Genomic DNA, 55,358 nt, shown 5'->3' with positions numbered 1-55,358 from the left:
TCACGGTAGGTGCTGTCCGGTTGTCGGGTGGCCGTCCCTCCGTCCACGGTGCCCAGCAATTGGCGGACATCGGCGTAGGTGAAGTCCGTGCCCCAAAGGCTTTGGCTGGATGCATTCCCGCTCACGCGCCGCGACCGTTGCAGTGCCGGGACGTAGGTGAACATCGCGTCGCCGTCCTCCGCGTCGGCCAGTACGAGAAATGACATGCCCGACAGGTCCGGCGGATTGAGGACGCGCAGATTGGCATCGACGCCGTCCCGGCTCTTGCGCGCCAGCAGACGGATATAAAGCGTGCGCGCGTCTCCGTCGGCCCGCACGGTCTCTAACTCTGCGTGCTGCTTGAAGGTCTCGCTGGGGGCGTTGGCGCGCGCACAGCGCGCCAGCTCCTCGGCGGTGGGTGTTGCGGTCTGCGCCGCTGCAGGCAGGCAGACCGCGAACAAGAGGGTGGCAGCCAACCGGCCACGCGCGGTGATGAAGTTCGACATATCGCCGACGGTAGCGCGCGGGGCCAGCGTGTCAAGCAGGCGGCTGCCCGGTCCCTTGACCGGCCGACCGGGGGTGCTTAGCGCGACGGTTTTTTCGAAACGTACATGCGGATGCGCGCGCGGAAGACGACGTTGCCCTCCGCATCACGGACGTCCACCGGGGTGAGCAGTGTCTGCCGGTCCTCCCATTGGCTGGGTGGGTCGATGACACAGGTCGTCGTCAGGTCGGTTTCTGCTTTTGCCAGATAGTCGACCTCCATGCCCTGCGGTATCCAGCGGTGGCTGACGGGGACCGTAGCTTCTGCAGCCAGTCCGCCCGCCAGTTCGGCCATGTTGCACATGGCGATGGCGTGAAAGGTGCCGATGTGATTCTCCACGCTGCGACGCTTGCGGCTGCTAACCACACAGCGTCCGGTGTCCAGCGCCTGCACCCGTGGACGAATCGTCGAAAAATAGGGTGCGCGGCGGCAGACGCCCTGGGTGAACAGCCATCGGCCGCCGGGCTTGCTGCTGAGCCGCTGCCAAAGTGCAAGTGTTGCGGGTGTTTTGGTCATGATCAGGTGCTCGAACTAAGAAGGAATGGGTGCGTCGGTTTCGGCAAGCGCTGCGTCTAGCTGGGGTGTCAGCCAGTCGGCGACTTCATCCCAACCCGCCCGGGCCGCCGGGCGAAAGAAATCGAAGTGGCCCAATCTATCGACGCCCCAGTCTTGGGGCTGTCGGCGCAGAATTTCGACCTCGGCCCGGGCATAGAAAGACGCCAGTTCAGCGACGGCGCGCGGCGGCGCATAGCGCGCGTCATCGGTGATCTCATAGAACCGAGCGCTGCCCGTCCAGCCGGCGAATCCGGCGCGCAGGGGCTGGCCTTGTTCGTCGGTGATGTAGTGCGGGCCCCGGCACCAGCGTGTCCATTCTCGAACCACCGGGCCGGGCAGCGGGTCGGGGCCCAGCAGGCCGCCCGGTATATCGGTGCGGACCGCGAGAACGCCTGGAAGAACAAGGTGCATCATGGCCCACATCCAGAGCCGGTGACGGCCGTCCCACAGCCGCCAATGACCGGATTGCGCCGAGATGCCCACCAGCGCGCAGACCGCTGCATTCGACGGGCACAAGCCCAAGGCCTGACCGCCAAAGGAATGCCCGATGACCGCGATGGCTGGTGTGGCGCCTCGCAGATGGCAAATGCCGGCGTCCAGGTCTTCCTCGGCCCAGCTGCGCATGCCGCGGGGTGATGCGTTGGTGGCGCGCGACTGGCCGATGCCGTTGTAGTCCAGCGTCAACACCCGGAGTCCGCGCGTGGCGAGGTGCTGCGCGAAGCGAGCGTAGAAGCGTTGCGGGACGCCCGTCGCGCCCGCAATGAGTACCGCACGGGAACCGTGTCCGTACTCGCAGGCCGCCAAGGCCCGGCCATCACGTGTTGTCAGCTGAAGACTGTTCATGCGTTGAGAGCCTAGGGCCCGCTGTGACGAGGCACAAACGAATCATGCTCGTCTGTCACATGAGCAGATTTCATCTAAAGGCGGGTAGGGCCCGCAACCACTCCCGAAAAGCCTGCAAGGCGGGCCAGTTGGCGTCCTGCCGACGGTAAAGCATGTTGTAGCGGGGCTGAATCGGCAGCGAAGTGTCAGCCGCCAGACAGAGACGGCCGCTGAGCAGCCATCCCTCCACCGCGGGGAACAGGCCCAGCGCCACCCCGAGTCCCTGCTCTGCAGCGCGCAGTAGCGACAGATAACTGTCGAACCAGATCCCGCTGCCCAGCGCGTCGGTGTCGATGCCGGCCTGGGTTGCCCAGGCGGACCAGGCGTCTGGTACGGCTGTGGAGTGCAGCAGCGTGGTCCGACCCAAGGGCAGTTCGCCACCGGGTGGCAGGCCCTGTCGCAGGCTCGGCGCGCACACCGGCTGCGCCGACATGGACAGCAGCGGCTCCAATGCCAGGGCCGCGGTCTCCGCACCTCCAAAACGCAATGCGATATCCGCTTCGTCGGCTTCCAGATCAGCGAGGCGCATGGAGGTCTCCACGCGGATGTCGAGGTCCGGGTGATGTCGATGGAAATCGGGCAGGGCCGGGATGACCACCTCGCTGGCGATAAAGGGGCCCAGCGTGATCCGGAGCAGTTTGCGATGGGCTTGCGACTGGGTCTGCGCCGTTGCTTCGTCCAGCGCCGTCAGGGCCGTCTCACAGGCCTGTCGATAGTGTTCGCCCATCGGGGTCAGTCGGGTACCGCCCGGGCTGCGCTCCACCAGGGTGACGCCCAGCCGCTGCTGCAGGTCCCGCATCTGGTGGCTGACGGCCGAGGGCGTGATGTGTAGGGACCGGGCGGCCTCACGGTATGAGCCGCGCCTGCCCACTTCGCACAGGGTGCGTAGCAGGTGCAGCGGTGGTGTCCGGGTTAGGGGCATGGCTGACAGGCAAAAAAAACGCCCGGTTGCACGAGACAACCGGGCGTTTTGTCCTCTATGAGCGCTTAGCGCAGGACGCGGATCTCAACGCGTCGGTTCAGCGCACGTCCTTCCTTCGTGTCATTCGACGCGATGGGGTTGGACTCGCCCAGGCCGGTGGCCTTCAGGCGGCTCGCCTCGATGCCGGTCGCAATCAGGTAGTTGCGGACGGCTTCCGCGCGCTTCTGGGACAGTGCACGGTTGTATGAGGCGGCGCCGACGCTGTCGGTGTGGCCGTTGATCTGGATCGAGAAGTTCGGCGACTGGCGCATGGTTTCGGCAATCGCATCCAGAATGCGCGTGGCATTGGGTGCCAGCTTCGAGGAGTTGGTCTCGAAGTTCACGCCCTTGAGCACCAGGCTCTGGTCGGCCGCACAGCCGTTGGTCATGACCTCAGCACCGGCCGGCGTGTTGTCGCACTGGTCCATCTTGTCGCTCACGCCATCGGCGTCAGCGTCAGCGGAACAACCATTGGCGTCAACGGCGATATTGCTCGGCGTGGCAGCACAACGGTCACGGGCATCGGGGACGCCGTCGCCGTCGGAATCCAGTTCACAACCCGACTCGTCAACCGGCATGCCGGCAGCGGTTTCGGGGCAGCGGTCCAGGGCATCGCCTACACCGTCACCGTCGCTGTCAAACACGCAGCCACGCTCGTCGACCGAACTGTTCGGCAAGGTGCCGGGGCAGGCGTCGACATAGTCGGCTACGCCGTCAGCATCGGTGTCGTAGGGGCAGCCGCTGGCGCCAACCGGGATGTTGGCCGGCGTGGTCGGGCAAGCGTCATTGGCATCGGGGACGCCGTCATTGTCGCTGTCGGGGTTGCCGAATCGCAGCGGCGAACGAATGCCGAGATACACCTTGTGAGCGCTGTACTCGGTGTCGACATTGCCGACTTCAGGGTCGCCACCCATGACGAAGCGATAGTCCAGGGACAGCGAAAGCAGATTCTTCAGCGGCAGCAGAATGCCGCTACCGATCTGCAGCGCGGTCACCATGTCGTCGTCAGAGAACGCGGTGACGCCACTGCCGGCGACCTGATAGTCCTCCAGCGTGTACTGGACCAGGCCCAGGCCGCCGCCGAAGTACGGATAAAGCGTGCCGACGCGGCCGAAGCGCGACGTGGGCACCAAGTCGTACCAGAGGTTCGCGAACAGCGAGGCGGTTGTCAGCTCACCGGAGGTGCTGTCCGTGCTGACATCGGCGTTGCCGAGGCTCAGGGACGCTTCGGGGCGCAGCGCGCCAACGAGGTCGTAGCCGATGCGGCTTTCCAGACCGAAGCCGGCGTCGAATGAATTGGTGCCCCGGTATGTGCTGGCACTGACATCGGCGTCTGTCGGCACATCCAGACCGATACCGACGCTGGTATACCAGTCACCCGAGGTGCCGGCGACAGCGGTTGCAGATGTCGTGGCGCAAATGGCCGCAAGGCCAATACGGCACAAGAATCCCTTTTTCATAAAACGGTGTCCCCAAGCTTTGAGTCGGAAGTGGCTCGCATACATTAGCCAATCTTTTGCAATGCGTCATTCGTGCCAGTCGTCCATTCTGCCGATTCCAGCACATCGCTGCTCAGTTTGACGTGGTCGCCGGGCGCCAGTGGCCCGACGCCGGCTGGCGTTCCGGTGTATATCAGGTCGCCCGGCCGCAGCATCCAGGTCTGCGAAAGAATGCTGATAATGCGTTCTATGCTGAACAACATATGGGCGGTATGACCCCGCTGGCGCAACTCGCCGTTAACGTGACACTCGAATGCGATGTCATCCAGCGCCGGGGCGCCGTCCCAGGGGGTGAGCGGTCCGAGCGGGGCGGCATGGTCGAAGGCCTTGGCCAGTTCCCAGGGCTTGCCGGCTTGCCGCAACCGGTTCTGCTCGTCGCGCAGGGTGAGGTCGAGGCCCAGTCCCATGGCGTCGATGAAGGTGGCTGCAGAGTCGCTCGAAATCCGCTGACCCGTCTGACCAATGCGGATCACCAGTTCCGCTTCGTGATGTACGGCTCCCCGGCCCACGGGCAGCGCGATGGCTTGCCCGACTGTGACCAGGCAGCTGGCCGGTTTCATGAACACGACGCAATCACCGTCTTCCGGGTGGCCGAGCTCGCGAATGTGCTCAACGTAATTGCGGCCGATGCAGAAAATACGGGCGGACATGCAGAACTCCTTGGAATGGGCACAAAAAAGCCGGCGCACCTACGAAGGGTACGCCGGCTTGGGTCGTCTCGCCGCTGGCACGAGACGCCGCGGGTTTACATGACGGCCGGAATACCCAGCTCGCCAAGACCCTTGGCTTCGTAGTTGTCGCGGAACATCTGGCGCAGCTTTTCCGCCTGCGCATCGTAGGCCGCCTTGTCTTCCCAGGTGTCGCGCGGGTTCAGAATCTCCGCCGGGACATCCGGGCAGCTCGTCGGTACGCGCAGATTGAAGATCGGGTGCGTCTGATAGTCCACCTTGTCTTCATCCAGCTGACCCTCGAGCGCGGCGTTGAGCAACGCGCGGGTGTGCTTAATCGAAATGCGCTTGCCAACACCGTAAACACCGCCTGACCAGCCGGTGTTCAGCAGAATGCAGCGCGCATTGTGCTGCTTCATCTTCTTGGCAAGAAGCTCGGCGTAGACGCTGGGCGGACGCGACATGAACGGTGCGCCGAAGCAGGCCGAGAACGCGGCCTGCGGCTCGGTGACACCGACCTCGGTGCCGGCCAGCTTGGCGGTGAAGCCCGACACGAAGTGGTACATCGCCTGTTCGGAATCCAGGACCGAGACCGGCGGCAGGACACCAAAGGCATCAGCCGTCAGGAAGATGATGGTTTCGGGATGCGGGCCACGGGCGCCGTCGGCCACGTTGGGGTTGCACTCCAATGGATAGGAGAAGCGGGTGTTCTCGGTGATGGATCCGTCGGTCAGGTCCAGTTCCTGCGGGTCGGTTTCTTCGAGTGGCTTGCCGGGCAGTGGCGGGACGTTCTCGATGATCGTTCCCGGCATCGACAGAGCGGCGGCAATAATCGGCTCGGCTTCCTTGTCCAGGTCGATGAGCTTGGCGTAACAGCCGCCCTCGAAGTTGGACACGCCGTCCTTGGTCCAGGCGTGCTCGTCATCGCCGATGAGTTCACGATCCGGATCGGCTGACAGGGTGGTCTTGCCGGTCCCTGACAGGCCGAACAGCACCGCGCCATCACCGCGCTTGCCGACGTTGGCGGAACTGTGCATCGACAGCTCGCCCATGCCCGGCAGCACGTAGTTCATCACCGTGAACATGGTCTTCTTGTTGACGCCGCAGTAGTCGGCGCGGCCCAGAACCAGACCGATCTTGTTCTTCACATCCATGATGACCGCGCGCTTGGACAGGGTGCCGTCACGCTCGGGGTCGCAATGGAATGAAGGGACGTTGATCAACGTCCAGCGCTTGTCTTCTTCGTTGTCCACGCCCTCAACGCCATGGGCGAACATGTTCTTTGCAAACATGGCATGCGTGGCGTACTCGCCGACGAAGCGGTACGGCATGGCATAGGCGGGATCCCAGCCGCAGTACACGTCTTCGACGTACAGGCGAGCCTTCTTTTCGTTCAGATGCGCGACGACGCGCTCGAGCAGCGGGCCGAAATGCTTGGGATCAAATTTCTTGAAGTCCTTCTTCCACCAGATATCGCCTTCGATCTCCGGCCAGGCAACCGCGAAGGTGTCCTGGACGGGGCGGCCGGTGCAGCTGGGGTCGGTGTAGTAGACCAGCGGTCCGTTGACGCCCAGCTTGGTGGCATAGGCCTTGGGCTCGTCATCCGGCCCGTCGGCGCGAATGCGGCCGCGATCATTTGCGATCGCCTCGGAAAAAAGCTCTTCCTTCGACAGGTTGTAGTGATAGTCGACGGTATCGAGCCCGAATTTTTCTTTCAGCGTCGTCCGAAAATCCATGTGCTGTGTGTCCGTAAGATAAGCCAACAAAAAGACCCGCCAGCGGCGGGTTGAGTTCGGTGGGGCGCCGGATGATGGCATCGGCAGCCAGCCTTGCGCGCGGACCCCGATCAGCGCATGCGCGATGGGTCCGCCCGGTGAAACTGAGAGCCTGAAACAGCCGTCAGGTGGTTGTTTCAGCCCGAAAAACGGGGCACAGAGAGTACCTTCGGAGGCCGCTTACCGCAACCGCTGGCGCGCTGCAAGCCCGGCAACCGTGCACTGGCGCACGGTGCCGGACGGCCCCGGGCTAGGCCGGGGTATAACGGGACTTGTCCGAGGTCGCCACGGCATGTGCGGCGTAGACCCGAGCCATCTTGGTGCTGGGGTCGTTGATAATGCGCTGGCGACGCTTGGCGGCGGTCTTCACCGCCTGGATAAAGTCCTGGCCCCAGGTCTCCAGGTCGTGATGCATGACCACGTCAGCCATTTGCGCGATGCGGTCGCGACGCTCGGCATCGCCCAGCGTCAATGCGCGGTAGAGCTGATGCATCATGTCGACTTCGTCGTAGGGGTTGGTGCGGATGGCGCCTTCCAGTTCCACGGCGGCACCAGCAAACTCCGACAGCACCAGCACGCCCTTGCCGTGGGTGAGCCCCTGCACGGCGGCGTACTCCTTGGCCACCAGGTTCAGGCCATCGCGCAGCGGCGTGATCCAGCCGACATCGGCCACGGCGTAGTAGGCGAGCACGTCCTCAAAGGGCATGGAGCGGAAGAAGAACCGGACCGGGGTCCAGTCCAACTTGGCGAAACGGCCGTTGATGCGTCCCACGGCGTATTCGACCTGCTGTTGGATCTCCTCGTAGATTTTCATGCCCCGGGCGGCGGGCGTGACGATATCGACAAAGGTCACCTTGCCGTGCAGTTCCGGGTTCTCTTCCAGCAGGCGCTCGAACGCTTCGAGCTTGGCCAGCGGACCCTTGGTGTAGTCCAGGCGCTCGACCGACAGCACGACCCGTTTGCCTTGCAACTCCTCGCGCAGGCCGGCCATGCGTTGCTGGACCTGCTCGCTCTCGACCAGCTTGCGGATGCGATTGGCACTCACGCCGATGGGGTGGGCGCCCATGTGGACGACGTGGTCCTCCGACACCTTGATCCCGGTAGTCATTTCATCCAGCCCCAAGGCGCAGTCGTAGGTCAGAAAGCGCGGGGCACAGTTTTGCCGTTCGAGAACCTCGACGGGGAAGTTCGAGCGCACGACATCCACGAAGTTTTCCAGATGCCGCGGGATGTGGAAGCCGACGTAGTCGCATTGCAGCAGGCTGCCGACGATCTGGCGGCGCCATGGGATGACATTGAAGATTTCCGAGGACGGAAAATAGGTGTGGTGGAAGAAGGCGATGCGCAGGTCTGGTCGTAGCTTGCGCAGGTGAGCGGGCACCATCCACAGATTGTAGTCGTGGATCCAGATGACCGCGCCTTCGTCGGCTTCGGCCGCCGTGCGCTCGGCGAAGATCCGATTGATCTCCACATAGTGCTGCCAGTCATCGTGGTTGAAGTGGGTGCGCTCGATGAAGGTGTGGATGGTCGGCCACAACGCTTCCTTGGAGAAGGTCTTGTAGAAGCGCTGGACATCCTGGCTGGTCAGGGGCACCCGCGACACCAGCAATTCCGGGTAGGCCTCCTCGTCGACCATGGTGTGGTCCTGGAATTCCTCCGGGTTGCGCGTGTCCTGTTGCGACCAGGCGATCCACATGCCGGTGCGGCCGCCCTCGAACAGGGATAGCAGGCTGGGCATGATGCCGTTCGGGCTCTTCGGGCGCCGGTGGACCAGCTTGCCATCCACCATGTGCTCCTCGTAGGGCAGGCGGTGGTAGACCATGATGAGCTGCGAGGATCCGCGCTCCTGTTGGGCGCGCGTCAGGTCTTCGATGGCCTTGGGGCCTAGAAACTGAAAATAGCTAAACGCGTCCAAGATGGCGCCGGCACCCGACGCCTCTGAGTGATAGACCTGGGACATGCGCTGGGTGGCGTCCACCAGCCGCTGTTCGGCAGCGCCGACGACGACACCCTTGTAGCCGGTCTCGAACATCGGCAAATCGTTGAGCGTGTCGCCCGCCACCAGGACTCGGGCGGGGTCCATTTCCAACAACTCCACCAGCTTCATCAGCGTCGTGCCCTTGTTCACGCCGGCGGGCAGGATGTCGAGGTACTTGTCAGCTGAATGCAGCACCTCGCAGCCCAGCGGCTCCACCGCCTCGCGTACGGGCTGCGGGTCGTAGCCTGGCGGCACGAAGAATGAGCAGCGGCGCTGCTGGGGCACTTCCTGGCGCTCCAAGCCATCGATGCCCTCGATAGCCTCCAGCACCGCCGGTTCACCGGGCCAAGCCTGGTTGATATCGGACTGGATGGGCTGAACAGGCTCTAGCGTGTCGCCGTGGACGATGGTCGTGCCGACATCACAAATGACGTACTTGGGTGTCGGAATTGTCGGATCGTAGATCAGCGGAACCACGTGTTCGAAGCCGCGGCCCGTGACAAACACGAGTGTGACCTCGGGTTGGCGTGGCAGGAATCGGTAGAGGCGCATGCGGTCGGACTGGCGTCCGCCCAGAAACGTGCCGTCGAGATCAGTCGCTAGAAGCATTCAGTCGTTCGGGGGGTGCGAATGGGTGCGTCGCTACACGCCGGATCGGGCTCCGAGCGCGGCGGCAACCCATCCGCCGGGTCGGTGGACAGCCGCGTCCTGCATGCCGTCAACGCGTTTATTAGCATGCCTGCTGCGGTGCCGCATCTCAAACCGGCCTGTCCACCCTCAGGCAGGGCGCTCCATGTATTGGTGGTCGCCAATACCTTCAATTTCGAAGATTGGACCCAGGCCGATGAAGCCGTAGCGGGCATAGAACCCGATTGCAGGTTGGCGCGCATTGCACCAGATCGCTCGGGCCCCTGCATGCATTGCATGGTCCACGGCAGCCTGGAGCAGCGCGGCGCCCAAGCCTTGGCCCTGGACCTCCGGCGAGGTCGCCATGCCGCGGATGCGCCACTGCTGGTCTGCCGGCGCTCGTGTGCAGCGCGTGTCGGATTCCTGAAAAATGGAGACGACGCCGACGATGCGCCCCTCCCGCATGGCCGCGAAATGACCGACCTCGGGGCTCTCATCGCCGGGAAACTGGGCCTTGCTCAGTGGCTGGTGCGCGCGAAGCAGCTGATGCCGAACCGGTAACACCTGGGCGATGCTCACCCGGACCACAGGTTGCGGACTCATGTCACGGCCTCCTTGGCGCGGTACTCACAGAGGTCGTGGATGATGCAGTCGTGGCATAGCGGCTTGCGTGCTTTGCAGGTGTAACGGCCATGCAGAATCAGCCAGTGATGGGCGTCTTGCCGATAGGCGGACGGGATTAAACGAACGAGGCGATCTTCAACTTCGCGCACCGTCTTGCCGGTTGCGATCCGTGTGCGATTGGCCACGCGGAAAATATGGGTGTCGACGGCGATGGTGGGCTGGCCAAAGGCCGTGTTGAGCACCACATTGGCCGTCTTGCGACCCACACCCGGCAAGGCTTCCAGCGCCGCACGGTCATCGGGGACCTCGCCGTCATGCCGGTCCAGTAACTGGTGGCACAGGGCAATGACGTTTCTGGCCTTGGAGTTGAACAGGCCGATGGTCTTGATGTACTCGCTGAGACCCTCGACACCCAGGGCGGCGATGGCCTCCGGCGTGTTGGCCACGGGGAACAGCTTGGCCGTGGCCTTGTTAACGCCCACATCCGTGGCCTGTGCCGAGAGCACGACAGCCACCAGCAGTTCGAAGGGGGAGCTGTAGTTCAGCTCGGTTTCCGGCTTCGGCCGTTGCGCTTTCAGGCGCTCGAAGATTTCGGTCCGCTTGGCGGCGTTCACTGGCGTGTCAGTTGGTGGTCGGGAATCAGGCCGGGTCGGCCAGGCTGGCCGATGCGGCTGGGGCCGGGCGTTGCTGCCGTCGCTCGAACGCATTTTTTGCGGCAATGAGCAGGGCGAGGCCGATAAAGGCGCCCGGAGGCAGTACGGCCAGCAGAAAGCCGCGGAAGTCCGGGATGATGGTCAATGTCCAGCCGGCGGCAATGGGGCCAAACAACAGGTCGGCATCGGCCAGCAGCGTTCCCCGGCCAAGCAACTCGCGCAGGGCGCCCAGGGCGACCAGGGCCAGCGCGAAGCCCAGCCCCATCATGAACCCGTCCAACGCCGCATGACCCACCGGGTTGCGCGAGGCAAAGGCCTCGGCGCGCCCGATGATGGCGCAGTTGGTCACGATGAGCGGGATGAAGATCCCCAGCACGGTGTACAGCTCGTGTAGCCATGCGTTCATGGCCAGTTCCACCGTGGTCACGAAGGCGGCGATGACCAGAACAAAGACCGGGATCCGGATTTCGTCGCGAACGACGTTACGAATGGCCGACACCGCCACATTCGACGCGGTTAGCACCAGCAGCGTTGCCAGGCCAAGCCCGAGCGCGTTGATCACCGAATTGCTCACGGCTAGTAGCGGGCAAAGGCCCAGCAGCTGAACCAGGCCTGGATTATTGCTCCACAACCCGTTGCGGACGATATCGCTGTGCGTGCTCATGGTGTCTCGGCTGGCGGCGCCAGCAGTGTTTCTCGATGCGTGTCGAAGAATACCAGCGCCCGTCTGACCGCCTTGACCACCGCGCGCGGGGTGATCGTGGCCCCGGCAAACTGGTCGAACTGGCCACCGTCCTTGCGCACGGCCCACCGGCTCGGGGCTGGGTTTTCAAGCGACAGTCCGCCGAACTGCAGGATCCAGTCGCTGCGACGGGTTTCGATGGCATCGCCGAGTCCTGGTGTCTCGCGGTGATTGAGTACCCGCACTCCGGTGAGCGTGCCCTCGGCACTAATGCCGACCAACAGGCGGATGTCGCCGCTGTATCCATCCGGTGCGACGACCGGGAATAGCACCGCCACCGGTTCGAGCCCGCGTCGTGCCCGGTAGGCGGTGAGAACTTCGTCGGTGCCCAGGAGCTCGGGGTCATGGATGGTCATGACATCGTCCAGCAGCGCGTTGGTGTAGCGGTCTGCCGGGACGACTTCGTTCAGTGTGCTGCGCAGTGAGGCCCGTTGCTGTTCAACAATGCGCTCACGGGTCAGGGCTTCGGTGCCGGCCACGAGCACGCCTCCGATCACGGCGAACAGTGCCAGCAGGCCGGCACTGCCCAACATCTGGCGTCGCAGGTTGTTGCTGGCTTCACTCATGGTCGGCCGTAGACCCTGGGCTGGGTATGGGCATCCAGTAGCGGTACGGTCAGATTCATCAGCAATACGGCGAAGGCCATGCCATCGGGATAGCCGCCCCAGGTCCGGATGACATAGACCAGCAGGCCGATGCCGACGCCGAAGATCAGCTTGCCGCGCGGAGTCGTGGCGCCGGAGACCGGGTCGGTGGCGATGAAGAATGCCCCCAGCATGGCCGCGCCACTGGTCCAGTGGAACAGCGGGGACGCGAAGCGGTCGGCATCCAGCAACCAGGGCAGCAAAGCCATCAGGCCGAGTCCTGCGAGGACCGCGGCTGGAATGCGCCAGCTGATGTCCCGGCGCCAGCAAAGCCACAACCCGCCCGCGAGAAACGCGAGATTAATCCAGAGCCAGCCCGTGCGGCCCGGCAGTCCGGCCAGTGCCTCATCGACCAGCAGGTCCTGGGAGAGCCCGCTGCGCAGCGCATCCAGTGGCGTGGCGCCGGTTAGCCCGTCCAGCTGCTCGGCGCCCAGGCCCAGCCACTGGGCCTGCAAGGTGGTCCCGGCGGCCACGGCCTGCTGGCTCCAGTAGGTTAGCTCGGTCGGGAAGGAGATCAGCACCACCACGTAGCCAACCATGGCCGGGTTGAACGGGTTCTGCCCCAGCCCGCCGTATAGCTGCTTGCCCAGTACGATGGCCAGGGCGCTGCCTGTCGCGGTCAGCCACCAGGGGGCCAGGGGGGGGAGAGCCAGGGCGAAGAGCACGGCGGTGAGCACGGCTGTCCAGTCGAGCAGGAAGCGCTGGACCGGACGTCGGCGCAGACGCAGCATGGCGGCTTCGGTCGCCAATGCCGCTGCCACTGCGATCAGCAGGTTACTGATCACGCCGATACCAAAGCAGATCACCATGGCAGCGATGCCGGGTAATAACGCCATCAGGACCCGGCGCATCAGCCCCCCGACCGTGGGGCGCACCGGCAGGTGCGGCGAGCTCAGCGTGGTGTTCACGTCGCGTCTCCGGAAGGCGATTCACGCCGGTCGGTCCCTGGCCCGTTGTCCGACGGGCCAGGCGAGTCTGGCTGGCTGGTCTTCGGGCCAGCTTCAGGTGGCAGGTCCGGCTTGGTTGCGGCCGGCTTGGCCGCCGCAGCCGGAGCGCCTCCCGTCTTGTCACGCGACTTGGCCTTTGCCCGCGCGATCGCAGCGGCGACCGGATCGTCCGTTGCTGCTGTCTCACCGCCTGCGGCTTGCGCGGCTGCGGCCTTCTTTTCGGCTTTGGCGCGCAGCGCGGCCTTCTTGGCCTCGCGGGCGGCTTTTTTCTCGGCTTCTTCTCGCTCGAGTCGTGCCTGGCGGGCCTCGTGGCGCTGACGTGCGACATCCGCCTTACGCTGGGCGCGTTCTTCTGCCCAGATCTCGGTCTTGGCGTGGCGGTAGTACTGCACCAGCGGGATCTGGCTGGGGCAGACCTGGGCGCAGCAGCCACACTCGATACAGTCGAACAGCTTGTAGTCCTGCGTTTTGTCGAATTCCTGCGCCCGGGCATGCCAATACAGCTGCTGTGGCAGCAGGCCGGCGGGGCAGGCGTCAGCACAGGCGCCGCAGCGTATGCAGGGCATGGCGGGCGTGTCGGGGCGCAGGTCCTGCGGGCGCAGGGCCAGGATGCAGTTCGTGGCCTTGACCACCGGCACGTCCGCTCCGGAGAGCGCAAATCCCATCATCGGTCCGCCCATGATGAGACGCACATCGGGATCAACCAGTCCACCGGCCTGGGCGAGCAGTTCACGGACCGGGGTGCCGATACGTACCCGCAAATTGCAGGGATTGGCGATGCCGGGCCCGGTCACCGTGACCACGCGGTGGGTTAATGCACGTCCCAGCGTCACCGCCTCCCAGACCGCGACGGCCGTGCCGGGGTTGTGGCAGACGATTCCGATATCCAGCGGTAACCCGTGACTGGGAATCTCGCGGCCGGTGAGGGTCTGGATGAGCTGCTTTTCGCCGCCTTGCGGGTAGCGAGTGGGCACGGTGACCACGGTGACTCGCTCGTCGCCTCGTCGGCTGACGGCATCGATCAGTGCATCGATGGCGTCGGGCTTGTTGTCTTCAACGCCGATTAGGCAACGCTGGGCATCCAGCGCATGCAGCATGATTTGCACGCCATTGAGGATGTCGTCCGCGCGTTCGCGCATCAGGGCCTGATCGCAGGAAATGTAAGGCTCGCACTCGGCGCCATTGATGACCAGCGTGTCGACGACACTCGACCCGGGGTTGAGCTTGATAAAGCTGGGGAATGCCGCGCCACCCAAGCCCACCACGCCCGCCTGACGAATACGATTGCGCAGTGCGGTGGCATCCATCGCCAACCCGTCGGCGGGTGTGTCGGGTTGCTGCGTGTCCTGCCCGTCTGGCTCGATCACGACGCAGGGCGCAGACAGCCCAGACGGATGGGGGACCGGGCGGGGCTCAATAGCCACGACCGTGCCGGAGGTCGCCGCATGAACCGGGGTGGACACATAGCCCTCGGCAGCGGCCAGCGGCTGGCCACCCAGGACGTGCTCTCCGATGCTCACCAGACATTTGGCCGGCTGGCCGATGTGCTGGGATAGGGGCACCACGAGCTGCTGCGGCAGCGCCGCGTCCTGAATGGGGGCGGACAGCTTGTGGTAGTCCAGCGCCAGTCCGCCGGGAAACCGGAACTGGGCCTGCGCGTGCACGCTCATGCTGCCGTGTCCTGTTGCGGCGTCGGCCAGCGCCAGGTCGTGATGTCATCGCGTACCGGCAGCATGTCGATGCAGTCGACCGGGCAGGGCGGGACACAAAGATCGCAGCCGGTGCATTCCTCGGCAATCACCGTATGCATTTGCTGGCGGGCTCCGACGATGGCGTCGACCGGACAGGCCTGGATACAAAGCGTGCAGCCGATGCATTCGTCCTCGCGGATGAATGCCACGGTGGGCAGCGCCTTCGCTTCGCCGTTGTCCGGATTCAGGGGCTTGGGTTCGCGGCCCAACAGCTCCGCGAGCTTGATGACGCCATCCTCGCCGCCAGGGGGGCACTGGTTGATGTCGGCCTCGCCATCAGCGATCGCCTGCGCATAGGGGCGGCAGCCCGGGTAGTTGCATTGCCCACACTGGGTTTGCGGCAGGATGCGGTCGATCTGGTCGACCAGCGGATCGCCTTCGACCTTAAAGCGCACCGCCGCGAAGCCCAGCACCAGCCCGAAGGCTGCCGCCAGCGCCGTCAGCGCGAGAATGGCGCCCAGCATCGCCTACACCAGCCCCGTGAAACCCATGAACGCCAGCGACATGATGCCGGCGGTGACCAGGCCAATGGGGGCGCCCTTGAAGGCCTCGGGGACATCTGCCACGGCCAGTCGTTCGCGGATTGAGGAGAACAGAATCATGACCACGGAGAATCCGGCCGCTGCGCCAAATCCATACAGTGCCGATTCGATGAACCCGTTGGCTTGCCGAACATTCAGCAGTGCCACGCCGAGCACCGCACAGTTGGTGGTGATGAGCGGCAGGTAAATGCCCAGGACTTCGTACAGCAGGGGGCTGGACTTGCGCACGACCATCTCGGTGAACTGCACGACCGCCGCGATGACCAGAATGAAACTAATGGTGCGCAGATAGCCCAGTCCCAGCGGATCGAGCAGGTAGGTTTCGACCAGGTACGCGCTAATGGCCGAGAGCGTCAGCACAAACGTGGTGGCGCCGGCCATGCCGATCGAGGCCGACAACTTGTTGGACACGCCCATGAACGGGCACAGGCCAAGGAACTGGACCAACACGAAGTTGTTGACCAATACGGTGCCAACCAGGATGAGCAGATAGTCATGCATGGGGCGCTGGACTCTTAATGCGGTACGCGGCCTGGAGTGCCGGCCCTTCGGGCCAGCCTTCCACGAGGCTACTTCACCCGGGAGCCGGGTGTCGCACCTGAATCAGGGCTGATCACGTAAATGCCCTGATCATTGCCCGCTGCGATGACCATGCCTTCGGACACGCCGAAACGCATCTTGCGTGGTGCCAGGTTGGCGACCACCACGACCAGCTTGTCCTTGAGCTGCTCTGGCTCGTAGGCCGACTTGATACCGGCAAAGACATTGCGGGTGCCCAGTTCCCCGACATCCAGCGTCAATTGCAGCAGCTTGTCGGCGCCCTCGACCGGTTGCACGTCGGCCACGCGTGCCACGCGCAGATCCACCTTCATGAAGTCGTCGATGCCGATCACGTCGTCCTGCGTCGGGGCGGCTTTGGCGGGTGTTTTCGCGGCGGCTGCCATCTCCTTGGCGGCGTCTTGCATGGCGGTGACCTGTTTTTCCTCGATGCGTGTCATCAGGGGCTTGAACTTATTGATGGACTGGCCGTGCAGCGGCTGACCCAAGGCCGACCACTGCAGGGGCGATAGATTAAGAAAAGCCTCGACCTTGGCTGCCATTGTCGGCAGTACGGGCTTGAGGTAAACCGTGAGATCACGGAATGCCGTCAATGCCGTGGTGCACACCCGCTGCAGATCGGCGCCGCGTTCTGGGTCTTTGGCGATGACCCAGGGCTGCTGCTCGGCGATATAGGCGTTGACCGCATCGGCCGCCGCCATGGCCAACCGCGTGGCCTTGGCGAAATTGCGTGCGTCGTAGGCCGCTGCAATGTCGTCTGCGACGGCCGTTACCCGCTCCAGCACGGCCTGGTCGACCGCATCGCCCAGCACCCCGCCGAAACGCTTGGTGATGAAATTCGCCGTCCGGCTCGCAATGTTGACGTACTTGCCCACCAGGTCGGCATTGACGATCTGCATGAAGTCCTGCAGGCCCAGGTCCATGTCTTCAATGGAGCCGGTAATCCGCGAGGCGTAGAAATAGCGCAACGGTTCGGCGGGCAGGTGGTCCAGCCAGGTGCGGGCCGTGATGAACGTGCCGCGCGACTTGGACATCTTCTCCCCGTTCAGGGTGATCATGCCGTGCGCGAACACGCCGGTTGGCGAGCGAAAGCCGGCGGCCTCCAGCATGGCCGGCCAGAACAGGGCATGAAAGTAGATAATGTCCTTGCCGATGAAATGATAGACCTCGGCCTCTGAGTCCTTGGACCAGATGGCGTCAAAGTCAATCTCCGGATCGCGCGCGGCCAGGTGCTTCAGACTGGCCATATACCCCACCGGGGCGTCCACCCAGACATAGAAATACTTGCCTGGCGCGCCTGGAATCTCGAAGCCGAAGTAGGGTGCGTCTCGGGAGATATCCCAGTCTTTCAGCCCGGCCTTGAACCACTCAGCCAGTTTGGGTGCCACGGAATCCTGCACCACGCCGGAGTCCAGGAACTCGCGCAGATAGGTCTCCATGGTCGGCAGCCGGAAAAAGAAGTGCTCCGAGGATTTCTGTACTGGGGTCTCGCCGGAGACCACCGACACCGGGTCAATCAGATCCGTCGGCCGGTAGGTTGCACCACAGGCCTCGCAGTTGTCCCCGTACTGATCTGGCGTCTTGCAGCTGGGGCAGGTTCCCTTGATGAAGCGATCGGGCAGGAACATGCCGCGCTTGGCGTCATAGGCCTGCTCCACGTCACGTGCATCAATAAGCCCGGCGTCCTGAAGCCGGTTGAAGATCAGCGCCGCCAGTTCCGCATTCTCGTCGGAATGGGTGGAGTGGTAGTTGTCGTACTCCACGCCGAAGTCGACGAAATCACGCAGGTGTTCGTTCTTGAATCGACCGATCAGCTCTTCCGGTGTGATGCCCTCGGCCTCTGCCTTAAGCATGATCCCCGAGCCATGGGCGTCGTCCGCGCAGCAATAAATGACGCGGTGCCCCGCCATTCGCTGATAGCGCACCCAGGTATCACTTTGGACGTGTTCCACCATGTGGCCGAGATGAATCGGTCCATTGGCGTAGGGCAGTGCGCTGGTGACGAACAGAGTGCGGGACATGGCCCAGAAATCTCCGGATCAAAGGGCGGCGGATTATGCCACAGCCCCTCTGCGCCTCTGCGGGGGAAGCGCGGAGCGTGCATGCCTGAGTTGAACCCCGGCCGCTGCATGTCGATGCTGACGTCAGTCTGATGTTGTCGCTGATCCGATACATCGTAAGCTTTTGTTTTATATGTAAAAAATAGGCAAGGAAAATCCGTTTGTCGTCAGCGAGCGACGGAATATGGGTCTTGGCGAGGCTTCTTTGGCGGGCGTGCTGGCTTAGTGCAGCGCAAGTTGCTGTTTATTAAGAACAAAAATCAGATGGCATGACCCTGGCAAAAGAACTGGCATGCGGCGCGATTGCACCTGCCTGACGCGGGTTCCGCGACGCACTCAGTTCATCGAAAGCAAGGGAAAACCATGAATCAGTCAAAGAACGGGACAGCTTTGAATCGTTGGATTGCAGCAGGGGCCGTTGCCGCCTGCGCGGCCAGCCTCCAGGCCTGTGGCGATGTGGTGGGAACCGATTCAGCCGAGGCAGACGATGCGACGACCCAGGTGGCCGCGGCGCAAGCCTGTGAACGCTGCGGGACGATCACCGCCATCACGCCCGTCGAGGTCGAAGGCGAAGCCTCCGGCGCTGGAGCGGTGGCCGGCGCCATCATCGGTGGCGTGGTTGGTCATCAGTTCGGTAGCGGTTCAGGTAACGACGCCGCAACGGCTGCCGGTGCCGTCGGCGGGGCTGTAGCCGGCAACGAAGTCGAGAAAAACCGCAACGGCAGCACGATCTACAAAGTGACCATCGACATGGAAAGCGGTGGAACACAGACCGTGAATCTCGCATCTGCGACCGGCTTCAGCGTGGGCGACGACGTTCGCGTGTCCGGCGATCAACTGGTCCACATCTAACAACCGTCGCCATGCGCGTCGGTGTGGACCGGCGACGTATCGCGGCCAAGCATTTCAATCAGGAGTAAGACAGTGAAGGGAACAACGATGAAAAAGTTCGCCATGTTCGGGGCGGCCTGCCTGCTGGCCATTGGTGCCTCGGGGTGCGTGACGACGGGTGATTTGGAAGAGGTGCGTGCCATGGCTGAGCAAGCGGCGCAGGACGCGGCCGCGGCACAGCAATCGGCCAATGCCGCTGAGCGCAAGGCCACGGCCGCGCAATCGACGGCATCTGAAGCCAACGCTCGGGCCACACGTGCAGAAGAGGCGGCCAACGCAGCCGAACAGTGCTGTAAGGCCAACACCGAGCGCATGAACCGCATGTTCGAAAAGTCCATGCAGAAATAAGACCGATGGTTGCCCCGGCCGGCACGGCTCGGCCGGGGGTTTTCGGCACAAAGCTCACGAGACAAGGAAGCGACGAATGACAACTAAGGGATTCGCCAAACTGGCCGGTATCGCGGCACTCGGCTGCTCGGCCACCGCAATGGCACATAACTACACGTATATCGATGCGCTGTATCTGAACACCGACCCCGATTTCGGTGAGGACTATGACGGTTTCGGTATTGGCGGGGCCGCCGCAGTGAGTCCGGATTTGCACCTGTTCGGTCAGATTTCGGATCAGGACGAGTTGGAACGGCTCACCGCTGGGCTTGCGTTGAATCACAATCTGCAACCGGGACTGGATCTGGTCGCAGGTGCTTCGTTCGAATCGGTGGAAATCGGCAACAGCGATGACACCGGGATTGGGCTGCGTGCAGATCTGCGCTGGCTGGTCCCCGACACTCGCCTGGAACTCTCGCCAGGGCTGCGCTATGTCGATCTCTACGATGACGGCGATACGGCACTACGTGTGGCCGGACGATACGGCCTGACACCCGCCGTAAAACTACAGGCAGCCATGGAATTTGCCGACGATGCGGACACCGTGTCGGCCGGGGCTCGCTTCGAGTTCTGATTGATGGCTGTTCGCAAGCAATCCATGGCCCAGGCAGCAGACGCCGAGTTGCGCGAGGGCGCAGGCCGAGCGGCTGAGCACGCATGGCGCCGCGGTGCGACGCGGCACTCGCCAGCGCAGCGCCAGCAGCTCCGTGCGGCGATTCGTGCAGCGCGCCGGGAGCATCTTCGGCGTTCGCTAGAGGCCTTGGTTCAGGTGTTCGTCTGGGTGAGTTGCGCGCTGTTGCTCACATCCGTGGTCATCCACGCGCTGCATCCGGATGAGGTCGGCGGCCTGTTGGAATGGGTGACGCTGGCCGCAGAGCCGCTGGCTCGCCCCTTCGATGGCCTACTGCCTCGTGTCGAGGTGTTGGGTGCCCGCATCTGGACCGACTTATTGCTTGCGGCGCTCGTCATCTGGCTGGTTGGGCGTGGCGCCATTAGCGCGCTTCGCCTGCTGCTAGGTGAACAATCATCCGACCCTTGGTCGGCCAGCCGTCCTTTCGACGGGTCTCGGTCCTGAAGGGTCTAACCGTGTTTCGTCCTCGTGTCCATATGCCACTCCCCCCCTCCCCGCAAGCCGGCGAGTTTTAGCACTCGCAGGTTTTGGATGCCTGGACGAATCAAGGCGGCCTTCGGGCCGCCTTTCTTATGCGGGGTCGTCCGCTGACTCTGTGTGAGTGGTGGGTGCGTGCGGCGCGGGTGCCAGCTGTTCAGGGTGGGCCAGCAGCGGAACGATTTCCGGCATGCCCACGGCCGAGGCGGCGATCTCGCGAACCCGGTCCAGGTCGACCACGGCGCCCGGCCGCTCCTCCAGCGCCACCGCCAGTGCGGCGTCCAGTGGTTCCAGCGACTGCTGGTCCGGTGCGCCGGGCACCCAGGCTGCGTGCGCTTCCAGCCATAAGGTCTCGCCGATCCAGCGGAACTTGAATGGCTGATTGACCAGGTCCACGCGGGTGTCGACGGTGACGTTGTCGTACAACCAGGCAATGTCGGCCGGGTACATGCGGATACAACCATGTGTGACCTGCATGCCGATGCCGGCGGGTCGGTTGGTGCCGTGGATGAGATAACCCGGCAATGCCAGTCGCAGGGCATGCTGGCCCAGCGGGTTATCCGGTCCCGCCGGTACGACATCGGGCAGGGTTTCTCCGCGCGCCTGCGCCTCTTCGCGGATGGACTGCGGCGGGGTCCAGGTCGGATCCTTGATGCGCTGGGTGATCTGTGTCGTTCCCAGCGGGGTGCGCCAGTCCTGTCGGCCGACGCTAATCGGGAAGCTGACGACCCGGCCACGCTCCGGGGTTGCCGGGTCCGCGAACAGGACATACAGGCGCATCTCGGCGACGTTGATCAGAATCCGGGTCTCGCCCGCGTCCGGGTCGGGCTCCAGCCAACGGGGGAGCAGATGCTGGGCCGGCAGGATAACGGTCCGACCTTCGCCGGGCAGCCAGGGGTCGATGCCCGGATTGGCCTGGCGGATCTCGGTAAACCCGACGCGGTACCGCCGAGCCATGTCGATAATGGTGTCCTCGGCGGTGACGATGCGCTCCACTGGCTGCCCGATGCTGGGCGGAAACCCCACGGCCGCTGCGCCGAGCAGCCACGCCGCAGCGATCATTCCTTGAAGTCGCCCGGATCGACGTCGTGTCGGGCCAGCAATTTGTAGAACTCGGTGCGATTACGCTCAGCCATGCGTGCAGCCTGGGAGACGTTGCCACCGGCGATCTTGAGCAACTTGACCAGATAGTCACGCACGAATTCGTCCCGGGCTTCGGCCAGCGGTGTGATGCGATGGGCTGCCTGCCCCAGCGCCCGGCGAACGAGCTCGGCATCGATGACACGCCCGGGCGCCAGCGCAACGCAACGCTCCAGCACGTTGGAGAGCTGGCGGATGTTGCCGGGCCAGTCGGCCCCGACCAGCCACTCCAGTGCCTCCGGTGCAAGCACCTTGCGGCGGGTATTGCGTGTCAGTTTGACCAGCAGGTGGTCCGCCAGTAGAGGAATGTCTTCGCGCCGCTCGTCCAGTGGTGGCAGGTGCAGCGTGACGACATTGAGTCTGTACAGCAGGTCCTCCCTGAACCGGCCATCGGCGATCGCCTGGTTGAGGTCCTGATGTGTGGCCGACAGTACGCGGACATCCACATCGATGGATCGCGCGCTGCCGACCGGGCGAATCTGCCGTTCCTGGAGCACGCGCAGCAGCTTGACCTGCAGCTCCATGGGCATGTCGCCGATTTCGTCCAGAAACACGGTGCCGCCCTCAGCGGACTGGAACAGCCCGGTGTGATCACGGGTGGCGCCGGTGAACGACCCCTTGGTGTGACCGAACAACTCGGATTCCAGCAGGTCGGCCGGAATCGCGCCGCAGTTGATGGCGATAAAGGGCTTCTTGCAACGCGAGCTGGCGTTGTGGATGGCTTGGGCCAGGACTTCTTTCCCGGTCCCGCTGGCGCCTTGGATGAGCACGCTGGAATCGGTGGCGGCGACACGCCGGGCATCATCCAGCACCTGGGTCATGACCGGGCTGGCGGTGATGATGTCTTCGGCCCAGTCCTGGTCTCCATCCCCTGTGGATTGGGCCACGGCACTGCGGACCCGATCGATTAGCTCGGCGTGGTCCACGGGCTTGGTCAGAAAGTCGTAGGCGCCGGATTGTGTGGCCTCGACCGCGTCGGGGATGGTGCCGTGCGCCGTGAGCAAAATGACCGGTAGCCCCGGGTAGTGCTCGCGCAGATTCTCCAGCAAACCCATGCCGTCCATCCCGTCCATCTTGAGGTCGGTGACCACGATGGCCGGGCGTTCGCGGCGTACGCTGGCCAGCGCGGCCTCGGCACTTTCGGCCTCTTGAACATCGAAGCCCGCCGCGCCCAGGCGCATGGACAACAGGCGACGCAGGCCGTCGTCGTCATCGACGAGCAGAATGGATGCGTCAGTCATCTAGTCGAATCCTCGGTCGGTTGAGCGCTCGATGGATGTGAGCGCGTCGATTTGATCCTGCATTTCGCGGATGGTTCGTTCACGGGTGTCGACGGTTTGCTCCAGCACCAGCAGACGCTCTTTCAGCGCGCGGTGTTGTTCCATCCAGGCGGCGAGTGTGTCGCGGCTGGAAATCAGGAAACGGCGCGTCCAGCGATCCAGTTCGGTCGGGCCATCCAACAGCTGTGCAAACTGCTGCTCAGCTGCTTCAGGGGCAAAGCCGCCATGGCCGGGGCGTGCCTGTAGCAAGGCGAGCCGAGCCTGGTCGCAGGCCCCCGCGGCGCCCATGTCGGATTGGCTCAGGCCTTCGGTGGCTGTCTGCAACTCCAGCGCTGTGTAGTCAGCGACCGTGGCCGCGAAGGCCGGGAGGCCAGGGCAGACCGTGGGCGCCGGATCCGCGGCTGCCGTTTCCGGTGTTACACCTGCGGGTCCCGCGGGCAGCAACTGGCACCCGGCCAGGACCAGGCCCATCAAGGGCATGACGAGAGTACGTGCGGCGTTCATAGTGTTTTTGGTGCCTGCAGGGTGAACAAGGCCCCGCCATTGGGGCTGGAGTCTACGTGGACAATTCCCCCATGCCTACGCATGCAGGTTGCGACCACCGCCAGCCCGATGCCACTGCCAGCCAAGGGACCATGGCCACTGCCGGAGCCCTGGACAAAGGGCTCGAAAATCGAGTCGCGCTCGGCCACGGCGACCCCAGGCCCCGCGTCTTCGACCGACAGCCACCAGGCGTCTTCGCTGTCGTCTCCACGGACGATGATCTCGCCGGCCTCTGGCGAATACTTGATGGCGTTGGAGACCAGATTGCTGATCGCGAGTTGAAGGCTGTCCACATGCCCGATAATTGTGATGTCGCGGGTTTCGTTCAGCACCTTGAGCTGGCTGGCACGTGCGGACAGGCGGTGCCCCATCAACACCTTGTCGACCAGGCCGCGTAGCCGGATGGGCTCCATCTCGGGTGTTTGGGTCGCGTCCGCCCAGGCATGGAATTTGAGCAGGTTTTCGATCAGGCGTTTGAGCTGGTCTGCGCTGACCGAGAGAATGTCCAGCACTTCGCGCTGCTGGGGCGTCGGCTCACCCGTGACCCCCTCTCGCAACAGCGCCAATCCCTCGACAAAGCTGGCCAGCGGCGTCTTCAGTTCGTGGGACATATGCTGGAGAAAGCGGTCTTTCTCCTGCTCCATCGCCAGCAGTTGCTGACGCATCCAGTCGAGCTGATGGCCGAGTTCCACCAGTTCTGCCGGGCCTTCGACTTCGACCGGCTGATCCAGGCGCCCCCGGCCCATGCGGCGGATGGCCAGCGAAAACTGGCGGATCGGCCGAACCGTTAAGTACGTGAAAATGATGGCCAGCGCGATGGACGCAGGGATGAGTGCCACCGTCGGCAACGCCAGCTGCCGGCGCGCCCGGTCTGCCTGCTGGTTGACCGCCCGGACCTCCTGGTCGACGTAGGTGTTGATCTCCTGAATCACTTCGCGACGGTGCAGGTCCAGGTTGCCGATGTCGGCCAGCGCCGGTTTGGCGTCCGGCAAGCCGCCTTCCAGGCGCTGGGGCAACGACAACACGGTCTGGCGGATGGCCAGCAAGGGCGTCATCGGAACCGCATCCGGGAACAGGCCTAGCGCATCCAGGGTGGTTTCGACCGTGTCGACCCGATTCTCCACCACGGTCAAGCCCTCGGGATCTTGCAGGATGGCGTACTGGCGTGCCGCTCGATCCAATGAACTGATCTGGTCCCCCAGGGCCGCGCCCAGGTCGACCAGCGAGGCCGTGTCGGCGACCAGGCGTTGGGATTGCCGGGTGAGTTCGCCCACCGATCGATAGGCGACGGGAATGGAGATCATCAGTGGCATCGCCACCAGCAGGTAACCGGTGGCGACCAGCGTCAGCATCGATCGCGGGCGAAAGCGAATCATGTCCGGTGATGGCTCGGATCAGGTGGGGTGATGCGCTGATTGTTTGTTCGGGTGACCATCCTTGGCATGCGCAGGAGTCTACCTGACCGTGTGCGGGAATCATCGCGATGCGGGCCAGCATCGGCGGTCGCGGTGATACACTCGCGCGCCCCTGTCCCCACCTCGGGGCGCTGGCTGGAGCACGCACGATTTCCACTTCGACTGATGCATTGCGCGCCGCACTTGCGGATGAACTGATTCCCTATCTGGACACCGACTGGGTCTCCGCCGGTGCCATCCGTAAGCTCGAGGACCGACGCGTCGAACTGGTCCTGGGCTTTTATCTGGGCGACGAGCAGGCTGGCCTGCTCGAGCGATTACGAGCCCGTTGCGCCCAGGCCACCGGGCATCCGGTCGCGGTGTCGCTGGACATCGAAATCGGCGTGCACGCCGTTCAGCAGAATCTGCGTCCTCTACCGAATATCCGGAATATTCTGGCCGTGGCCTCCGGCAAAGGCGGCGTGGGCAAGTCCACGGTGTCGGCCAATCTGGCGCTGGCCTTGCAGCAGGACGGAGCCCGCGTCGGTTTGCTGGATGCGGATATCTACGGGCCCAGCCAGCCACGGATGATGGGCACGAGTGCCCGGCCGCAGTCACCTGACGGCAAATCGATGCTGCCGGTGCCGGCGCATGGTCTGGCGACCATGTCCATCGGTTATCTCATCGATGCCACGGAGCCGACGATTTGGCGCGGACCGATGGTGACGCAGGCGCTACAGCAACTGCTCACGGAGACGCGCTGGCCCGAGCTGGACTACCTGGTGATCGACTTGCCGCCCGGCACGGGCGATACCCAGCTATCGCTGGTCCAGCGCATCCCGGTGAGCGGTGCGGTCATCGTCACCACACCACAGGATATTGCGCTGCTCGATGCGCGGAAGGGCCTGGAGATGTTCCGCAAGGTGCATGTGCCGGTATTGGGCGTGGTGGAGAACATGGCCTACCACCGCTGCAACAACTGCGGTGAGGTCAGTCATATCTTCGGTCAGGGCGGCGGACGGCGCCTGGCTGAGGCCACCGGCGTGCCCGAACTGGGCCAGCTGCCATTGGATGCGGCGATTCAGTTAGCGGCGGACGGCGGCACACCGACCGTCGCGGCCGACCCGGCGTCCGAGAATGCCCAGGCGTATCATGCGATGGCCCGCCGCGCCGCTGCGGCCCTGGCCGGCCGCGTGCAGGGGCAGGGCAGCCGGTTTCCCGAAATCGAGATTGTTGACGACTAGGCCGCCCCGTGCAGGCCTTGGTTGCACCCAACGCACGTAACAACGCATTAGCAGGCACAAGCAGATGAGTATCAAGTCTGATCGCTGGATTCGACGGATGGCCGCCGAGCAGGGAATGATCGAACCGTTCGCCGACGCCCAGGTTCGGGCGGTCGACGGTCAGCGCATCGTGTCCTATGGCGTGTCCAGTTATGGCTACGACGTGCGCTGTGCCGACGAGTTCAAAATCTTCACCAATATCAACACCGCCATCGTCGATCCCAAAGCCTTCGACGAAAAAAGCTTTGTCGACTTCAAGGGCGACTGCTGCATTATTCCGCCGAATTCGTTTGCCCTGGCTCGGACCATCGAGTATTTCCGCATTCCGCGCAGTACCCTGACCATGTGTCTGGGCAAGAGCACCTATGCGCGCTGCGGGATCATCGTCAACGTGACGCCGCTAGAACCCGAGTGGGAAGGTCACGTGACGCTGGAATTCTCGAATACCACGCCGTTGCCAGCGAAGATCTACGCCAACGAGGGCGTGGCGCAGATGCTGTTCTTCGAGTCCGACGAGATCTGCGACGTCTCCTACATGGATCGCGGCGGCAAGTACCAGGGTCAGCGCGGCGTTACGCTGCCGAAGACCTGATCGCAGCGCTGGCCTCACGCCGCGGGAAGCGCGGGGCGCCGCACTAAGGATCTGGTGGCGACCGGACTGGTGGAGCGACAGCCCGCTGGTTACGCGCTGACTGATCTGGGGCGCGAGCTGCTGCAGATCTATCAGCCCTTGTCGGAGTGGGCACAGCGTTGGGTGGCCACCACCGGTGGCTATCCGCCCCCGGCCTGAATCCTCGAACCTGATCGATACCGGCCGGTGCTGTCTTCCAAGGCGCGTGGAACGGGAATTCGATAGGTGACGAAGTGGCTGCCCATGTGGTCATGCGATTCGACGGACAAGGCCAACTGCAACAGCCACGTCGAGGGCCTGCGGCTTTGATGCAGGCGGACAAGCACCGTGGCATGCCCGAACGTCATGGCCCAGGTCAGCAGCGCCTGGTAAACACGGCGGCCAACGCCCCACCAAGCGGCATCCAGCACCAGGGCCAGTTCGTAGTCGGCGCCATCCGGCTGGATGCCGCACCAGCCGGCCAGATGACCATCGACCCGCACGGCGCGAACTCGGCAGCCAGGCAACGCGTCGATGCCTTGCTTGTGACGTAGCCACCGGCGAACGGCGCTGCGGTCGAACCGGGGGTGCTCGATGAGGTGCCGGCGAACGGCCGGGCTGTTGAGGATGGGTAGCCAGGAACCCGGCGACTGACTGGTCAGGTCCGGATAGTCGATGTGCCGGTCGCATGACCGTCGGGTCATGGCAGGCGGAGCAAGTCGTGGGCACCGCGCGCCACCGGAAGCCGGTAGCCGCTGCGTTGCAATCGGTCATCGGTTACGGTCCAGAATTCGACCAAGCCTTGGTCACCGCCTCGCAAGTGGAAGATCGCCACGGCGATGGCGTCGCCGTCCGCATCGAAGACGGCATCCTCGGGCAGCAGGCCCTCGAAATGTGCCTCGTCGAGCACCTGACCCTGGCCGCGCTCGGCATCGAAGCCGATCAGCGAGAGCGAGGCGGTGTCACGCCCGGGAAACCACCGTGCCGGGATGCTGTCGGGAAGATAGGTCCGGTTCATGTTGACCGCGACCAGACGCGACCCATCCGGACTCATTGCCCAGCCCTCGGGGCTACGGCCGACCTGAATACGGTCGCTGATGCGGTGATGCCCCTGCGCGTCGAAGGCGATCGCCACGATCTGGCCTGCGTCGTTGAACAGGAAGTCTTTCGCTGACGCATTGTCCCCCCAGCCGACGTCCGCGATGACAAAGTACTGTCCTGCGGGGTGAAAGGCGCCCACGGTCAGCGTTTCGCCCACACGCACCGGTGTGCCCAATGGGCGAATCCCGGTCGGTCGACCCTGTTGGTCGTAGTCCACGGCCCAGAACTGGACCTGTCGGTCCGACACACTCGCCGCCAGGACATGGCCGTCGGGGTGCCATGCCAGCGACCGAATGCCCGGACGGGCGACATCGCCGAAGTCCACAGCGGCGGCAAAGGGATACCGCGCATCTGGTACGCCGTTGTGCACGGCCACCAGCACGATTTCTGCACCGGGCTCCTCGGAGGCGATGGCGAGATAGTGGCCATCCCGGCGAACGGCAACAGAACCCAGGTTGCGGCCCACCTTGCGGACATCCACGACGCGCGGTTGCGGGGTCAGGCTCACGGTCGTCAAGGTGCCGCCCTGGGGGAGGTCTTCGTAGACGCTGTTGGGGACGGCGGTCCAGTGCTTGGGTGGTGCGCCCCGGGTGTCGGCGACATAGGCGTAGCGGCCATCGGGTGACACGTCGACCGTTTGCGGCCATCCGACGACCGAATTGGAGGCCGGCACCGCCGCCACACGCGGGTTTTCGACCGGGGATGGGAGAGACAGCACGCTGAGCGTGTCGGTCGCTCCGGGCAGCGGGCGAAGCTGGCGGTCTCCGTAGGCCGTGGCCCACTGGTCGACATCTGAGGCCGCGATCAGGCCGCCGGCCGTAAACGGAATCTGGTCCGGCAGTGGCTGCGTCGCTGAGGCAGTGCGCGGGCGCTCTCCCGGCCAGCAACCGGTCGCGGCGAGCAGCACGGCGATGCCCGTCAGGGCGAGGAGCAGGATGAGGGATCGCGGCATGACAAGACACTCGTGCAAATGGGGTCTGATACGACGCGGTCGGCATGCCCGCATCGCTAAAAGCTTTCGAAATGAAAGGTATATCCGCAGAATTTTGCTTGTCAAGTGAAAGTTAGTTGATGCATGCTTGGTCCATGCGATTTTGTTCTCGTGATCACCGCAAGGATTCCGTGGCTCGCACGCTGGACCTGGTCGGCGACGGTTGGACCTTTCTTGTCTTGCGCGAGGCCTTTTTCGGAGTTCGTCGCTTTGATGCGTTTCAGAACACGTTGGGCATTGCGACCAACATCCTGGCGGACAGGCTGCGACGGCTGACGCGCGACGGCATCTTTGAACGCCAGCGTGACCCCGAAGATGGTCGCCGCTTCGAATACCGGCTTACGGAGCGCGGGCGCGACCTGTACTGGGTAACGCTGGCACTGATGCGCTGGGGGGATAAGTGGCTGGCCGATGAACAGGGGCCGCCACTGCAGCTGACGCATGACCGCTGCGGCAAGGATTTCACCCCGCAGACGGTGTGTTCGGCCTGCGGAGAAGAGATTGATCCGCGTGAGGTCAGCTACCGCAGTCGCCGCTAGCGCGACGCTGCGATCAGGTCATTGGGGGGAATGCGCCGCGCAGTGACCGAAGTCATCGTTCATCCGCGCAGTCGGTTCAGTCCGGCCGGGGTGTTCCCCCTGTCGGGCTAGGCGCGGGTCGCGTACGCAGCGCGATGGACAAGACCTCCGAATCATTCTTTCGCTGTTCAACGCGGACGGGGATGTAACCCAGTTCCGGCGCCACCCAGAAGATCGTGGTCTTGTTGGCATCCTTCACCCGCTCGACACGGATCGCGTCGAGTGTCCCGGCTGGGGTGTCGACGGACTCCCGGCCTTTGACCTGCAGGGTGTAGGTCTTGATGCGGTCGTCCTCGATCATCGTGAAATTGCGCGGTTCCGTGGGCAGGGCATCCGGATGACTGACCAGCATGTCGCGCACGGCCAGCTGGATCGCCAGGCGGTCCATCGCGTCTTCAGGGATTTGTCGCTGCTTGTCGCCGGGGCCGCGCACGGTGAGCGACTCCCAGTCGAAATGCAGGACAAAACTGTCCTCCGGCTCATCATCGCGTCGAAACTCGAAGCGCTGGGTGCGGATCTGGCCGTCGCGAACACAGAATTCGCTGATTTCGTGCAACTGGCCGATGAAGAGTCGCGCCAGTCCCACCGGCTTGGCGTCGTACCGGTAGACGTGGCAACCCGCCTCGGCGGCAGGCGCCAGCTCGAACTCGGCATAGCCCAGCGTTAACGGGCCCCGCGTCAGGCTGTAGGCCGCTTGCCAGGGCGCGAAGGGCGACAATGTCACGGCTTCTTGCGGGGCTGGCTGGGGCTCCTGAGCATTCAGTGGCGTGGCCACCAAGGCCGCAGCGATGAACAATCCTCGAATCATGGCGCAAGTCCTTCCTGTCATGCGTCTTGTGGCCAGCTTAGCGGCTGGTCGAGCGGATCCCCATCCATCCAGGCCTGGCCGTCGCGCCACTGTAGGCGCCGATCGGCCATCCAGCGTACCGCCAAGGGGTAGATGTTCAGTTCGATCTCTTCCATGACACGGCGAGCCAGGGTCTCGGGCGTGTCGGTTGAGCCGACGTTGATCCGGCCCTGTAGGACCACCGGGCCGCCGTCCAGTTCCTCGGTGACGAAATGGATACTGGCGCCATGCCACGGGTCGCCCGCTTCCAGCGCCCTGCGGTGGGTGTGCAGGCCGCGATACTTCGGCAGCAGTGAGGGATGGATATTCAGCAGGCGTCCCTCGAATCGACGAATGAAGGCGGGCGTCAGAATGCGCATGAAGCCGGCGAGGACCACGATATCGGGCCGACTGGCCTCGATGACTTCGGCCAACGCGGCGTCAAAGTCATCCCGGGAGGCAAAGTGCTTGTGATCGACCACCGTGGTTGCAATGCCAGCGGCCGCTGCACGATCCAGACCCTGGACGCCCGGTCGGTTGGAGACGACATGGACGATTTCGGCCCCGAGCTGACCCAGCGCCTGGGCGTCGATGAGTGCCTGCAGATTACGTCCGGTGCCCGAGATCAATACGACCAGTCGTGCCGGATTGGGTCCCGTCATCCTGTGATCAGCACCTGGCGTTCGCCTGCGGTGATCTCGCCAATGGTCCAGGCCTCGATGGCCTGTTCCTGAGCCACGGCCAGAACGGTGGTTTCGGCGTCCGCCGGCACGATGAGCGCCATGCCAATCCCGCAGTTGAACGTGCGCAGCATCTCTTCGTCGGCAATGTCGCCGGCTTGCTGCAGCCACTGAAACAGCGGCGTTTGAGGCCAGCGGCTGGTGTCGATGCGGGCCTGACACCCTTTCGGCAGCGAGCGGGGGATGTTCTCGAGCAGGCCACCGCCGGTGATATGCGCCATGCCGTGAATCTGCGCCCGCTTGAGCATGTCGTGCACGCAGCGGACATAGATCTGGGTCGGGGCCAGCAGTCGCTCGCCCAGGCTGCGGTCGTCACCCGGTAGCGGCGCGGATAGGTCCACCGCACTGACTTCGATCAGTTTGCGGACCAGCGAGAACCCGTTCGAGTGCACACCGGATGAGGCCAGGCCGATGATCCTGTCGCCTGGGCGGACCTGGCTGCCGTCGAGAATCGCGTCGCGCTCGACCACGCCGACGCAAAACCCGGCCAGATCAAAGTCGCCTGCGGCGTACATGCCGGGCATTTCCGCCGTTTCACCACCCACCAGCGCACAGCCGGCCTGTTCGCAGCCTTTTGCGATGCCGCGAATGACCGTGGCGGCCTGTTCCGTATCCAGCTTGCCGGTGGCGTAGTAGTCGAGGAAAAACAGCGGTTCGGCCCCGCCGACAAGAATGTCGTTCACACACATGGCGACCAGATCGATGCCCACACCCGAGACATCGCCCAACTCGATGGCCAGGCGTAGCTTGGTGCCGACACCATCGGTGCCCGACACCAGCACGGGCTGCCGGTAGCGGTCGACGGGCAGTTCGAACAAGGCGCCAAATCCGCCCAGCCCGCCGAGCACGCCGGGTCGCTGGGTGGCGGCAACCGCCGGCTTGATTGCATCCACCAGCGCGTTGCCCGCATCGATATCGACACCGGCGTCGCGATAAGTCAGTCCTGCCATGGAAGAGGCCTCGCAGAGAATGGGTCCGTGTCCGGGGGCGCGACAAGGCCCCGCGGCGGTGGCCGTCGGGTGCTGCCAACGACCGGCCAACACAATCGAGCCGTTTTCCGGCTCGGGGAGTGGGTACAATTGTAAACCATGCGTCTTATCTATCTGTCCGTGCTGGCCGCCGCGCTGGCATTTGCAAGCACCGTTCAGGCGGCTTCGGTTGTCGTACCCGACCTGTACACGGCGTCGACCTACACCGAGGGGCGGGGCGATAGCGCCCGGGCCGCCGGGCTGCGACAAACCTTTGCCAAGGTCTTGGTCAAGGCGACCGGCTCCGACGCGGTGCTAACCGCGCCGCAGACCGAGCTGCTGCTGGAGCGCGCCCCGGACCTGGTGACGATCTACCGGTTCGACCCCTTGCCGGCCCCCCAGACGAGCGAGCCGGACGCAGAGGGTTCAACGTCGCAGGCGCCGCCCAGCGAGGTGTACCGATTCACCGCGGAGTTCGAGCCACGGACGGTGCAGTTGTTGTTGCGCGATGCGGGGCTGTCTCCCTGGCCGGCGCGCCGACCGCTCACTCTCCTGTGGCTGACATTGGATCGCGGGGACATCATCAGCGGCGAGCAGCGCGATGAAGTGCAGGCCTTTGTGGACGAGGCAGAGCGCCTGGGGCTGCCGCTCGTGTTTCCGAGCATGGATTTGACCGACCAGCAGGCCATTCAACCGGCAGACATCCAGGGGTTCTTCCCGGAGCAGATTCTGCAGGCCTCGCGTCGATACGATCCGGCCACGGTGCTCGTCGGACGGCTGGAGCGCGACGGCAGCCTGTGGACCGCACGCTGGGCCATGTTGGAGCGCGATGCCAGCGCGGTGCGTTGGCAGAACAGCGACCCGGCGCTGGCCGTGCTGTTGACGCAGGGCGCGCAGGCGCTGGGCAGCCAGTTGCTGGCACGGTACGGGATCGGCACCGATCAGGCGGGGGCAAGCCAGGCGATTGAACTGGCGGTGTCGGGGCTGCGCACCCTGAGCGACTATGGTCGGGTGCTGAATTTCCTCAATGACCTGCCGCCGGTCAGCACCGTGACCTTGCGCCGCGCGCGGGCAGATGCAGTGGTCTACCAGTTGCATACCACCGCCAGTCGCGAGCAGCTGCGTCAGTCGATTGCACTCGGCCGCGTGCTAATGCCTGCAGATGAACCGGCTGCGGAGAATCTGCTGGGACCCGTGGCGCCCATGGCGTACCGACTGAACCGATGATGAGTCCGCGCGCCCGCATGTTGGTCGCCGTGGCCGCCCTAGCCGCGCTGCTGGTCGGCGTCTGGTTGCTCAGCCCGATTCTGACGCCCTTCGTGTTCGGTGCCGGATTGGCCTACTTGGGTGATCCGCTGGTGGATCGACTTGAGGCCTGGCGGGTGCCGCGTACCGCAGGCGTGGCGATCGTATTTGCCAGCCTGACGCTGGCCGCAATCATTCTGGGGCTGCTGTTGGTGCCGATGCTGCAGGAGCAGATCGTCACGCTGGCCAAACGCATCCCCGAGTTTCTCGATGCTCTGCAGAATCGCTGGCTGCCGGCAATCGGTATTGACCTGCCGGCTGATTTCCGATTCGACGTGGCGAGCCTGCGTGAGCTGGTAGCCCAGCATTGGGGGGAGGCCGGCGGGCTGGCTGCCGGGCTCTGGGCGTCGTTGTCCAAGTCGGGCGTGGCGGCCATGACGCTGGTCGGTAATCTGGCATTGATCCCGGTGGTGACGTTCTACCTGTTGCGTGACTGGGACTTGCTGGTCGCGCGCATCGCCGAGCTGATTCCCCGGCAGTGGCTGCCCACAGCGACCGCACTGGCCAACGAAACCGACGAGGTGCTGTCGGCGTTTATCCGAGGTCAGCTGCTGGTCATGCTGGCGCTGGCCGTCGTGTACACCGTGGGACTTTGGATTGTCGGCCTGGATCTGGCGCTGCTGATCGGTTTGATCGCGGGCATGGTGAGTTTCGTGCCCTATCTGGGATTCATCATCGGCATCTTGTTGGCCGTGATTGCCTCGCTGATTCAGAACGCCGAGTTATTGCCTTTGCTGGGCGTGGCCCTCGTCTTCGGAGTGGGGCAGTTGCTGGAGTCGACCGTGCTAACCCCCTGGCTGGTGGGCGATCGCATTGGCTTGCATCCGGTTGCGGTTATTTTTGCCGTGCTGGCAGGCGGGCAGTTGTTCGGGTTTGTCGGTGTGCTGCTGGCGTTGCCGGTAGCCGCGGCGATGGCCGTGTTCGTCCGCTTCGGCACGCGGCTGTGGCTGCGTAGCGCGCTTTATCGCGGCCAGTCATGAATACACCCCAGCTGCCGCTGGAGATTCGGCTGGCCGAGGCCACCGAGTTCACCAGTTTTGTTCCAGGGAGCAATGGGGCTGCCGTGTCTGCAGTGCGGGACGCGTCGGCGCCGCTGGTGCTCATCGGACCCGCCGGGGTGGGCAAGACGCACCTGTTGCAGGCGGCCAGCCGGCAGGCGGGGCGTTCGGCCTGGTTGCCGCTCAGGCAGCTTCTGGACCACGGGCCGGCTGTGCTGGAGTCCTTCGGTGGACTGGACCTGGTCTGCCTGGATGACGTGGATGCCATTGCCGGTGACCGGGCCTGGGAACTGGCTGTCACCCGCCTCATTGACAGCGCCCGCGTTGAAGGTGGGCGTTGGCTGGCCAGCTTGTCGCACCACCCGGATCAGGCGGGGTTCCAGGCGCCGGATCTGCGCTCGCGCCTGACCTGGGTGGCGATTCACCGGCTGGATGGCCTGGATGAGGCGGCCTTAAGTCAACTGCTGGCCCAGCGTCTGGCGGCTCGCGGACTGCGCTGCCCGGATGCGGTGTCGCGCTATGTCTTGCGCCGGATCTCGCGCTCGGCAGCGGCCGTTGTTGCGCTGGTCGACGCCATCGATACGGCCAGTCTGGCCGCGCAGCGCGAAGTCACGATTCCGCTGGTTCGCGAGCTGCTGGCCTAGTCTGGTCCCGGTGGATCGCATGGGCGGCCTGCTCGCGATTGTGCAGTCGAGGGTAGAGCACACAGCCCATGAAGAGCGCCACGGCGGCCAGCAGGTGAACCATGGCCGGGGTGCGCCCCACCGACGTCGCAAAAACTTCCATCAACCCCAGCGCCATGTAGGCCAGCGACAACAGGCTGCACCAGCCATGCGTGTAGAGTTTGGCGCGCCACAGACCCGGGCCTGCAGCCAGCAGCGGCAGGCTCAGCACGCCGGCGATCCACCAGCCATGCGGCATACTCGACTGCCAGCCCAGCCAGAGCGGCAACGACACCAGCGTGGTCAGCCAGCCCGTCAGGGTGAGTGCCCGGGCCGCAGGACTCCAGCGCCTCATGCCGACAGCCTCTGCGCCAGCCGGGCAATGCGCTGTCCCTGCGCCCGGCATAAATTGCGTTCAACCTCGTCGAGTTCACGTTGGCTGTCTGCACCGGCCAGATGTGAGGCGCCGTAGGGTGTGCCCCCGGTTTGCGTTCGGACCAGGTCGCCTTCGGTGTAGGGAATGCCGCTGATCAGCATGCCGTGATGCAGCAGTGGCAACATCATCGACAGCAGGGTGGTTTCCTGCCCGCCGTGCAGTGAACTGGTTGACGTAAACACGCCGGCCGGCTTGCCGGACAGCGCGCCGGATAGCCACTGACTGGATGTGCTGTCGAGCAGATGCTTGAGGGGCGCCGCCATATTGCCAAAGCGGGTCGGCGAACCCAGTAGCAAGCCATCACAGTCCGTTAGCTCGTCCAGCTCGACATACGGTGCCCCGGCGCTGGGCACATCATCCGCGAGCGCGGCGTGGTCGGCAGAGACTTCGGGCACGGTGCGCAGCCAGGCTTCGCAGCCATCGACCGACTCCACGCCGCGGGCGATCTGCCGGGCCATGCCGGCGGTGGCGCCGTGGCGCGAGTAATACAGGACAAGAACGGAAGTGGGCATGAGCGGCGATGCGGTCGGTGCAGTGGGTGCGGCAGAATACCCGCCCATGCACGCAACTCAAGTCACGTTCCGGTCGGCCTCGCGGGCTTTGGTGGTTTGCAGCAGTCTGCTGTGGGCCGGCTGCGTGTCCACGCCTCCGGCCGGGCCTGGTCTTGCGGTGGCGCCGACTCAACCGGCCACGGTGCCGGTCCAGGCCATCGATCCCACGCCGGCACTGGATCAGGCACGGCGGCGCCTTCGCGAAGCACGACATCGCGGCGCGCAGGTGGCGTCAGCCGCCCGCATGCTGGACCGGGCCGAGTCTGCAGCCGCGGGTGGTCAGACACTGCGCGCCCTGCGGCTGGCACGCCGCGCGGATGTGCTGGCCGAAGTGGCCATGAATGATCACTTTGCCGTGCTCGCGCGAGCCGAGTACGCCGAACTGCGTCAGCGCACGCGACTGAGCGAGCGGCAGGCTGCCGATATGCGGGCAGCGGAGCAGGCCATGGCCGCGCGTGAGTATCGCCAGGCATATGACGTGCTGGCGCGCATCAACCAGACCACACGATTGGCCGAGCTGGCGTATCGCGTGGCACGCGGTGACAGCCTGTGGCGCATTGCTGCCCGGCCGGATGTTTATGACAACGGATTTCTGTGGCCGCTGATCTTTCAGGCCAACCGCCATCAACTATCTAGCCCTTCTGACCTGGCGGTGGGGGTCGAACTGTCGATCCCGCGGCATCCCACGGTCGAGGCCATCTATGAGGCCTTGGTGACCTCGGGCGGCCTGGGCAAGGGGCAGGTCAGCATCGGGTTGCCCCGTGTGGCGGAGTCGGGTCCGGACTAGCTAGGGAAACACTGACCTATTCGCACCGCTAAGTTGCTGCCTGCAAACAGGCCAGGCAAGGCGCGAGGAGCGAAGTTTGGTCATTCCAAATAAACGACGAGCACCGATTCGCCGGGAGCGAATTGAAACCGCCGAAGGCGGGCCCACCGGGGGAGGCGCATGGATGCGCCGACTAACGCTGTCTGGCCTGTTTGCAGGCGCAATCCAGACGGAACGGGCCGGTTTTCCCGCGATCCTGCGTTGCGAAGCGCGTCCATGCGCTTCGCCCTTCGGGCCGGCCTGCGGCCGTCCGAATGCATTCCGTACGCATTCGTGTCGTTCGCTGACTTGGAATGACCAAGCGGCACTCACTCCGCCTGGGCTCGCGGGAAAACCGGCTCCGTCTTGGTGGTACGAATAGATCAGTGTTTCCCTACCGCTCGTACCAGCGCTGAGACAGCGCCTTAAGCACCCGCTCCGGATACCAGGTCTTGCCCACGCTGCCGTTGTAGCGGGCCAGGGCCTTACCGAGATCGCCGTTTTCGCGTTCCAGGTAATGCTTGAGAATGGCGCAGCCGTAGCGCAGGTTGGTCTCGATCCGGAACAGGTTGTCGTCGGGGCGGCCGATTTCATCCAGCCAGAACGGCATGATCTGCATCAGTCCCAGCGCACCGGCATGTGAGATTGCAAACTTGTCGAAGCGGCTCTCCACATCGATGACCGCTAACACCAGTTCGGGGGGGAGTTCAGCGCGGCTGGCCTCCTGATGGGCCATGCGGAGAATCTCCAGGCCGTCCCCCTGGCCAGCGCCATAGGCGTCCAGCCGCGTGGCCATGTCCAGCAGCCAGACCTCAGCGTCGAAACGGTGTTCGAAGCTGTCAGCCTCGGCCACGGCCTGCATCAGCGCGGCGCGGACGCCTGGGTCCGGTTCCAGCGGCTGGGCCAGCCCGGGGCTCGCTGCCCAGCTGATTGCCAAGGCGAGCAGCCAGCGGACCGTCCGCGAGCACCTAGGCGGGATCGGGGAGGTCTCCACGGAGCGCCGCCAGCACCGCGTCCAGCGTGTTGGGAATGTCGATGGCTGCGTCGGCATCACGGGCCTTGTACTCCAGTGCGCCACGATCCAGGGTGCGGTCACCGACGACGATGCGATGCGGAATGCCGATGAGCTCCAGGTCGGCAAACATCACGCCGGGGCGCAGGTTGCGATCATCCAGTGCGGCATTGATGCCTTGATCGAGCAGGGCGTCGTAGAGCTCGCGGGCCGCCTGGGCGGCGCGCTCGCTTTTCTTGGCGTTAATCGGCGCGACCACAACCGAGAACGGTGCGATGGACTCGGGCCAGACGATGCCTTTGTCATCGGCGCATTGTTCGATGCAGGCGGCCACGACGCGGGTGACGCCAATGCCGTAGCAGCCCATTTCGGGATGCACTTCGCGGCCATCGGCATCCAGCACCGTCACGTTCATGGATTCGGTGTACTTGCGGCCAAGCTGGAAGATGTGGCCGACCTCGATCCCGCGCACGATTTGCACCGGGCCCTCGCCCGTGGGGCTGGGGTCGCCATCGCGGATGGTGCGCAAATCGGCGACCTGGGGTTCCGGTAGATCCCGGCCCCAATTCACGTTGATCAGGTGCATGCCGTCGGCGTTGGCGCCGCAGGCAAAGTCGCTCAGCGCGGCCGCGGCATGGTCGACAATGACGGGCATGTCCAGGCCCACCGGGCCCAGCGAACCGAAGCCGGCACCTGCACAGGCGCGTGCCGCGGCTTCGTCGACCAGCGTAAACGGATCGCGAACCAGCGGGTGGTTGGCCGCCTTGACGTCGTTGATTTCGTGATCGCCACGCACGACGAGGGCCAGTGGTTTGTCGTTGCACCCCATGACCAGCAGTGTCTTGAGGCATTGCTGTGGCGCGATGTCCAGATGACTCGAGACCTGATCGATGGTCTTGCAATGAGGCGTTTCGACCTGCTGCATCTCGGCAGAGGGCGCCGGGCGCGGACCCGGGGCTGGCAGCGTGGCTGCCGCCTCGACATTGGCCGCGAACTGGCCATCACGGGCAACGGCCAGCGCATCTTCGCCGGAGGCGGCCAGTACATGGAACTCCTCGCTGCGCGAGCCGCCAATGTCGCCGGAATCGGCCTGGACAATGCGGAAATCCACCCCGATGCGTTCGAAGATGCGCGTGTAAGCGGCGCGCATGGCTTGGTAGGTGTCTTCGAGTGAAGGCGCGTCGATGTGGAAGGAGTAGGCATCCTTCATCAGGAATTCCCGCGAACGCATCACGCCAAAGCGCGGCCGGATCTCGTCGCGGAACTTGGTCTGAATCTGGAAATAATTGACGGGCAATTGCTTGTAGGACTTCACGTCCTGGCGCACGTGGTGGCAGATCACCTCTTCATGCGTCGGGCCGTAGCAGAAGTCGCGATCGTGGCGGTCGCGCATCTTGAGCATTTGCGGGCCCATCTTGGTCCAGCGACCGGACTCCTCCCACAGCTCGGCCGGCTGGATGCTGGGCATCAGCAGCTCGACGGCACCTGCACGCGTCATTTCCTCGCGCACGATGGCCTCGACACGTTGCAGCACCCGCAGGCCCAGCGGCATCCAGGAGAACAGGCCCGAGGACAGGCGGCGGATCAGGCCGGCGCGCAGCATGAGCTGATGGCTGACGATTTCAGCGTCAGCCGGGGTTTCTTTGGTCGTGGTGATCGGAAACTGGGACAGTCGCATGGGCTTAGGCTGCAGTCGGGGGCTCGATGGCCGTCAGGGTTTGTTCGATGTACTGGCCCTCACACCAGCGCCAGGCGCGGGTTTCCAGCACACCCTTGGTATTCAGCGAAACGATGAGCAGTGGCCGGTTGGTGGCGGCCTCGCGCAGCGCCTGGGGCAGGTCATGGGGCTCGGCGGCAGCCGCAGGCTGCGAGTAGTAAAGCGCGAACACGCCACCGGCCTGTTCGGCTTGATCGCAGGCATGGGCCAGCGACTCGGCGCTGTCAGCCTGCCCCGGGGTCAGACCCTCGGCGAGACCATCGCGCAGACCCAGGACGCCGGCAATGGAGCGGTCGGGCGAAAGTTGGGCGGCGTGCATGAGCTCGATTGCGGTTGTTCGCGGCAGCACGAGCACGTCGTGCGCTGAAGTTGGTTCAGACATGGCAGGGGCAGGCGGGGTCTTGCGGAATCTGGTGTCCGCGGATTGTCCGGGTTTCCGGTGAAAAATGCAGCCAGTGGCTTTCGGTCGGCGCGTCCCCAATGAGAAGTCGCAGGGCTTCGAAGGCCTGCCAGGCACCGATCATCCCGACCAGCGGGCCAAACACTCCTGCGTCTTCGCAGGCTTCGGCCGCATCGCCAGACGTATCGAACAGGCATCGGTAACAACCCGCAGATGGGCGATCATGGCGAAACACGCCTAGCTGACCCGTCGCGCCGATGCCGGCACCCATGACCAACGGTTTGCGGTACTGCGCACAGGCTGCATTGATGGCGAACCGCGTGGGGAAGTTGTCGGTGCAGTCCAGGACGACCTGGGCGTCCGGAACGAGTTCGGCGAACAGGGCATCGGTCAGACGCCGCGTCTGGGTGGTGATGAGAATGTCGGGGTTATAGGCGCGAAGCTGTTGCGCGGCGACCTCGACCTTGGGCTGGCCCAGGTCGGATTCCCGATAGAGATACTGGCGATGCAGGTTGCTCAGACTGACCCGATCATGGTCGACCAGACGCAACTCACCGACGCCCGCCCCGGCGAGATAGGTGGCGGCGGGGGTTCCGAGTCCGCCCAGTCCGATCACGACCACGCGGCTGTCGGCGATCAGGGCCTGCCCCGCTTCGCCAATGGCGGGCATGACTACCTGCCGCGCATAGCGCGCGTCGGCGCTCACCGCAGTCGGCCGCAGGTGACGCGTGGATGACCTGCCAGGTCCTTGCGGCACTGGATGTCGGTAAAGCCGGCCCGGGCAAACAGGGCGGCGACGGCCTCGGCCTGGGCATAACCATGCTCGACAGCAAGCCAGCCCCGGGGATGCAGGTGATCCGGCGCCTGACCGATCAAGACGGACAGATCCGCCAGGCCGTTGTCGTCGGCAATGACCGCCGAGGCGGGTTCGTACTGGCGAACGGCGGGTGCCAGCGCGGGATCGTCGCTGGCGACGTATGGCGGGTTGCTCACTAGGCCGTCGAAACGCTCATCGGTGGCAAAGGCGTCGTACCAGTTGCCCTGACGCCAGCGTACGCCGCTGAAGGCGCAGTCCAACGCATTCCGGCGCGCAACATCCAATGCGGCCGCGGACCGGTCGGTGCCAATGATTTGCCAGGTGGGTCGCTCCAAGGCCAGCGACAGGGCCACGGCGCCGCTACCCGTGCCCAGGTCAGCCACGCGCTGTGGGCGCTCGCCGCCCATCTCCAAGGCAGATTCGACCAGGGTTTCGGTATCGGGTCGCGGGATGAGCACGTCTGGCGTCACGCGCAGGCGTAGCTTCCAGAAGTGGGTGACGCCACTGACATAGGCATCGGGCTCGCCGCCGGCCACGCGCTCAACCCAGTCGCGATAGCGCTGTTCGATATCGGCTGGCGCCGCATCCTTGGCGTGGGCGCGCAGCCAGACCAGCGAGCGGGCCGCGGCATCTTCCAGGAGGAAACCGGCGCGCTGGCTGTGATCCAGTCGCTGCTCGCCCCAGCGCAGCAAATCGCCGTAGCTGCTCATGCGTCGTCGCTAATCGCCGCGAGTTGCTCGGCCTGGTACTCGGCCAACAGCGGGTCGATGACCTGGTCAATCGCGCCTTCCATGATCTCCGCGAGCTTGTAGAGCGTGAGGTTGATGCGATGGTCGGTGACGCGGCCCTGGGGAAAATTATAGGTGCGGATGCGCTCGGAGCGGTCCCCGCTGCCCACCTGCGATTTGCGCGAGGCGGCCTGCTCCGAGGCCTGACGGGTCTGCTCGATTTCCAATAGGCGGGATTGCAACAGCGCCATCGCCTTGGCGCGGTTCTTGTGCTGCGAGCGCTCGTCTTGGCACTCGACCACGATGCCGCTAGGCAAATGGGTGATGCGAATGGCCGAGTCGGTCTTATTAACGTGCTGACCGCCTGCACCGCTGGCGCGGAAGGTGTCGATGCGCAGCTCCGCGGGGTTGATGTCCGCTGCCTCGACGGCATCTAGCTCCGGCAGCACCGCGACCGTGCAGGCCGAGGTGTGAATGCGTCCCTGGGATTCGGTTTCCGGCACGCGCTGGACGCGATGGGCCCCCGACTCGAACTTCAGTCGTGAATAGGCGCCGGTGCCGACTACGCGACTGATCACTTCCTTGTAGCCCCCGTGCTCGCCCGGGCTTTCGGATAGCGGCTCAACGCGCCAGCCGCGGGTTTCTGCATATTTCTGGTACATGCGCAGCAGATCGCCCGCAAAAATCGCTGCCTCGTCGCCCCCGGTGCCGGCACGGATTTCAAGGAACAGATTGGCCTCGTCATGGGGATCGCGCGGTACCAGAAAGCCATACAAGACGCGCTCGAGTTCCGCGCGGCGCGTGGTGACCGCCTCCAGTTCATCCTCGGCCATGGCGCGGACTTCGGGGTCGTCGTCGCCTTGCATGGCCCGGACTTCATCCAGTTCCTCGGCCGTGGCACGCCAACCCGCGAAGGCTTCGGTCAGCGGCCCCAGGTGCGAGTACTCCTGGGAGAGCCGGCGGAACTTGTCCTGATCGCCGATAACGTCCGGGTCGCTTAGCTCGTGGCTCAGGTCCTCATGACGCTCGACGAGCTGTTCCAGTCTCCGTTCTAGCTTCGGGTTCATGCGTTGTCGTCCAGATCGAACAGGCGTTTGACCGCAGCCTGCAGGGCGGGTTGATCCTCGGGCGGCGCCTGGCGAATGGCCGTGCTGGGTGCGTGCAACCAGCGCTGGCCAAGGCTGCGCACCAGACGCGGGAGGACCACCGCAGGGTCGTCGCCGCGCTGGAGTTGTGCGATTGCGCTGGCCGCGACTTCATCACCGACCTGCGTCATCTGTTGCCGCAATTGTCCCACGACTGCGCCGGCCTCGCGGGTTTGCAACCAGTGCATGAATTGATCGACATGCCGCTGCACCAGATCTTCGGCCTGCGCCGCAGCATCCCGCCGCGCCTGCTGGTTGCGGTCGATGATGGCTTGTAAATCGTCTACCGCGTAGAGGTAGACATCGTCCAATGTGCCCGCTGCGGGGTCGATATCTCGCGGCACCGCGATATCTAGCGCGCAGACCGGTCGCCGTCGCCGTCGCTTGACGGCCTGTTTCATGGCCTCGCGGCTGACGATCGGCGTCGGCGAGCCGGTGCAGCTGATCAGCAGATCGGCATCGGGCAGGTAGGCATCGAGTTCTGAAAAGGGCAGCGAAGCGCCGGCATGGCGATGCGCGAGAGCCTCGGCGCGGGCAGCCGTGCGGTTGCAGAACAGCAGCCGCCGCAGGCCGCGAGCCTTTAGATGGGCCGCGAACAATTCGATCATTTCGCCCGCACCGATGAGCAGGGCGGTCTGTTCGGTGACATCCTCGAAAATCTGCTCGGCCAGCCGGACACCTGCAAAGGCGAACGACACAGGATTGCGGCCAATGTCTGTTTCCGAGCGGGCGCGCTTGGCGGCTTCATTGGCCTTTTGGAACAACCGGCGCAGCGTGGGGCCGACCGTGCCCGCGCCGTCGGCATCCGCGAATGCCTGTTTCACCTGGCCAAGAATCTGGGGCTCGCCCAGCACCATGGAATCCAGTCCGGCCGCCACCCGGAACACGTGACGGACTGCGGCCTCGTCCTCGAGCAGATAGCCGTGTGCCTGCAATGTGTCGGCATCCAGCGCAGTGCGTCCCGCCAGCCATCGCGTGAGGGCGTCAGCGGTATGCGCGCCGCTGGTGATGATCTCCGTGCGGTTGCAGGTCGACAACACCACCACCTCGGCCAGCCCGCCGACCCGTCTGGCGTCGGCAAGCGCCTCGGATAGCTCGGTGGGCGCGAACGCCGCACGCTCACGCAACGCCAGCGGAGCGGAGTCGTGATTCAGGCCGAGGACGAGAAGGGGCATTCGCAGGTGGGTTGGGGGAAGCCCGGAATTGTCCGCGATGCCCTGTGGTCAGTACAAGCGAGGGTTGGCTGCAACGGGCTTTGTCATCCCCGCCTCAGGGGGCGGGTTCGGAGCAGCCTTGGGGTATGATCCCAAGGCTTGATGCCATTCTCCAGGGCGACGACTCGAGCGGCTCTGCGCGGCAGGTCGCGCAGCCTGGTGGTCGTTGGTGACCCGTCCAAGCGCGCAAAGGAGCAAGACTTGATCCAGCGAATGCTCGCCACTTTCATCCCCGCGGTCCTGGTGGCCGGTTGTGCCACGGCGCCGGAGCCGGGCGAACGCCTGGACGCGCTGTTTCAGGCGGCCGGCGGGACCGGCGTTCAGGCCAGTGAGCCGCTGCCGGATCGAGCGCAGGCGATGTACCACGTGTTGGTCGGACAGATCGCCGCTGAACGCGGTGATGTGGCGCAGGCCGCAACGGAGTATCTGGCTGCGGCCAAGCTGGCCCAACAGCCGAGCATTGCGCGCGAGGCGACACGCTACGCGCTTGCCAGTAATGACAAGACGCTCTCGGTCACGGCCTCGCAGCTTTGGCGGGAGTCCGATCCGGACAACGTGCAGGCCCAGGAAGCGGCGTTTCGTGTGGCGGTTCGGGCACGGGCCTATACGACGGCTCTGGAGATGGCCCGCAGTTTCGTGGCCGCGCAGCCCGAATCGGATGTTGGCGAGGCCTTGCGGGTCGTCGCGGGCACGCTGGTGCGCGACAACGTGGCCGCTGAACCCGCCATGGCCATCATGCAGCCTTTGGTCGAGGCGCATGCCGACTCGGCCGAAGCGCATTACGCGCTGGGACTGGTCGCCATGAATGTCGAACGCTGGAGCCTGGCCAGGGCATCCGCGCAGCAGGCCAGCGCACTGCGCCCCGGCTGGTCGGAGGCTGTCCTGCTGGAGGCGGGTGTCCTGATCAAGCAGCAGCGTGTGCTCGAGGGCATTGCCGTTGTCGAACCGCTGGTTCGCGACGGGCAAGCGCCGGACACGCGGTTTGCGCTTGCGCGGTTATTGCTCGAGGCCAATGCGTTGGACCTGGCAGAAATCCAGCTCGACCAGGTGTTGGCGGAACAGGCGGATCACCCCGAAGCGCGATATGCGCGTGGCCTGTTGGCACTGGATCGGGGCAACGTCGACCTGGCCGAGCAGCACTTCCTGGCGCTCATCGAGCAGCCGGCGCAGCGATTCGACGCCGCCTATTACCTGGGGCGGATCTCCGAAGCCCGGGGCGATCTGGATGCAGCGCGTGGTTGGTACCGCCGGGTGGCCGGTGGGCGGCATCAAAGCGACGCGTTGACGCGTCGCGCCTATCTCATGGCGGAGGGCGGGCATGTTGATGAAGCCCGTGCGTACCTTCAGGGGCTGTCCCGGATGAACCCGGGTATGCAGCTGCAGCTGCTGCTGGTCGAGGCCGATATTCTGCTGCAGTCCGACCAGCCGGAAGCCGCGCTGGCCTTGTATGAGCAGGGGCTGGCGGAGTTTCCTGAAGAACCTGACCTGCTCTATGGCCGGTCACTGGCGTATGAGCAACTGGGGCAGGTGGATGCCGCGATTGCCGATCTTCGGGCCATGGTGGAGCAGGACGCCGACGATGCCCGGGCGCTCAACGCGCTGGGCTACATCCTGACCAATCATTCGCAGCGTTACGAAGAAGCACGCGGCTATATCGCGCGGGCCCTGGCACTGCGGCCGAACGACCCGGCCGTGATCGACAGCATGGGCTGGGTGGAATTTCGACTCGGCAACCTGGACGCGGCTGCCGAGCTGCTGCGGCGGGCCTACGCCCGACTCAAGGACCCCGAGATCGCGGCGCATCTGGGCGAGGTGCTCTGGCAGATGGGCGAGCGTGAAGAGGCGCGACAGGTTTGGGGCACCGCTTTGTCTCAGCATCCGGAACACGGCACCCTGCAGGAAACCATGACCCGACTCGTTCCCTGAACGGTTTGTTGATGACAGCTCGGCGCAGACTGCAGGGACTCGTGGCGTTCGCGCTGGTCAGCCTGGTCGGCTGTGCCACCTGGACCGGCCCTCGACCGGCGCAGACGGGGGATGAGGCGGCCTGGCAGGCGCGCCGTGCCGCGTTGCAGACGGTCACGCACTGGAGCTTGAACGGTCGCATTGCGGCCACCGGTTTGTTCGGTTTTTCCGGGCGCGTGCGCTGGCAGCAGCGGGGTGAGCAGTTTGTGATCGATGTGGCTGGGCCATTCGGGGCCGGGGCGACGCGTTTGAGTGGCAGTGCGGACCAGGTGGAGATTCGCAATGCGGAAGGCGCGTGGGTCACCACCGATGCGCAGGGCGACCTGCAGCGTGCCTACGGCTGGACACTGCCGCTTGCGGGACTGGAGCGTTGGGCGCTCGGCTTGCCGATTCCCGGTCAGCCGGCCCGATGGGTGCTCGATGGCAACGGCCGTCTGCTGACGCTGGACCAGGCAGGCTGGACGGTGACCTACGAGCGGTACACGCAACCGGTCAGCGGCCCGGCATTGCCTCAGAAGCTGCTGATCGACAACGGTGAAACACGCTGGCGTCTGCTTGTCGATCGCTGGCAGTTAGATCAGGCCGCGCCCGCATGACTGAGCAGCGGTGGGTCTCGCCGGCCAAGCTGAATCTTTGCCTGCACATCAACGGTCGCTACGACAACGGCTATCACGCGCTGCAAAGCGTGTTCGTGCCCATCACCCTGTGCGACACCATCGACATTCGCCCGCGGGACGACCAACGCATCGAGCGCCTGGGTGGCCTGCCGGAACTGCCTGCTGAGGATGATCTCGCCTTGAAAGCGGCACGTAGCCTGTCGCATCACATGGGCGGGCACCCCTTCGGAGTGGACCTACGTATCGACAAGGTCATTCCAGCCGGCGCCGGCCTGGGCGGCGGCTCCAGCAACGCAGCGACCGTGTTGGTCGCCCTCAATGCGCTGTGGGAGGCGGGTTGTGACCACCCAACCCTGATGCAGTTGGCGACGTCGCTTGGTGCCGACGTGCCATTCTTTCTGGATGCGAGCCCGGCCTGGGTTGAAGGCATCGGCGAACAGATGACCCCGGTGACCGTGGATGACGCGGTATTTCTAGTGGTTGTGCCGGCCGTGCATATCAGCACTGCTACCGTGTTTACGCATCCCAAATTGACAAGGAATCAGCCGCTTACCAAAATGTCGGCCCTTTCGCGGTCCGGGCATGTGTCCGAGATTGTCGAAAACGGCGTCAATAACTGCGAGCCTGTGGTTCGTGAGTTGGCGCCGGAGGTTGTTCAGGTCTTTGAATGGCTTGAAGAATTTGGAGCGCCGCGGATGTCGGGTACCGGCAGTGCGGTGTTTGTCGTCCTCGACGATGTCGCGGCTGCAGGCGCGGCGTTGGACAGGCTGCCTGCGCGCTGGCGCGGCTGGGTGAGTCAGATTTGGTCGGGGTCGCGCTGTATGGCGGCCGACTCGGGCTGAGTCTTTAAGCCACGACAGGATGCGGACCGGTGGGTTCGCGACAACGAGTTTTTTGGGGCGTAGCCAAGCGGTAAGGCATCGGGTTTTGATCCCGTGATTCGCAGGTTCGACAAGATCGCCGGGAGCGATCTTGAACGCCGGCGCGACAGCGCAGGCGGCCCGTAGGGTGGCGAACAGGACGTTCGCCATTATCCTGGCGCATAGCGGCAGGATGCGGACCGGTGGGTTCGCGACAATGAGTTTTTGGGGCGTAGCCAAGCGGTAAGGCATCGGGTTTTGATCCCGTGATTCGCAGGTTCGAATCCTGCCGCCCCAGCCAATCCCGCCCGTGCGCCAAGCTGGCGCGCGGGCAGCACGACACGCTACACGGGTCAGTCGGACGCCGTGGTTGAAAAGCACATCCGTCCACAGGCGAAGTGATGACAGACTCTTCCTTGATGCTCTTTACCGGCAACGCCAACCCCGTGCTGGGGCAAGAGGTTGCCGATAACTTCAAGCTGCCTCTCGGCAAATGCGTTGTGGGTCGCTTCTCTGACGGAGAAGTCATGGTCGAGCTGATGGAGAACGTCCGTGGCAAGGATGTCTTCGTGATTCAGCCGACGTGCTGGCCGACCAATGACAACGTCATGGAACTGCTGATGATGATCGATGCGCTGCATCGTGCGTCAGCCGGTCGCATCACCGCCGTGATGCCTTACTTTGGCTACGCCCGCCAGGATCGCCGTCCGCGCTCGGCCCGTGTGCCGATTTCGGCCAAGGTGGTTGCCAGCATGATCGGGACGGTGGGTGCCGACCGCGTACTGACGGTCGACCTGCATGCCGACCAGATCCAAGGCTTCTTCGACGTTCCTGTGGATAACGTGTACGCCTCGCCGTTGCTGCTGGGCGACATCTGGCGCCAGAAGTACGAAGACCTGATCGTCGTGTCCCCCGATGTGGGCGGTGTGGTCCGTGCTCGGGCGGTTGCCAAGCGACTGGACGACGCCGACCTTGCCATCATCGATAAGCGTCGTCCGCGCGCCAACGTGGCCGAGGTGATGAACATCATCGGTGATGTGCGCGGTAAGACCTGTGTCATCGTTGATGACTTGGTGGATACCGCCGGCACGCTGGCCCAGGCGGCCCAGGCATTGAAGAACAACGGAGCGGCGCGCGTCGTCGCCTATGTGACGCATCCGGTGCTATCCGGCCCGGCCGTCCAGAACATCGACAACTCGGTGCTGGATGAGCTGGTGGTCACCGACACGATTCCGCTGTCGCCAGAGGCCGCTGCTTCACCGCGGATTCGTCAGCTCCACATCGCCACCATGTTGGCGGAAACCATCCGCCGCGTGTCCAACGAGGAAAGCGTGAGTTCGCTCTACGTCGACTAGCGCTGATCCCATCGAATCTAACCCTGCTTTCGGCAGCCTGGTCGCGGGAACCGGAAGCGCATTGCAAACCACTGGAGAAACACCATGAGTGAGGACTTTATCGTCCATGCAGAAACCCGCTCGGTGCAGGGAACGGGTGCGAGCCGCCGTCTGCGTCGTACGGGCAAGGTTCCGGCCATTCTTTACGGCGGTGACGCCGAGCCGGTTCAGTTGAGCGTCGATCACAACGAGATGGTTCGTCATCTCGAACACGAGGCGTTCTATTCGCACATCCTGAGCATCGAAGTCGACGGCAAGACCGAAAACGCCGTGCTCAAGGACTTGCAGCGTCATCCGTCCAAAGCGCAGATCCTGCACGCCGACTTCATGCGTGTTGTGGCTGGCCAGTCCATGCGCATGACCGTGCCGCTGCACTTCGTTGGTGAAGACAAGTCGCCCGGTATCAAGAACAACGGCGGTGTGCTGGATCGTCTGCGCAACGAGCTGGAAATCGAATGTCTGCCGCGTAACCTGCCGGAGTACATCGAAGTCGACGTGTCCGGACTGGACGTCAACGAATCCATCCACCTGGAGGAACTGACGCTGCCGGAAGGTGTGACATCGGTTGCCCAGGCGCATGGTGAGAACTGGACGGTTGTTGCCGTACACGTGCCGCGTGCCGCTGTTGAAACCGACGAAGAGGCCGGTGACGCCGACGACGCTGCGGACGGTGATGCTGCGGACGGCGAGGGCGAGTCGGAAGACTAAGCCACGTCTATGTCAGCGAACATCGCTGCCATTATCGGACTGGGGAATCCCGGTTCCGAATATCACCGCACGCGGCACAACGCGGGCTGGTGGATGATCGACTGGCTGGCGTCCCACGCGGGCGCCAGTCTGTCGATGAACAAGAAAATGAATGCTGAGCTGGCCCAGGCCAATCTGGGCGGCCAGTCGGTCTGGCTGGTCAAGCCGCAGACTTTCATGAATCGCAGTGGCCAGTCCATGCAGGCGCTTGCGCAGTTCTACAAGCTGCCGACCGAATCCCTGCTGGTCATCCACGACGAGCTGGATTTGCCCTGTGGTACGGCCCGTCTCAAACGGGGCGGGGGCCATGGCGGCCACAACGGCCTGCGCAGTGCCATTGCTCACTGCGGCGCGGATTTCGCACGTTTGCGACTGGGGATCGGCCATCCCGGGCACCGCGATCAGGTGCTGAATTACGTGCTCAAACCGCCGACGGCGAATGAGCAGATTGAGCTGGATCGCTGCATTGATCGTGCGGGCGACGCTCTACTCCTGATGCTGCAACGTGGCTGGGACCGCGCAACGCAGCAATTGCACACCAAGTCCGACCACTAGAGACCGGAAATCCATGGGCATTCAATGCGGAATCGTCGGCTTGCCAAATGTGGGCAAGTCCACGTTGTTCAACGCGCTGACACGCGCCGAAATCGCAGCTGAGAACTACCCGTTCTGCACCATCGATCCCAACGTTGGTGTGGTGCCGGTGCCCGATCCCCGGCTCGATCAACTGGCCGCCATCGCCAAACCGCAGAAACTGATTCCGACAACCGTCGAGTTCGTGGACATTGCCGGGCTGGTGGCGGGGGCCTCCAAGGGCGAGGGGCTGGGCAACCAGTTTCTGGGTCATATCCGCGAAACCGATGCCATCGCGCATGTGGTGCGCTGTTTCGAAGATGGGGATGTGGTGCATGTCTCCGGGTCTGTCGATCCCGTGCGCGATATCGAAACCATCGAAACGGAATTGGTGCTGGCTGACATGGAAACCGTCAGCAAGGCCATCGAGCGGGCGCAGAAAACGGCCCGAAGCGGCAACAAGGACGCCAAGGCGCGTGTTGCTCTGCTAGAGCGTTTGCAAGCCCATATGGATGACGGTTCGCCCGCACGCTCGGCCGAGCTTAGCGAAGACGATCGTCTGGCATTGCGGGACCTGCACCTGATCACCGCCAAGCCCATGCTCTACATTGCCAACGTCGACGAGGACGGGCTGGAAGGCAACGAGTACACGGCCAAGGTGCAGGCCTACGCCGAGTCGGTTGGTGCGCAGGTGGTCATCGTTTGCGCCGCTATCGAGTCCGAGATCGCATTGCTGGACGCCGATGATCGCGCCGAGTTTCTCGGCGATCTGGGCTTGGAAGAGCCCGGTCTGGACCGCGTGATCCGCGCGGCCTACCGGCTGCTGGGTTTGATGACCTATTTCACGGCAGGCGAGAAGGAAGTCCGGGCCTGGACCGTGCGTGAGCAGGCCACCGCCCCGCAGGCTGCCGGCGTGATTCATACCGATTTCGAGAAAGGTTTTATCCGCGCCGAGGTGGTGGGCTACGACGACTATGTCCAATACCAAGGTGAAACGGGTGCCAAGGATGCCGGCCGCTGGCGCCTGGAGGGTAAGGATTACATCGTCAAGGAAGGCGATGTGATGCACTTCCGCTTCAACGTCTGATCGACGGCGAACGAAGCGCTCGACGCGGGCGCTTAAAGTGACTAAAATCTCGCGCCTCGCAACGCAGCGAATCGCGCGTTTCGAATCGGTGGCTAGGTAGCTCAGCTGGTTAGAGCACAGCACTCATAATGCTGGGGTCGGCGGTTCAAGTCCGCCCCTAGCTACCACTTACAATCAAATCGCTTGAGACATGCTGTTGATCTCCCAGCAGCATTGTCGGATGCGTGTCGGGCCAACGCAGCTTGGCTCGATCTCCTTGAGGGCTTGAAAGAGCAGCCCGCGACCTTTTTTCTTGGTGATGTTGCGGCGCGCAGTCTGCGCCGTGAGTCGTCCGGCGCGGGGCTGTTTTCTGTCTCCGTTGCCCCTCGAAGTCCCGAGCAGTCGCATCTGGCTGCGACGCGATGCCTTCTTAGGCGTCGTCGCCCTCTTGCGAGGCGCAGTTTTCGCAGGTGCCTTCCAGTTCGACCACTTGCCGATTTGACGTGAAATGGCGGCTGTTGGCTGCTTTGTCCAGGAGTTTGGACAGCGATGCGGACTCCAGCTCGTCTGCATGACCGCAGGTGGAGCAGACGAGGTAGAGCGCGTCGTGCGGGTGATCGGGGTGGTCGATGGAGATGGGTGCCTTATTTGTGACGCCGAGGACATCGCCGGCTAGTCAACTCGCGGAATCGCTGGGGTGCGTCCTGGAGGTGGGACCCACCGGACCGTACGTGCAGACGGACGATGTACAGCAAACTTCAGTGCCGGGCGTGTTTGCAGCGGGTGATCTGGCCCTGCCCATTGCCAACGCCAGTTTAGCCTCGTCGTCCGGTGTGGTCGCAGGCGTCAGCGCGCATCGGTCGTTGGTCTTTAGCTGATGGCTGGGGTCGCAGGGCCGAGCTAGTGACAGAAGAGCTCGCCATTCTCTAGTTCGTGGCAATGACCGAACCCGAAGCGGGCCATGGGGTTACCGGTCATCTCGCCAAAATCACCTCTGAGCACCGGCGACTGAAAGCGGGGCGGTGGGCGCGGCTTCGAATCGCAGGGGCGTTCGGAGTCATCGTTGCAGTCGGTGTCGGTGTCGGTGTCGGTGTCGGTGTCGGTGTCGGTGTCGGTGTCGGTGTCGGTGTCGGTGTCGGTGTCGGTGTCGGTGTCGGTGTCGGTGTCGGTGTCGGTGTCGGTGTCGGTGTCGGTGTCGGCTTCGGCTTCGGCTTCGGCTTCGGCTGGAGGACGCTCGACCGACGAATCGGCAACACTCTCAGCGAACAAGAGGCAAGGCGTGCACGCGATGCAAGCGGCCAGCAGCAGCGACGACGTGTGGCCGAAGGGTGATGCAGTCCAGTGTCGAAACAATCGCGGCATGCGATTCGCGGGGGCACGCCCGTCTTGTCGAGCTGCCGTACGACCTAATTGCCGCTGCGTTCCCATGGGCCGGCTACACAATCTGATAGCGCCCAGGCTTGTGATTGACTGCGATGATCGTATTCATGGCAATGGCGCCTGCGATCGAGAGTGCCAGCAGCCAGATCGAAACCAGGAAGAAGCCAATCAGCACAATGCCGCAGTCCACGGCCATCTGCACGTTGCCAGCGCGAACGCCAAAGCGTTTCTGCAAGTAGATCGCGAGGATGCCCACACCCCCCAAACTCGCGTTGTGGCGGAATGTAATCAGCATACCAATCCCCACCAGCACACCACCGCCGATGGCCGCGAATGCGGGTTGCAGGGTCTCGAAGACAATGAGGTGATCCAGCTGGTCGGCAAACAGTGACACGCTGGTGACCGCCACCAGCGTGTTCGTGGCAAACCGCCACCCGAGTGCGCGAATGGCCAGCAGATAGAACGGCAGGTTCATGACAAAAAACACTTGCCCGAAGCTGACCGGCGCAACCGTACTGACGCTGAGCGCCAGCCCTGCTGTCCCCCCTGTCAGCAAGCCGGCCAGTTTCATCATGTAAATGCCCATTCCGACCAGCACGGCGGCACAAACCAGGGCGAATAGGTCTTCGAACAGCGAATGCTGGGGAGGGCGGGCTTTATTGGCCATGCTGACAGCGTTACTCTCGTTAACTTGATGATCACAGCGGCACTGGCAAGATCGGTGCCGTGACTCGGGCTGATGTCACCCTGATCGCCGGAATGGCCTGATCGCAATGATTGACCAGTAGGCCGACCCGTTGTCGGCGTGGTGACGCGGCGCTTGCTCGGAAGGCCGGCGCCAAAGAGCCCAGTACAGGAGATGGCAGATGTTGAAGGCGATTGATCGACGGACAGCGGTACGGCCCGAGGTCGTCACTCGGCGCCCGCCTGTCACTCAACAACTGCACACGCAGAGCGCATTATATTGGAAGTGGATGAGCTGCCTGTCCGACGCCTGCGGCTTTTCCACCCAGCAGATGCACGAATTTGTTGCCCGTGCGTTTCTTGGTCAGACCATGGCGAAGGTGGGGCAATTCCAGACGCCCCGGGCCCTTCCGTTGTCTGGATTGGATCCGATTGAGTTCGCAGACTTGCTGCAGAACATCTACGACTGGGCTGACAGCGTCTTCGGCGTCACGCTGTATTGGCCAGATTACGTGAAGATTCGCGCGATCTGGGACAGTCTGTCGGAACACGAGCAGCGGCGTCTGTCCAAAAAACATGGCCTGGCACCGAATTGGGCGCGTGGATAACACGCCCTGCGCGCACCGTCGAAATAAATTCTCAAGCAATGGCCGCCGCTGCCGATAGGTAGCGTGATGCGCGACCCAACTTGGTTATTCCCCTCCAAGTGCGCATCGTCATTGTCCCTGAGTGAGATTGCGCCGCGACGGTCAACAGACTGCCGCGGCGCTGTTGTATCTGGCACACGCTGGAACGCCTGCGGGTCATCACAGGTGACATCAGGTGTGGATTGAGTCGTAACTCTTCCAAATACCGCGGCAATTAATTGCGCATTTTGGAGCGAAAATCGGTGTCCCGCAACCTGAATCGCGGTGCTAGGTGAAGCAGCCAGGGCCATAACTTTGCGCAGCTTCATTTTGTGGCACCAAAAAATTGCGCAGATGCACGTAAAAAGCCGAATTTTGTGGTCGGCAGCAATTGCCGAACGGTCATATCTGAACATGGCTATTGACCACACCCCGTTTCAACGCCCACTCGACCTGCGAGCTTGTGCCAATTGCCGTCACTCACAATTATGCGCACAACGGGTGGATGATGCCCCGCAATTCTCAAGTGATGAGCAACAGCACATCGCAACGATGGGAGCCTACGTTAGCCAACTTGCCCCAGAATCAGATGGGGTGTCGCAAAGCGGGGCCAATCGGCATTTATATTGAGCGCTAGTCTATGACTTCGTGGGGGTGTTCCGGCCCAAGCCACTCGCCCGTCTCACGCCAGAATTCTTCCCGGAACAGGTGCGCTTGCGTCATCACCAGCAAGTGAAGCAGCCCATCTTCGAAAGTCCAACGTTCAGAGCGGGCCGCGTATGGGTACCACATGCAAAGACTCCCATCCTTGTAGCGGTGCTTGGATGATTCGGGTCCATCAGCCGTGACTGCAGGCGCGACATGTCTGCGTGACGGACCCAGTTTGATCTCGACAGATCGTTTGACATCGTAATTTGGCACCTCCATTCGCAGGTTGTAGATCCGCCGCGGCCGATTCTTCAACCTGGTATTTCGCACGCGCAACGTTGGAAACTGGACCTTCGCACCTCGTTCAAAGCGCCAGACGGTTTTGTAGTCGTCGTACCACGGGCCGCCGCTTGGCTTACCGCGTCTCACCTACTCCACCGTAGGCGTGAGTCGTTTTCATTGGAGCACCGTGGCACGTACCGGCCGCGACTAGCCCCGCGACCGGCGCAATCCCGCGATTCCCTCCGCGCAGCAGTGCCGCTCGTGCTAGCTTGGAAGCCTCTTTCTCTTCAGCTTCTGCCTCCTTTGCGCGTTCCTCCCAGAACTGATGATTGAAGACCTTGCCCCATGCGCGCAACGCTTGGGAACGTTTGCAATCAGGATCATCAAGCACTTCAAGCGTATCCAGTGCGCCGGCTAGCTTGTCCCGCAGGAAGACCATCTCTGCATCCTCTTGGCCGTCCTTGATCCACTCCGGTCGAACGGGGTGTTTAACGGCGAGGTTCCAGCACAGTCGGTTGTAGATCGCCTGCAGCGTATCCCGGAACGTTTCATCAGGCCGAGCCCTCGCGCAGAACAGCTCGACGACGAGCACAGACAAAACGAGACCACTGGGCATTTTGGGCTTCCAGCTTTGCCAACTTCTCGCAAATGCTTTCGTCTCTCGCGTTGTTCGGCGAAGCTGGTCACCACACCCGTGTACGGTGTCAGCAGCCTTCACGGAGTCGTTGAACCACGTTGTGACCTCAGAAGGACTGAACCGCCCCGGGTTTCTCGGAGGCTCCAAAGCTTGAGAGGATGGAGCGATGGGAAGACAGCAAGTGCGGTACTCGCCGGAGGTACGGGAACGGGGTGTTCGGCTGGTGCTGGAGCACCAGCACGAGCACGGGTCTCAATGGG

General features: G+C 63.9%; 59 protein-coding genes and 2 tRNA genes (1 of these 61 running past the window's edge). 22 read left to right on the top strand and 39 right to left on the bottom strand.

Annotated elements, in window-relative coordinates; all coding sequences use genetic code 11:
• From DEH80_RS00295 to metG, 17 genes are all read right to left on the bottom strand, one after another.
• Positions 1-485, bottom strand: partial view of an outer membrane lipoprotein-sorting protein gene (locus DEH80_RS00295; RefSeq protein ID WP_109718473.1) — the 5' portion only. It extends 319 nt beyond the left edge of the window; 485 of the gene's 804 nt are visible here — the first part of the coding sequence; its start codon is at positions 483-485; its stop codon lies beyond the left edge, outside the window.
• Between the two features lie 77 nt (positions 486-562).
• Positions 563-1,039 carry a hotdog fold domain-containing protein gene (locus tag DEH80_RS00290; RefSeq protein WP_109718472.1) on the bottom strand — a complete coding sequence of 159 codons (477 nt, stop codon included), beginning with the start codon at positions 1,037-1,039 and terminating at the stop codon, positions 563-565.
• Between the two features lie 15 nt (positions 1,040-1,054).
• Positions 1,055-1,921: an alpha/beta hydrolase family protein gene (locus DEH80_RS00285; RefSeq protein WP_109718471.1), complete on the bottom strand. Its 867-nt coding sequence runs from the start codon at positions 1,919-1,921 to the stop codon at positions 1,055-1,057.
• A gap of 70 nt (positions 1,922-1,991) precedes the next feature.
• Positions 1,992-2,882, bottom strand: a complete 891-nt coding sequence (locus tag DEH80_RS00280; protein WP_109718470.1) for a LysR substrate-binding domain-containing protein — start codon at positions 2,880-2,882, stop codon at positions 1,992-1,994.
• Between the two features lie 65 nt (positions 2,883-2,947).
• Positions 2,948-4,381 carry an OmpA family protein gene (locus tag DEH80_RS17660; RefSeq protein WP_165831191.1) on the bottom strand — a complete coding sequence of 478 codons (1,434 nt, stop codon included), beginning with the start codon at positions 4,379-4,381 and terminating at the stop codon, positions 2,948-2,950.
• A 44-nt stretch (positions 4,382-4,425) separates the two neighbouring features.
• Positions 4,426-5,070: a fumarylacetoacetate hydrolase family protein gene (locus DEH80_RS00270; protein WP_109718468.1), complete on the bottom strand. Its 645-nt coding sequence runs from the start codon at positions 5,068-5,070 to the stop codon at positions 4,426-4,428.
• A gap of 95 nt (positions 5,071-5,165) precedes the next feature.
• On the bottom strand, positions 5,166-6,824 hold the full coding sequence (locus DEH80_RS00265; RefSeq protein ID WP_109718467.1) for a phosphoenolpyruvate carboxykinase (ATP): 1,659 nt from the start codon (positions 6,822-6,824) through the stop codon (positions 5,166-5,168).
• A 289-nt stretch (positions 6,825-7,113) separates the two neighbouring features.
• Positions 7,114-9,450 carry a glucosylglycerol-phosphate synthase gene (gene ggpS / locus DEH80_RS00260; RefSeq protein WP_109718466.1) on the bottom strand — a complete coding sequence of 779 codons (2,337 nt, stop codon included), beginning with the start codon at positions 9,448-9,450 and terminating at the stop codon, positions 7,114-7,116.
• A gap of 168 nt (positions 9,451-9,618) precedes the next feature.
• Positions 9,619-10,071: a GNAT family N-acetyltransferase gene (locus DEH80_RS00255; RefSeq protein ID WP_109718465.1), complete on the bottom strand. Its 453-nt coding sequence runs from the start codon at positions 10,069-10,071 to the stop codon at positions 9,619-9,621.
• On the bottom strand, positions 10,068-10,706 hold the full coding sequence (gene nth / locus DEH80_RS00250) for an endonuclease III (protein ID WP_109718464.1): 639 nt from the start codon (positions 10,704-10,706) through the stop codon (positions 10,068-10,070). Before nth ends, DEH80_RS00255 begins: the two co-directional genes overlap by 4 nt.
• Positions 10,707-10,731: 25 nt before the next feature.
• The gene (locus DEH80_RS00245; RefSeq protein ID WP_109718463.1) at positions 10,732-11,409 is read right to left on the bottom strand and encodes an electron transport complex subunit E; all 678 of its coding nucleotides are present in this window, start codon (positions 11,407-11,409) and stop codon (positions 10,732-10,734) included.
• Complete coding sequence (rsxG, locus tag DEH80_RS00240) at positions 11,406-12,053, bottom strand: electron transport complex subunit RsxG (RefSeq protein ID WP_207774350.1); 648 nt, start codon at positions 12,051-12,053, stop codon at positions 11,406-11,408. The genes DEH80_RS00245 and rsxG overlap by 4 nt, the downstream gene beginning before the upstream one ends.
• Positions 12,050-13,039: an RnfABCDGE type electron transport complex subunit D gene (locus DEH80_RS00235; RefSeq protein WP_109718462.1), complete on the bottom strand. Its 990-nt coding sequence runs from the start codon at positions 13,037-13,039 to the stop codon at positions 12,050-12,052. Before DEH80_RS00235 ends, rsxG begins: the two co-directional genes overlap by 4 nt.
• The gene (gene rsxC / locus DEH80_RS00230) at positions 13,036-14,748 is read right to left on the bottom strand and encodes an electron transport complex subunit RsxC (protein ID WP_109718461.1); all 1,713 of its coding nucleotides are present in this window, start codon (positions 14,746-14,748) and stop codon (positions 13,036-13,038) included. The genes DEH80_RS00235 and rsxC overlap by 4 nt, the downstream gene beginning before the upstream one ends.
• On the bottom strand, positions 14,745-15,293 hold the full coding sequence (gene rsxB / locus DEH80_RS00225) for an electron transport complex subunit RsxB (RefSeq protein WP_109718460.1): 549 nt from the start codon (positions 15,291-15,293) through the stop codon (positions 14,745-14,747). The genes rsxC and rsxB overlap by 4 nt, the downstream gene beginning before the upstream one ends.
• 3 nt (positions 15,294-15,296) lie before the next feature.
• The gene (gene rsxA, locus DEH80_RS00220) at positions 15,297-15,872 is read right to left on the bottom strand and encodes an electron transport complex subunit RsxA (RefSeq protein ID WP_109718459.1); all 576 of its coding nucleotides are present in this window, start codon (positions 15,870-15,872) and stop codon (positions 15,297-15,299) included.
• A gap of 68 nt (positions 15,873-15,940) precedes the next feature.
• Entirely contained in the window at positions 15,941-17,950 is a 2,010-nt protein-coding gene (gene metG / locus DEH80_RS00215; RefSeq protein WP_109718458.1) for a methionine--tRNA ligase, read from the bottom strand.
• Between the two features lie 402 nt (positions 17,951-18,352).
• On the opposite strand from metG, the gene DEH80_RS00210 reads away from it, so the two are divergent.
• From DEH80_RS00210 to DEH80_RS00195, 4 genes are all read left to right on the top strand, one after another.
• Positions 18,353-18,841: a glycine zipper 2TM domain-containing protein gene (locus tag DEH80_RS00210; RefSeq protein ID WP_109718457.1), complete on the top strand. Its 489-nt coding sequence runs from the start codon at positions 18,353-18,355 to the stop codon at positions 18,839-18,841.
• A 72-nt stretch (positions 18,842-18,913) separates the two neighbouring features.
• Positions 18,914-19,228 (top strand): Lpp/OprI family alanine-zipper lipoprotein, encoded by a 315-nt coding sequence (locus tag DEH80_RS00205; protein ID WP_207774348.1) that lies wholly within the window; start codon positions 18,914-18,916, stop codon positions 19,226-19,228.
• 76 nt (positions 19,229-19,304) lie between these two features.
• Positions 19,305-19,841, top strand: a complete 537-nt coding sequence (locus DEH80_RS00200; RefSeq protein ID WP_109718456.1) for a hypothetical protein — start codon at positions 19,305-19,307, stop codon at positions 19,839-19,841.
• A gap of 3 nt (positions 19,842-19,844) precedes the next feature.
• On the top strand, positions 19,845-20,342 hold the full coding sequence (locus tag DEH80_RS00195; protein WP_109718455.1) for a hypothetical protein: 498 nt from the start codon (positions 19,845-19,847) through the stop codon (positions 20,340-20,342).
• A gap of 126 nt (positions 20,343-20,468) precedes the next feature.
• Here the strand turns inward: DEH80_RS00195 and DEH80_RS00190 are convergent, their stop codons facing one another.
• From DEH80_RS00190 to DEH80_RS00175, 4 genes are read right to left on the bottom strand one after another with little or no spacing between them, the layout of a single operon-like run.
• Positions 20,469-21,437 carry a L,D-transpeptidase family protein gene (locus tag DEH80_RS00190; RefSeq protein ID WP_109718454.1) on the bottom strand — a complete coding sequence of 323 codons (969 nt, stop codon included), beginning with the start codon at positions 21,435-21,437 and terminating at the stop codon, positions 20,469-20,471.
• Entirely contained in the window at positions 21,434-22,756 is a 1,323-nt protein-coding gene (locus tag DEH80_RS00185; RefSeq protein ID WP_109718453.1) for a sigma 54-interacting transcriptional regulator, read from the bottom strand. The genes DEH80_RS00190 and DEH80_RS00185 overlap by 4 nt, the downstream gene beginning before the upstream one ends.
• On the bottom strand, positions 22,757-23,299 hold the full coding sequence (locus DEH80_RS00180; RefSeq protein ID WP_133249058.1) for a hypothetical protein: 543 nt from the start codon (positions 23,297-23,299) through the stop codon (positions 22,757-22,759).
• The gene (locus DEH80_RS00175; protein WP_109718451.1) at positions 23,296-24,714 is read right to left on the bottom strand and encodes a HAMP domain-containing sensor histidine kinase; all 1,419 of its coding nucleotides are present in this window, start codon (positions 24,712-24,714) and stop codon (positions 23,296-23,298) included. The genes DEH80_RS00180 and DEH80_RS00175 overlap by 4 nt, the downstream gene beginning before the upstream one ends.
• Before the next feature lie 107 nt (positions 24,715-24,821).
• Here DEH80_RS00175 and apbC point away from each other — a divergent pair, with 107 nt between their 5' ends.
• The 3 genes from apbC to DEH80_RS17255 all read left to right on the top strand — a co-directional run bounded on the left by apbC (position 24,822) and on the right by DEH80_RS17255 (position 26,805).
• Positions 24,822-25,976, top strand: coding sequence for an iron-sulfur cluster carrier protein ApbC (apbC, locus tag DEH80_RS00170; protein ID WP_109718450.1), 1,155 nt, complete (start codon positions 24,822-24,824; stop codon positions 25,974-25,976).
• Positions 25,977-26,040: 64 nt separating this feature from the next.
• Positions 26,041-26,607 (top strand): dCTP deaminase, encoded by a 567-nt coding sequence (gene dcd, locus DEH80_RS00165; protein ID WP_109718449.1) that lies wholly within the window; start codon positions 26,041-26,043, stop codon positions 26,605-26,607.
• Positions 26,608-26,661: 54 nt separating this feature from the next.
• A complete protein-coding gene (locus DEH80_RS17255) occupies positions 26,662-26,805 on the top strand; it encodes a hypothetical protein (protein ID WP_165831190.1) in 144 nt (47 codons plus the stop codon).
• Here the strand turns inward: DEH80_RS17255 and DEH80_RS00160 are convergent.
• Together DEH80_RS00160 and DEH80_RS00155 are read right to left on the bottom strand one after the other, a co-directional pair.
• On the bottom strand, positions 26,787-27,329 hold the full coding sequence (locus DEH80_RS00160; protein ID WP_109718448.1) for a GNAT family N-acetyltransferase: 543 nt from the start codon (positions 27,327-27,329) through the stop codon (positions 26,787-26,789). The genes DEH80_RS17255 and DEH80_RS00160 overlap by 19 nt on opposite strands.
• Complete coding sequence (locus tag DEH80_RS00155; RefSeq protein WP_109718447.1) at positions 27,326-28,678, bottom strand: hypothetical protein; 1,353 nt, start codon at positions 28,676-28,678, stop codon at positions 27,326-27,328. The genes DEH80_RS00160 and DEH80_RS00155 overlap by 4 nt, the downstream gene beginning before the upstream one ends.
• Before the next feature lie 134 nt (positions 28,679-28,812).
• Here DEH80_RS00155 and DEH80_RS00150 point away from each other — a divergent pair, with 134 nt between their 5' ends.
• Positions 28,813-29,256, top strand: a complete 444-nt coding sequence (locus DEH80_RS00150) for a winged helix-turn-helix transcriptional regulator (RefSeq protein ID WP_109718446.1) — start codon at positions 28,813-28,815, stop codon at positions 29,254-29,256.
• A gap of 76 nt (positions 29,257-29,332) precedes the next feature.
• Here DEH80_RS00150 and DEH80_RS00145 read toward each other — a convergent pair whose 3' ends face one another.
• Genes DEH80_RS00145 through purM form a run of 3 tightly spaced genes read right to left on the bottom strand, consistent with a single transcriptional unit; the run spans position 29,333 to position 31,811 of the window.
• Positions 29,333-30,103 (bottom strand): DUF3108 domain-containing protein, encoded by a 771-nt coding sequence (locus DEH80_RS00145; RefSeq protein ID WP_165831189.1) that lies wholly within the window; start codon positions 30,101-30,103, stop codon positions 29,333-29,335.
• Between the two features lie 17 nt (positions 30,104-30,120).
• Positions 30,121-30,783, bottom strand: a complete 663-nt coding sequence (gene purN / locus DEH80_RS00140) for a phosphoribosylglycinamide formyltransferase (RefSeq protein WP_109718444.1) — start codon at positions 30,781-30,783, stop codon at positions 30,121-30,123.
• A complete protein-coding gene (gene purM / locus DEH80_RS00135) occupies positions 30,780-31,811 on the bottom strand; it encodes a phosphoribosylformylglycinamidine cyclo-ligase (RefSeq protein WP_109718443.1) in 1,032 nt (343 codons plus the stop codon). The genes purN and purM overlap by 4 nt, the downstream gene beginning before the upstream one ends.
• 138 nt (positions 31,812-31,949) lie before the next feature.
• On the opposite strand from purM, the gene DEH80_RS00130 reads away from it, so the two are divergent.
• The 3 genes from DEH80_RS00130 to DEH80_RS00120 are packed head-to-tail and all read left to right on the top strand — an operon-like array spanning position 31,950 to position 34,776.
• Positions 31,950-33,056, top strand: a complete 1,107-nt coding sequence (locus DEH80_RS00130; RefSeq protein ID WP_109718442.1) for a DUF2066 domain-containing protein — start codon at positions 31,950-31,952, stop codon at positions 33,054-33,056.
• Complete coding sequence (locus tag DEH80_RS00125; RefSeq protein ID WP_243412716.1) at positions 33,053-34,114, top strand: AI-2E family transporter; 1,062 nt, start codon at positions 33,053-33,055, stop codon at positions 34,112-34,114. Before DEH80_RS00130 ends, DEH80_RS00125 begins: the two co-directional genes overlap by 4 nt.
• Positions 34,111-34,776, top strand: a complete 666-nt coding sequence (locus DEH80_RS00120; protein WP_109718440.1) for an HdaA/DnaA family protein — start codon at positions 34,111-34,113, stop codon at positions 34,774-34,776. The genes DEH80_RS00125 and DEH80_RS00120 overlap by 4 nt, the downstream gene beginning before the upstream one ends.
• Here DEH80_RS00120 and DEH80_RS00115 read toward each other — a convergent pair.
• Both DEH80_RS00115 and wrbA read right to left on the bottom strand, forming a co-directional pair.
• Positions 34,742-35,149 carry a DUF2069 domain-containing protein gene (locus DEH80_RS00115; RefSeq protein ID WP_165831188.1) on the bottom strand — a complete coding sequence of 136 codons (408 nt, stop codon included), beginning with the start codon at positions 35,147-35,149 and terminating at the stop codon, positions 34,742-34,744. The two genes, DEH80_RS00120 and DEH80_RS00115, sit on opposite strands and share 35 nt — an antisense overlap.
• Complete coding sequence (gene wrbA, locus DEH80_RS00110; RefSeq protein ID WP_243412715.1) at positions 35,146-35,790, bottom strand: NAD(P)H:quinone oxidoreductase; 645 nt, start codon at positions 35,788-35,790, stop codon at positions 35,146-35,148. The genes DEH80_RS00115 and wrbA overlap by 4 nt, the downstream gene beginning before the upstream one ends.
• On the opposite strand from wrbA, the gene DEH80_RS00105 reads away from it, so the two are divergent.
• The gene (locus DEH80_RS00105; RefSeq protein WP_165831187.1) at positions 35,789-36,568 is read left to right on the top strand and encodes a LysM peptidoglycan-binding domain-containing protein; all 780 of its coding nucleotides are present in this window, start codon (positions 35,789-35,791) and stop codon (positions 36,566-36,568) included. The two genes, wrbA and DEH80_RS00105, sit on opposite strands and share 2 nt — an antisense overlap.
• A 412-nt stretch (positions 36,569-36,980) precedes the next feature.
• On the opposite strand, the gene DEH80_RS00100 is transcribed toward DEH80_RS00105, so the two are convergent.
• From DEH80_RS00100 to hemA, 7 genes are read right to left on the bottom strand one after another with little or no spacing between them, the layout of a single operon-like run.
• Complete coding sequence (locus DEH80_RS00100; protein WP_243412714.1) at positions 36,981-37,523, bottom strand: transglycosylase SLT domain-containing protein; 543 nt, start codon at positions 37,521-37,523, stop codon at positions 36,981-36,983.
• 31 nt (positions 37,524-37,554) lie between these two features.
• Positions 37,555-39,276, bottom strand: a complete 1,722-nt coding sequence (locus DEH80_RS00095) for a proline--tRNA ligase (RefSeq protein ID WP_109718435.1) — start codon at positions 39,274-39,276, stop codon at positions 37,555-37,557.
• Between the two features lie 4 nt (positions 39,277-39,280).
• Positions 39,281-39,664, bottom strand: a complete 384-nt coding sequence (locus DEH80_RS00090) for a hypothetical protein (RefSeq protein ID WP_165831186.1) — start codon at positions 39,662-39,664, stop codon at positions 39,281-39,283.
• A 25-nt stretch (positions 39,665-39,689) separates the two neighbouring features.
• Positions 39,690-40,421: a HesA/MoeB/ThiF family protein gene (locus tag DEH80_RS00085; protein WP_109718433.1), complete on the bottom strand. Its 732-nt coding sequence runs from the start codon at positions 40,419-40,421 to the stop codon at positions 39,690-39,692.
• A complete protein-coding gene (gene prmC, locus DEH80_RS00080; protein WP_109718432.1) occupies positions 40,418-41,242 on the bottom strand; it encodes a peptide chain release factor N(5)-glutamine methyltransferase in 825 nt (274 codons plus the stop codon). Before prmC ends, DEH80_RS00085 begins: the two co-directional genes overlap by 4 nt.
• Entirely contained in the window at positions 41,239-42,327 is a 1,089-nt protein-coding gene (gene prfA, locus DEH80_RS00075; protein WP_109718431.1) for a peptide chain release factor 1, read from the bottom strand. Before prfA ends, prmC begins: the two co-directional genes overlap by 4 nt.
• On the bottom strand, positions 42,324-43,580 hold the full coding sequence (gene hemA / locus DEH80_RS00070; protein WP_109718430.1) for a glutamyl-tRNA reductase: 1,257 nt from the start codon (positions 43,578-43,580) through the stop codon (positions 42,324-42,326). The genes prfA and hemA overlap by 4 nt, the downstream gene beginning before the upstream one ends.
• A 240-nt stretch (positions 43,581-43,820) precedes the next feature.
• Between hemA and DEH80_RS00065 the strand changes: the two genes are divergently transcribed.
• The 9 genes from DEH80_RS00065 to DEH80_RS00025 all read left to right on the top strand — a co-directional run bounded on the left by DEH80_RS00065 (position 43,821) and on the right by DEH80_RS00025 (position 51,029).
• Entirely contained in the window at positions 43,821-45,545 is a 1,725-nt protein-coding gene (locus tag DEH80_RS00065; protein WP_165831184.1) for a tetratricopeptide repeat protein, read from the top strand.
• An 11-nt stretch (positions 45,546-45,556) separates the two neighbouring features.
• Positions 45,557-46,180: a lipoprotein insertase outer membrane protein LolB gene (gene lolB, locus DEH80_RS00060; RefSeq protein WP_109718428.1), complete on the top strand. Its 624-nt coding sequence runs from the start codon at positions 45,557-45,559 to the stop codon at positions 46,178-46,180.
• On the top strand, positions 46,177-47,043 hold the full coding sequence (gene ispE / locus DEH80_RS00055) for a 4-(cytidine 5'-diphospho)-2-C-methyl-D-erythritol kinase (RefSeq protein WP_109718427.1): 867 nt from the start codon (positions 46,177-46,179) through the stop codon (positions 47,041-47,043). Before lolB ends, ispE begins: the two co-directional genes overlap by 4 nt.
• Positions 47,044-47,287: 244 nt before the next feature.
• Positions 47,288-47,362, top strand: a tRNA-Gln gene (locus DEH80_RS00050).
• Positions 47,363-47,462: 100 nt separating this feature from the next.
• Positions 47,463-48,416, top strand: coding sequence for a ribose-phosphate diphosphokinase (locus DEH80_RS00045; RefSeq protein ID WP_109718426.1), 954 nt, complete (start codon positions 47,463-47,465; stop codon positions 48,414-48,416).
• Between the two features lie 84 nt (positions 48,417-48,500).
• Positions 48,501-49,163: a 50S ribosomal protein L25/general stress protein Ctc gene (locus DEH80_RS00040; protein ID WP_109718425.1), complete on the top strand. Its 663-nt coding sequence runs from the start codon at positions 48,501-48,503 to the stop codon at positions 49,161-49,163.
• A 9-nt stretch (positions 49,164-49,172) separates the two neighbouring features.
• Complete coding sequence (pth, locus tag DEH80_RS00035) at positions 49,173-49,757, top strand: aminoacyl-tRNA hydrolase (protein WP_109718424.1); 585 nt, start codon at positions 49,173-49,175, stop codon at positions 49,755-49,757.
• A 13-nt stretch (positions 49,758-49,770) separates the two neighbouring features.
• Positions 49,771-50,862: a redox-regulated ATPase YchF gene (ychF, locus tag DEH80_RS00030; protein ID WP_109718423.1), complete on the top strand. Its 1,092-nt coding sequence runs from the start codon at positions 49,771-49,773 to the stop codon at positions 50,860-50,862.
• 90 nt (positions 50,863-50,952) lie between these two features.
• Positions 50,953-51,029: transfer RNA gene (locus DEH80_RS00025), tRNA-Met, on the top strand.
• Between the two features lie 712 nt (positions 51,030-51,741).
• On the opposite strand, the gene DEH80_RS17410 is transcribed toward DEH80_RS00025, so the two are convergent.
• Positions 51,742-52,203 carry a hypothetical protein gene (locus DEH80_RS17410; protein WP_207774346.1) on the bottom strand — a complete coding sequence of 154 codons (462 nt, stop codon included), beginning with the start codon at positions 52,201-52,203 and terminating at the stop codon, positions 51,742-51,744.
• Positions 52,204-52,276: 73 nt separating this feature from the next.
• Positions 52,277-52,888: a DUF6198 family protein gene (locus DEH80_RS00015; protein WP_109718422.1), complete on the bottom strand. Its 612-nt coding sequence runs from the start codon at positions 52,886-52,888 to the stop codon at positions 52,277-52,279.
• A 307-nt stretch (positions 52,889-53,195) separates the two neighbouring features.
• Here DEH80_RS00015 and DEH80_RS00010 point away from each other — a divergent pair, with 307 nt between their 5' ends.
• Positions 53,196-53,513 (top strand): hypothetical protein, encoded by a 318-nt coding sequence (locus DEH80_RS00010; protein WP_109718421.1) that lies wholly within the window; start codon positions 53,196-53,198, stop codon positions 53,511-53,513.
• Positions 53,514-54,164: 651 nt separating this feature from the next.
• Here DEH80_RS00010 and DEH80_RS17910 read toward each other — a convergent pair.
• Positions 54,165-54,608, bottom strand: coding sequence for a type II CBASS E2 protein (locus tag DEH80_RS17910; protein ID WP_499653346.1), 444 nt, complete (start codon positions 54,606-54,608; stop codon positions 54,165-54,167).
• The gene (locus DEH80_RS00005; protein WP_109718420.1) at positions 54,595-55,077 is read right to left on the bottom strand and encodes a hypothetical protein; all 483 of its coding nucleotides are present in this window, start codon (positions 55,075-55,077) and stop codon (positions 54,595-54,597) included. The genes DEH80_RS17910 and DEH80_RS00005 overlap by 14 nt, the downstream gene beginning before the upstream one ends.
• Positions 55,078-55,358: the final 281 nt, after the last annotated feature.

Origin of the sequence: Abyssibacter profundi, assembly GCF_003151135.1 — a bacterium.
In the GTDB taxonomy this organism is placed as follows: domain Bacteria; phylum Pseudomonadota; class Gammaproteobacteria; order Nevskiales; family OUC007; genus Abyssibacter; species Abyssibacter profundi.
This window is presented reverse-complemented; position numbering and strand designations above follow the sequence as displayed.

Coding starts and splice junctions, on each gene's coding strand:
- DEH80_RS00280 (WP_109718470.1), bottom strand. CDS start 2,882: ATGCCCCTAACCCGGACACCACCGCTGCACCTGCTACGCACCCTGTGC.
- rsxC (WP_109718461.1), bottom strand. CDS start 14,748: ATGAGCGTGCACGCGCAGGCCCAGTTCCGGTTTCCCGGCGGACTGGCG.
- DEH80_RS00095 (WP_109718435.1), bottom strand. CDS start 39,276: ATGCGACTGTCCCAGTTTCCGATCACCACGACCAAAGAAACCCCGGCT.
- rsxB (WP_109718460.1), bottom strand. CDS start 15,293: ATGCTGGGCGCCATTCTCGCGCTGACGGCGCTGGCGGCAGCCTTCGGG.
- pth (WP_109718424.1), top strand. CDS start 49,173: ATGTCAGCGAACATCGCTGCCATTATCGGACTGGGGAATCCCGGTTCC.
- DEH80_RS00120 (WP_109718440.1), top strand. CDS start 34,111: ATGAATACACCCCAGCTGCCGCTGGAGATTCGGCTGGCCGAGGCCACC.
- lolB (WP_109718428.1), top strand. CDS start 45,557: ATGACAGCTCGGCGCAGACTGCAGGGACTCGTGGCGTTCGCGCTGGTC.
- DEH80_RS17410 (WP_207774346.1), bottom strand. CDS start 52,203: ATGCCGCGATTGTTTCGACACTGGACTGCATCACCCTTCGGCCACACG.
- DEH80_RS00255 (WP_109718465.1), bottom strand. CDS start 10,071: ATGAGTCCGCAACCTGTGGTCCGGGTGAGCATCGCCCAGGTGTTACCG.
- DEH80_RS00195 (WP_109718455.1), top strand. CDS start 19,845: ATGGCTGTTCGCAAGCAATCCATGGCCCAGGCAGCAGACGCCGAGTTG.
- rsxG (WP_207774350.1), bottom strand. CDS start 12,053: ATGAGTGAAGCCAGCAACAACCTGCGACGCCAGATGTTGGGCAGTGCC.
- DEH80_RS00010 (WP_109718421.1), top strand. CDS start 53,196: ATGAGCTGCCTGTCCGACGCCTGCGGCTTTTCCACCCAGCAGATGCAC.
- DEH80_RS00285 (WP_109718471.1), bottom strand. CDS start 1,921: ATGAACAGTCTTCAGCTGACAACACGTGATGGCCGGGCCTTGGCGGCC.
- DEH80_RS00115 (WP_165831188.1), bottom strand. CDS start 35,149: ATGAGGCGCTGGAGTCCTGCGGCCCGGGCACTCACCCTGACGGGCTGG.
- prmC (WP_109718432.1), bottom strand. CDS start 41,242: ATGAGCAGCTACGGCGATTTGCTGCGCTGGGGCGAGCAGCGACTGGAT.
- DEH80_RS00190 (WP_109718454.1), bottom strand. CDS start 21,437: ATGATCGCTGCGGCGTGGCTGCTCGGCGCAGCGGCCGTGGGGTTTCCG.
- purN (WP_109718444.1), bottom strand. CDS start 30,783: ATGACGGGACCCAATCCGGCACGACTGGTCGTATTGATCTCGGGCACC.
- DEH80_RS00130 (WP_109718442.1), top strand. CDS start 31,950: ATGCGTCTTATCTATCTGTCCGTGCTGGCCGCCGCGCTGGCATTTGCA.
- purM (WP_109718443.1), bottom strand. CDS start 31,811: ATGGCAGGACTGACTTATCGCGACGCCGGTGTCGATATCGATGCGGGC.
- DEH80_RS00160 (WP_109718448.1), bottom strand. CDS start 27,329: ATGACCCGACGGTCATGCGACCGGCACATCGACTATCCGGACCTGACC.
- DEH80_RS00105 (WP_165831187.1), top strand. CDS start 35,789: ATGCACGCAACTCAAGTCACGTTCCGGTCGGCCTCGCGGGCTTTGGTG.
- ispE (WP_109718427.1), top strand. CDS start 46,177: ATGACTGAGCAGCGGTGGGTCTCGCCGGCCAAGCTGAATCTTTGCCTG.
- prfA (WP_109718431.1), bottom strand. CDS start 42,327: ATGAACCCGAAGCTAGAACGGAGACTGGAACAGCTCGTCGAGCGTCAT.
- DEH80_RS00145 (WP_165831189.1), bottom strand. CDS start 30,103: ATGATTCGAGGATTGTTCATCGCTGCGGCCTTGGTGGCCACGCCACTG.
- DEH80_RS00245 (WP_109718463.1), bottom strand. CDS start 11,409: ATGAGCACGCACAGCGATATCGTCCGCAACGGGTTGTGGAGCAATAAT.
- DEH80_RS00150 (WP_109718446.1), top strand. CDS start 28,813: ATGCGATTTTGTTCTCGTGATCACCGCAAGGATTCCGTGGCTCGCACG.
- DEH80_RS00270 (WP_109718468.1), bottom strand. CDS start 5,070: ATGTCCGCCCGTATTTTCTGCATCGGCCGCAATTACGTTGAGCACATT.
- DEH80_RS00180 (WP_133249058.1), bottom strand. CDS start 23,299: ATGAACGCCGCACGTACTCTCGTCATGCCCTTGATGGGCCTGGTCCTG.
- DEH80_RS00175 (WP_109718451.1), bottom strand. CDS start 24,714: ATGATTCGCTTTCGCCCGCGATCGATGCTGACGCTGGTCGCCACCGGT.
- ggpS (WP_109718466.1), bottom strand. CDS start 9,450: ATGCTTCTAGCGACTGATCTCGACGGCACGTTTCTGGGCGGACGCCAG.
- DEH80_RS00290 (WP_109718472.1), bottom strand. CDS start 1,039: ATGACCAAAACACCCGCAACACTTGCACTTTGGCAGCGGCTCAGCAGC.
- DEH80_RS17660 (WP_165831191.1), bottom strand. CDS start 4,381: ATGAAAAAGGGATTCTTGTGCCGTATTGGCCTTGCGGCCATTTGCGCC.
- DEH80_RS00265 (WP_109718467.1), bottom strand. CDS start 6,824: ATGGATTTTCGGACGACGCTGAAAGAAAAATTCGGGCTCGATACCGTC.
- hemA (WP_109718430.1), bottom strand. CDS start 43,580: ATGCCCCTTCTCGTCCTCGGCCTGAATCACGACTCCGCTCCGCTGGCG.
- ychF (WP_109718423.1), top strand. CDS start 49,771: ATGGGCATTCAATGCGGAATCGTCGGCTTGCCAAATGTGGGCAAGTCC.
- DEH80_RS00045 (WP_109718426.1), top strand. CDS start 47,463: ATGACAGACTCTTCCTTGATGCTCTTTACCGGCAACGCCAACCCCGTG.
- apbC (WP_109718450.1), top strand. CDS start 24,822: ATGCGGGCCAGCATCGGCGGTCGCGGTGATACACTCGCGCGCCCCTGT.
- DEH80_RS00210 (WP_109718457.1), top strand. CDS start 18,353: ATGAATCAGTCAAAGAACGGGACAGCTTTGAATCGTTGGATTGCAGCA.
- dcd (WP_109718449.1), top strand. CDS start 26,041: ATGAGTATCAAGTCTGATCGCTGGATTCGACGGATGGCCGCCGAGCAG.
- metG (WP_109718458.1), bottom strand. CDS start 17,950: ATGTCCCGCACTCTGTTCGTCACCAGCGCACTGCCCTACGCCAATGGA.
- DEH80_RS00040 (WP_109718425.1), top strand. CDS start 48,501: ATGAGTGAGGACTTTATCGTCCATGCAGAAACCCGCTCGGTGCAGGGA.
- DEH80_RS00200 (WP_109718456.1), top strand. CDS start 19,305: ATGACAACTAAGGGATTCGCCAAACTGGCCGGTATCGCGGCACTCGGC.
- DEH80_RS00125 (WP_243412716.1), top strand. CDS start 33,053: ATGATGAGTCCGCGCGCCCGCATGTTGGTCGCCGTGGCCGCCCTAGCC.
- rsxA (WP_109718459.1), bottom strand. CDS start 15,872: ATGCATGACTATCTGCTCATCCTGGTTGGCACCGTATTGGTCAACAAC.
- DEH80_RS00185 (WP_109718453.1), bottom strand. CDS start 22,756: ATGACTGACGCATCCATTCTGCTCGTCGATGACGACGACGGCCTGCGT.
- wrbA (WP_243412715.1), bottom strand. CDS start 35,790: ATGGGCGGGTATTCTGCCGCACCCACTGCACCGACCGCATCGCCGCTC.
- DEH80_RS00015 (WP_109718422.1), bottom strand. CDS start 52,888: ATGGCCAATAAAGCCCGCCCTCCCCAGCATTCGCTGTTCGAAGACCTA.
- DEH80_RS00155 (WP_109718447.1), bottom strand. CDS start 28,678: ATGCCGCGATCCCTCATCCTGCTCCTCGCCCTGACGGGCATCGCCGTG.
- DEH80_RS00005 (WP_109718420.1), bottom strand. CDS start 55,077: ATGCCCAGTGGTCTCGTTTTGTCTGTGCTCGTCGTCGAGCTGTTCTGC.